The organism is Bacillus sp. 179-C3.3 HS (genome assembly GCF_047229225.1).
Classification (GTDB): Bacteria; Bacillota; Bacilli; order Bacillales; family Bacillaceae; genus Bacillus.
In genome coordinates, this window is sequence record NZ_JBFEFT010000015.1 from 1 (window position 1) to 57,671 (window position 57,671).

Annotated in this window: 56 protein-coding genes, 1 pseudogene and 1 riboswitch (1 of these 58 running past the window's edge); of the genes and pseudogenes, 12 read left to right on the plus strand and 45 right to left on the minus strand. The window is 40.7% G+C overall.

The features are described 5' to 3' along the window. Nucleotides 1-95: 95 nt before the first annotated feature. The 9 genes from AB1K80_RS10625 to AB1K80_RS10665 form a co-directional block, all read right to left on the minus strand. A complete protein-coding gene (locus AB1K80_RS10625; protein ID WP_412856594.1) occupies nucleotides 96-848 on the minus strand; it encodes a YjbA family protein in 753 nt (250 codons plus the stop codon). A gap of 149 nt (nucleotides 849-997) precedes the next feature. Continuing rightward, nucleotides 998-1,897 (minus strand): oligopeptide ABC transporter permease, encoded by a 900-nt coding sequence (gene opp4C / locus AB1K80_RS10630; RefSeq protein WP_412856669.1) that lies wholly within the window; start codon nucleotides 1,895-1,897, stop codon nucleotides 998-1,000. 32 nt (nucleotides 1,898-1,929) lie between these two features. After that, nucleotides 1,930-2,880: an ABC transporter permease gene (locus AB1K80_RS10635; protein ID WP_412856595.1), complete on the minus strand. Its 951-nt coding sequence runs from the start codon at nucleotides 2,878-2,880 to the stop codon at nucleotides 1,930-1,932. Nucleotides 2,881-2,954: 74 nt separating this feature from the next. Next, nucleotides 2,955-4,589 (minus strand): peptide-binding protein, encoded by a 1,635-nt coding sequence (locus tag AB1K80_RS10640; protein ID WP_412856596.1) that lies wholly within the window; start codon nucleotides 4,587-4,589, stop codon nucleotides 2,955-2,957. 85 nt (nucleotides 4,590-4,674) lie between these two features. Then, entirely contained in the window at nucleotides 4,675-5,658 is a 984-nt protein-coding gene (locus tag AB1K80_RS10645) for an ABC transporter ATP-binding protein (RefSeq protein ID WP_412856670.1), read from the minus strand. Nucleotides 5,659-5,690: 32 nt separating this feature from the next. Continuing rightward, a complete protein-coding gene (locus AB1K80_RS10650) occupies nucleotides 5,691-6,674 on the minus strand; it encodes an ABC transporter ATP-binding protein (protein WP_412856597.1) in 984 nt (327 codons plus the stop codon). 162 nt (nucleotides 6,675-6,836) lie between these two features. Then, nucleotides 6,837-7,640, minus strand: coding sequence for a DUF2268 domain-containing protein (locus AB1K80_RS10655; RefSeq protein WP_412856598.1), 804 nt, complete (start codon nucleotides 7,638-7,640; stop codon nucleotides 6,837-6,839). Nucleotides 7,641-7,715: 75 nt separating this feature from the next. Further along, nucleotides 7,716-8,957: a beta-ketoacyl-ACP synthase II gene (fabF, locus tag AB1K80_RS10660; RefSeq protein ID WP_412856599.1), complete on the minus strand. Its 1,242-nt coding sequence runs from the start codon at nucleotides 8,955-8,957 to the stop codon at nucleotides 7,716-7,718. A 21-nt stretch (nucleotides 8,958-8,978) separates the two neighbouring features. Continuing rightward, on the minus strand, nucleotides 8,979-9,917 hold the full coding sequence (locus AB1K80_RS10665; RefSeq protein WP_412856600.1) for a beta-ketoacyl-ACP synthase III: 939 nt from the start codon (nucleotides 9,915-9,917) through the stop codon (nucleotides 8,979-8,981). Between the two features lie 169 nt (nucleotides 9,918-10,086). Here AB1K80_RS10665 and AB1K80_RS10670 point away from each other — a divergent pair, with 169 nt between their 5' ends. After that, nucleotides 10,087-10,320, plus strand: coding sequence for a hypothetical protein (locus AB1K80_RS10670; RefSeq protein WP_412856601.1), 234 nt, complete (start codon nucleotides 10,087-10,089; stop codon nucleotides 10,318-10,320). A gap of 9 nt (nucleotides 10,321-10,329) precedes the next feature. Here AB1K80_RS10670 and AB1K80_RS10675 read toward each other — a convergent pair whose 3' ends face one another. The 4 genes from AB1K80_RS10675 to AB1K80_RS10690 all read right to left on the minus strand — a co-directional run bounded on the left by AB1K80_RS10675 (nucleotide 10,330) and on the right by AB1K80_RS10690 (nucleotide 12,986). Continuing rightward, nucleotides 10,330-10,527 (minus strand): ComZ family protein, encoded by a 198-nt coding sequence (locus tag AB1K80_RS10675; RefSeq protein WP_412856602.1) that lies wholly within the window; start codon nucleotides 10,525-10,527, stop codon nucleotides 10,330-10,332. An 11-nt stretch (nucleotides 10,528-10,538) separates the two neighbouring features. After that, nucleotides 10,539-11,501: a BMP family ABC transporter substrate-binding protein gene (locus tag AB1K80_RS10680; protein WP_412856603.1), complete on the minus strand. Its 963-nt coding sequence runs from the start codon at nucleotides 11,499-11,501 to the stop codon at nucleotides 10,539-10,541. 90 nt (nucleotides 11,502-11,591) lie between these two features. Further along, nucleotides 11,592-12,170: a nad binding enzyme gene (locus tag AB1K80_RS10685; protein ID WP_412856604.1), complete on the minus strand. Its 579-nt coding sequence runs from the start codon at nucleotides 12,168-12,170 to the stop codon at nucleotides 11,592-11,594. A gap of 75 nt (nucleotides 12,171-12,245) precedes the next feature. Continuing rightward, nucleotides 12,246-12,986, minus strand: coding sequence for a hypothetical protein (locus AB1K80_RS10690; protein ID WP_412856605.1), 741 nt, complete (start codon nucleotides 12,984-12,986; stop codon nucleotides 12,246-12,248). Nucleotides 12,987-13,199: 213 nt separating this feature from the next. Between AB1K80_RS10690 and AB1K80_RS10695 the strand changes: the two genes are divergently transcribed. Continuing rightward, nucleotides 13,200-13,394, plus strand: coding sequence for a YjzD family protein (locus AB1K80_RS10695; protein ID WP_412856606.1), 195 nt, complete (start codon nucleotides 13,200-13,202; stop codon nucleotides 13,392-13,394). A gap of 46 nt (nucleotides 13,395-13,440) precedes the next feature. On the opposite strand, the gene AB1K80_RS10700 is transcribed toward AB1K80_RS10695, so the two are convergent. The 13 genes from AB1K80_RS10700 to AB1K80_RS10760 form a co-directional block, all read right to left on the minus strand. Next, nucleotides 13,441-14,709 (minus strand): MFS transporter, encoded by a 1,269-nt coding sequence (locus AB1K80_RS10700; RefSeq protein ID WP_412856607.1) that lies wholly within the window; start codon nucleotides 14,707-14,709, stop codon nucleotides 13,441-13,443. Between the two features lie 168 nt (nucleotides 14,710-14,877). Then, on the minus strand, nucleotides 14,878-15,057 hold the full coding sequence (locus tag AB1K80_RS10705) for a YjzC family protein (RefSeq protein ID WP_412856608.1): 180 nt from the start codon (nucleotides 15,055-15,057) through the stop codon (nucleotides 14,878-14,880). A 104-nt stretch (nucleotides 15,058-15,161) separates the two neighbouring features. Then, on the minus strand, nucleotides 15,162-16,112 hold the full coding sequence (gene argF / locus AB1K80_RS10710) for an ornithine carbamoyltransferase (protein WP_412856609.1): 951 nt from the start codon (nucleotides 16,110-16,112) through the stop codon (nucleotides 15,162-15,164). Next, the gene (locus tag AB1K80_RS10715; RefSeq protein WP_412856610.1) at nucleotides 16,109-19,189 is read right to left on the minus strand and encodes a carbamoyl phosphate synthase large subunit; all 3,081 of its coding nucleotides are present in this window, start codon (nucleotides 19,187-19,189) and stop codon (nucleotides 16,109-16,111) included. The genes argF and AB1K80_RS10715 overlap by 4 nt, the downstream gene beginning before the upstream one ends. Then, entirely contained in the window at nucleotides 19,182-20,243 is a 1,062-nt protein-coding gene (locus tag AB1K80_RS10720) for a carbamoyl phosphate synthase small subunit (RefSeq protein WP_412856611.1), read from the minus strand. The genes AB1K80_RS10715 and AB1K80_RS10720 overlap by 8 nt, the downstream gene beginning before the upstream one ends. Before the next feature lie 68 nt (nucleotides 20,244-20,311). Then, nucleotides 20,312-21,463 (minus strand): acetylornithine transaminase, encoded by a 1,152-nt coding sequence (locus tag AB1K80_RS10725; protein ID WP_412856612.1) that lies wholly within the window; start codon nucleotides 21,461-21,463, stop codon nucleotides 20,312-20,314. Further along, nucleotides 21,460-22,236, minus strand: a complete 777-nt coding sequence (gene argB, locus AB1K80_RS10730) for an acetylglutamate kinase (RefSeq protein ID WP_412856613.1) — start codon at nucleotides 22,234-22,236, stop codon at nucleotides 21,460-21,462. The genes AB1K80_RS10725 and argB overlap by 4 nt, the downstream gene beginning before the upstream one ends. Before the next feature lie 14 nt (nucleotides 22,237-22,250). After that, complete coding sequence (gene argJ / locus AB1K80_RS10735) at nucleotides 22,251-23,471, minus strand: bifunctional ornithine acetyltransferase/N-acetylglutamate synthase (RefSeq protein ID WP_412856614.1); 1,221 nt, start codon at nucleotides 23,469-23,471, stop codon at nucleotides 22,251-22,253. A 19-nt stretch (nucleotides 23,472-23,490) separates the two neighbouring features. After that, nucleotides 23,491-24,528, minus strand: a complete 1,038-nt coding sequence (gene argC, locus AB1K80_RS10740) for an N-acetyl-gamma-glutamyl-phosphate reductase (RefSeq protein WP_412856615.1) — start codon at nucleotides 24,526-24,528, stop codon at nucleotides 23,491-23,493. Nucleotides 24,529-24,670: 142 nt separating this feature from the next. Beyond that, complete coding sequence (locus AB1K80_RS10745) at nucleotides 24,671-25,213, minus strand: MFS transporter (protein WP_412856616.1); 543 nt, start codon at nucleotides 25,211-25,213, stop codon at nucleotides 24,671-24,673. Further along, nucleotides 25,210-26,655: an FAD-binding protein gene (locus tag AB1K80_RS10750; RefSeq protein ID WP_412856617.1), complete on the minus strand. Its 1,446-nt coding sequence runs from the start codon at nucleotides 26,653-26,655 to the stop codon at nucleotides 25,210-25,212. Before AB1K80_RS10750 ends, AB1K80_RS10745 begins: the two co-directional genes overlap by 4 nt. Nucleotides 26,656-26,783: 128 nt before the next feature. Then, nucleotides 26,784-27,092 (minus strand): metal-sulfur cluster assembly factor, encoded by a 309-nt coding sequence (locus AB1K80_RS10755; protein ID WP_008355239.1) that lies wholly within the window; start codon nucleotides 27,090-27,092, stop codon nucleotides 26,784-26,786. Nucleotides 27,093-27,138: 46 nt separating this feature from the next. Continuing rightward, a complete protein-coding gene (locus AB1K80_RS10760; RefSeq protein WP_412856671.1) occupies nucleotides 27,139-27,924 on the minus strand; it encodes a prolyl oligopeptidase family serine peptidase in 786 nt (261 codons plus the stop codon). A gap of 135 nt (nucleotides 27,925-28,059) precedes the next feature. Between AB1K80_RS10760 and AB1K80_RS10765 the strand changes: the two genes are divergently transcribed. The 3 genes from AB1K80_RS10765 to AB1K80_RS10775 all read left to right on the plus strand — a co-directional run bounded on the left by AB1K80_RS10765 (nucleotide 28,060) and on the right by AB1K80_RS10775 (nucleotide 29,299). Beyond that, on the plus strand, nucleotides 28,060-28,872 hold the full coding sequence (locus AB1K80_RS10765) for a Cof-type HAD-IIB family hydrolase (protein ID WP_412856618.1): 813 nt from the start codon (nucleotides 28,060-28,062) through the stop codon (nucleotides 28,870-28,872). A gap of 89 nt (nucleotides 28,873-28,961) precedes the next feature. Continuing rightward, on the plus strand, nucleotides 28,962-29,111 hold the full coding sequence (locus AB1K80_RS10770; RefSeq protein ID WP_412856619.1) for a competence protein: 150 nt from the start codon (nucleotides 28,962-28,964) through the stop codon (nucleotides 29,109-29,111). Then, nucleotides 29,108-29,299: a DUF3813 domain-containing protein gene (locus tag AB1K80_RS10775; protein ID WP_412856620.1), complete on the plus strand. Its 192-nt coding sequence runs from the start codon at nucleotides 29,108-29,110 to the stop codon at nucleotides 29,297-29,299. Before AB1K80_RS10770 ends, AB1K80_RS10775 begins: the two co-directional genes overlap by 4 nt. A 48-nt stretch (nucleotides 29,300-29,347) precedes the next feature. Here AB1K80_RS10775 and AB1K80_RS10780 read toward each other — a convergent pair whose 3' ends face one another. Both AB1K80_RS10780 and AB1K80_RS10785 read right to left on the minus strand, forming a co-directional pair. After that, nucleotides 29,348-29,803, minus strand: coding sequence for a BsuPI-related putative proteinase inhibitor (locus AB1K80_RS10780; protein WP_412856621.1), 456 nt, complete (start codon nucleotides 29,801-29,803; stop codon nucleotides 29,348-29,350). A 15-nt stretch (nucleotides 29,804-29,818) separates the two neighbouring features. Next, a complete protein-coding gene (locus tag AB1K80_RS10785) occupies nucleotides 29,819-30,661 on the minus strand; it encodes a YitT family protein (protein WP_412856622.1) in 843 nt (280 codons plus the stop codon). 141 nt (nucleotides 30,662-30,802) lie between these two features. On the opposite strand from AB1K80_RS10785, the gene AB1K80_RS10790 reads away from it, so the two are divergent. Beyond that, complete coding sequence (locus tag AB1K80_RS10790) at nucleotides 30,803-31,654, plus strand: DegV family protein (RefSeq protein WP_412856623.1); 852 nt, start codon at nucleotides 30,803-30,805, stop codon at nucleotides 31,652-31,654. Nucleotides 31,655-31,700: 46 nt separating this feature from the next. Here AB1K80_RS10790 and AB1K80_RS10795 read toward each other — a convergent pair whose 3' ends face one another. The 3 genes from AB1K80_RS10795 to AB1K80_RS10805 all read right to left on the minus strand — a co-directional run bounded on the left by AB1K80_RS10795 (nucleotide 31,701) and on the right by AB1K80_RS10805 (nucleotide 35,317). Continuing rightward, complete coding sequence (locus tag AB1K80_RS10795; RefSeq protein ID WP_412856624.1) at nucleotides 31,701-33,350, minus strand: methyl-accepting chemotaxis protein; 1,650 nt, start codon at nucleotides 33,348-33,350, stop codon at nucleotides 31,701-31,703. Then, the gene (locus AB1K80_RS10800) at nucleotides 33,347-34,324 is read right to left on the minus strand and encodes a BMP family lipoprotein (RefSeq protein WP_412856625.1); all 978 of its coding nucleotides are present in this window, start codon (nucleotides 34,322-34,324) and stop codon (nucleotides 33,347-33,349) included. The genes AB1K80_RS10795 and AB1K80_RS10800 overlap by 4 nt, the downstream gene beginning before the upstream one ends. A 144-nt stretch (nucleotides 34,325-34,468) precedes the next feature. Continuing rightward, nucleotides 34,469-35,317 (minus strand): S1 RNA-binding domain-containing protein, encoded by an 849-nt coding sequence (locus AB1K80_RS10805; protein ID WP_412856626.1) that lies wholly within the window; start codon nucleotides 35,315-35,317, stop codon nucleotides 34,469-34,471. A 236-nt stretch (nucleotides 35,318-35,553) separates the two neighbouring features. Between AB1K80_RS10805 and AB1K80_RS10810 the strand changes: the two genes are divergently transcribed. The 4 genes from AB1K80_RS10810 (at nucleotide 35,554) to AB1K80_RS10825 (ending at nucleotide 42,635) form a co-directional block, all read left to right on the plus strand. Next, the gene (locus AB1K80_RS10810; RefSeq protein WP_412856627.1) at nucleotides 35,554-36,045 is read left to right on the plus strand and encodes a YajQ family cyclic di-GMP-binding protein; all 492 of its coding nucleotides are present in this window, start codon (nucleotides 35,554-35,556) and stop codon (nucleotides 36,043-36,045) included. Nucleotides 36,046-36,126: 81 nt separating this feature from the next. After that, a riboswitch (SAM riboswitch) is annotated at nucleotides 36,127-36,246 on the plus strand. Nucleotides 36,247-36,324: 78 nt separating this feature from the next. Next, nucleotides 36,325-38,166, plus strand: a complete 1,842-nt coding sequence (locus AB1K80_RS10815) for a bifunctional homocysteine S-methyltransferase/methylenetetrahydrofolate reductase (protein ID WP_412856628.1) — start codon at nucleotides 36,325-36,327, stop codon at nucleotides 38,164-38,166. After that, nucleotides 38,150-41,581, plus strand: a complete 3,432-nt coding sequence (gene metH, locus AB1K80_RS10820; protein ID WP_412856629.1) for a methionine synthase — start codon at nucleotides 38,150-38,152, stop codon at nucleotides 41,579-41,581. Before AB1K80_RS10815 ends, metH begins: the two co-directional genes overlap by 17 nt. 109 nt (nucleotides 41,582-41,690) lie before the next feature. Beyond that, on the plus strand, nucleotides 41,691-42,635 hold the full coding sequence (locus tag AB1K80_RS10825) for an anti protein (RefSeq protein WP_412856630.1): 945 nt from the start codon (nucleotides 41,691-41,693) through the stop codon (nucleotides 42,633-42,635). 173 nt (nucleotides 42,636-42,808) lie between these two features. Here the strand turns inward: AB1K80_RS10825 and AB1K80_RS10830 are convergent, their stop codons facing one another. Together AB1K80_RS10830 and AB1K80_RS10835 are read right to left on the minus strand one after the other, a co-directional pair. Beyond that, on the minus strand, nucleotides 42,809-43,474 hold the full coding sequence (locus tag AB1K80_RS10830) for a YczE/YyaS/YitT family protein (RefSeq protein WP_412856631.1): 666 nt from the start codon (nucleotides 43,472-43,474) through the stop codon (nucleotides 42,809-42,811). After that, a complete protein-coding gene (locus AB1K80_RS10835) occupies nucleotides 43,474-43,914 on the minus strand; it encodes a GNAT family N-acetyltransferase (protein WP_412856632.1) in 441 nt (146 codons plus the stop codon). The genes AB1K80_RS10830 and AB1K80_RS10835 overlap by 1 nt, the downstream gene beginning before the upstream one ends. A 138-nt stretch (nucleotides 43,915-44,052) precedes the next feature. Between AB1K80_RS10835 and AB1K80_RS10840 the strand changes: the two are divergent. Continuing rightward, nucleotides 44,053-44,211 (plus strand): annotated as a pseudogene (locus AB1K80_RS10840) (MarR family transcriptional regulator); the annotation flags it as partial. Between the two features lie 164 nt (nucleotides 44,212-44,375). Here the strand turns inward: AB1K80_RS10840 and AB1K80_RS10845 are convergent. From AB1K80_RS10845 to AB1K80_RS10870, 6 genes are read right to left on the minus strand one after another with little or no spacing between them, the layout of a single operon-like run. Beyond that, on the minus strand, nucleotides 44,376-46,190 hold the full coding sequence (locus AB1K80_RS10845; protein WP_412856633.1) for an IucA/IucC family protein: 1,815 nt from the start codon (nucleotides 46,188-46,190) through the stop codon (nucleotides 44,376-44,378). Between the two features lie 13 nt (nucleotides 46,191-46,203). Next, nucleotides 46,204-47,553 (minus strand): lysine N(6)-hydroxylase/L-ornithine N(5)-oxygenase family protein, encoded by a 1,350-nt coding sequence (locus tag AB1K80_RS10850; protein WP_412856634.1) that lies wholly within the window; start codon nucleotides 47,551-47,553, stop codon nucleotides 46,204-46,206. Then, entirely contained in the window at nucleotides 47,531-48,082 is a 552-nt protein-coding gene (locus tag AB1K80_RS10855; protein WP_412856635.1) for a GNAT family N-acetyltransferase, read from the minus strand. The genes AB1K80_RS10850 and AB1K80_RS10855 overlap by 23 nt, the downstream gene beginning before the upstream one ends. Beyond that, nucleotides 48,079-49,860, minus strand: coding sequence for an IucA/IucC family protein (locus AB1K80_RS10860; protein ID WP_412856636.1), 1,782 nt, complete (start codon nucleotides 49,858-49,860; stop codon nucleotides 48,079-48,081). The genes AB1K80_RS10855 and AB1K80_RS10860 overlap by 4 nt, the downstream gene beginning before the upstream one ends. Continuing rightward, nucleotides 49,857-51,353 carry a pyridoxal phosphate-dependent decarboxylase family protein gene (locus AB1K80_RS10865; protein WP_412856637.1) on the minus strand — a complete coding sequence of 499 codons (1,497 nt, stop codon included), beginning with the start codon at nucleotides 51,351-51,353 and terminating at the stop codon, nucleotides 49,857-49,859. The genes AB1K80_RS10860 and AB1K80_RS10865 overlap by 4 nt, the downstream gene beginning before the upstream one ends. Beyond that, nucleotides 51,340-52,686 (minus strand): aspartate aminotransferase family protein, encoded by a 1,347-nt coding sequence (locus AB1K80_RS10870; protein WP_412856638.1) that lies wholly within the window; start codon nucleotides 52,684-52,686, stop codon nucleotides 51,340-51,342. The genes AB1K80_RS10865 and AB1K80_RS10870 overlap by 14 nt, the downstream gene beginning before the upstream one ends. A 366-nt stretch (nucleotides 52,687-53,052) precedes the next feature. Between AB1K80_RS10870 and AB1K80_RS10875 the strand changes: the two genes are divergently transcribed. Next, nucleotides 53,053-53,583, plus strand: a complete 531-nt coding sequence (locus tag AB1K80_RS10875; RefSeq protein ID WP_412856639.1) for a serine O-acetyltransferase — start codon at nucleotides 53,053-53,055, stop codon at nucleotides 53,581-53,583. Here the strand turns inward: AB1K80_RS10875 and AB1K80_RS10880 are convergent. From AB1K80_RS10880 to AB1K80_RS10905, 6 genes are all read right to left on the minus strand, one after another. Continuing rightward, nucleotides 53,578-53,832 (minus strand): hypothetical protein, encoded by a 255-nt coding sequence (locus AB1K80_RS10880; RefSeq protein WP_412856672.1) that lies wholly within the window; start codon nucleotides 53,830-53,832, stop codon nucleotides 53,578-53,580. The genes AB1K80_RS10875 and AB1K80_RS10880 overlap by 6 nt on opposite strands. A gap of 21 nt (nucleotides 53,833-53,853) precedes the next feature. Further along, on the minus strand, nucleotides 53,854-54,114 hold the full coding sequence (locus AB1K80_RS10885) for a hypothetical protein (RefSeq protein WP_412856640.1): 261 nt from the start codon (nucleotides 54,112-54,114) through the stop codon (nucleotides 53,854-53,856). A 64-nt stretch (nucleotides 54,115-54,178) separates the two neighbouring features. Then, nucleotides 54,179-54,739 (minus strand): GNAT family N-acetyltransferase, encoded by a 561-nt coding sequence (locus AB1K80_RS10890; RefSeq protein WP_412856641.1) that lies wholly within the window; start codon nucleotides 54,737-54,739, stop codon nucleotides 54,179-54,181. A 230-nt stretch (nucleotides 54,740-54,969) separates the two neighbouring features. Beyond that, the gene (locus AB1K80_RS10895) at nucleotides 54,970-55,812 is read right to left on the minus strand and encodes a phytoene/squalene synthase family protein (RefSeq protein ID WP_412856642.1); all 843 of its coding nucleotides are present in this window, start codon (nucleotides 55,810-55,812) and stop codon (nucleotides 54,970-54,972) included. After that, entirely contained in the window at nucleotides 55,805-57,280 is a 1,476-nt protein-coding gene (locus AB1K80_RS10900) for a phytoene desaturase family protein (protein ID WP_412856643.1), read from the minus strand. Before AB1K80_RS10900 ends, AB1K80_RS10895 begins: the two co-directional genes overlap by 8 nt. Beyond that, nucleotides 57,277-57,671 carry the 3' end of a phytoene desaturase family protein gene (locus AB1K80_RS10905; RefSeq protein WP_412856644.1) on the minus strand. It continues 1,120 nt past the right edge of the window, so only the last 395 of its 1,515 coding nucleotides appear in the window; the start codon falls outside the window, past its right edge; its stop codon occupies nucleotides 57,277-57,279. The genes AB1K80_RS10900 and AB1K80_RS10905 overlap by 4 nt, the downstream gene beginning before the upstream one ends.

Consider the following 57,671-nt stretch of genomic DNA (forward strand, 5'->3'; position numbering starts at 1 on the left):
TTTTATTTCGGATCACAACGATCCGTTTTCAAACTTGAAGGTGTTTTTTATTTGTCTCATCTTATGGGGTCAGTCCCAAGATGCTGCAAGCTTTTTTAATTCACTTTTGATTCATTTTCCATTTCCCACAGCTTTTCAAAAAACGGCTGACCTTTAATCATTTTTTCACAGAAAGCCAAATGGTGTTCGGACCATCCGTCAATCGTTTCATTGTAAAGCATATTCCAAATTTCCTCGAACGACATTCGTTTGATGTCATTGTACATGTGCGGATTCCATTCCGTATACCAATAAGCAATTTCAGCCCTGTTTTGCAGTCCTTTTAATTGATCAAGCGCCATAAACATGAGCTGTTTCAATTGTCTTTCTTTTCTTGTGAGTCCACTGATGTACTGTGGTTGTAATGATAAAATATGATACTCTTTTGAAGATTCACCTGTGTCAGTTGAAAATTCGTATTCCTCTGCCTTCACATCTTTCACCATTTCATACACCAATTGCTCTTGCCTTGGGATCAGCCGGCTCTTCCTCACAGGAATGGAATATCCGATCGTATCGACAGCAATGATTCTGATGCCATCTGTCACCACAAAGCAATACTCTAATTTTCGACGTTCATGATTTTTTCGAATATATGATTTCTCAAAAACAGATTCTAGCAGCGTTTTCGGCAGCTCTGATAGATCATTTTCTATGTAATCAAATAAAGGACTTTGCACCTTCATTAACGGCACTTGATCTAACAATTCAACGCTGTCCTCCTTGCGCCACTCATGAAAATGACACACATTGTAGCCATTCTCTTCCCCTTCAAACCAATTCACCCATACGTCATGAAGAAATAACATAACCAATCCCTCACTTTTTAAAAACTGTTGTCCACAGTATGGGCAAGGGATAGATAAATTATTCCAACTTTATCAAAACTTCAAACGAGGTGAATCAGTGTAGGCTCTTTCTCATTTCATCGATCGCACACTCTTCTGTTCAAAAAGCCTTACTTAAGCTTTTTAGGATCAAGTGCATCTCTCAGTCCGTCTCCTAAGAAGTTAAAGCAAAGAACTGTGAACAAGATGAATAAGCCTGGGAAAAGCGGATACCACCACGCCTGCACCATAATCGAGAAATTTTGTGCATCTTGTAGCATGTTCCCCCAGCTCGCCGTTGGCGGCTGAATACCAAATCCTAAGTAACTAAGCGTTGATTCTGCCAAAATAACGGAACCGACCTTTAATGTAGCCGATACGATAATCGGACCAATACAGTTCGGTAAAATGTGAGAGAAGATAATGACATGATTCTTCGTTCCAATGGTTCTTGCTGCCAGAACGAATTCTCTTGTTCGTAAAGATAAAAATTCACTCCGAACGAGTCGAGCGGTTGTTGTCCATCCAGTTAGGGCAAAAATTAAAATCAACTTATCAACGCCCGGCTTAAAAATGGTGACGAGTGTAATTAATAAGAAAATGTCTGGGATCGACAGCACCACATCGACAATCCTCATTAAAAGAGAATCAACAAATCCTTTAAAGTAGCCAGCAATTGCGCCAATGACCGTCCCGATGGTAATCGCACCGACAACGGAAACAAATCCAACTAATAATGATATCCTCGCGCCATAAAGCACCCTTGAAAAAATATCTCGCCCAAATTTGTCAGTCCCCATCAAGTGCTCTGCGCTTGGTGGCTGTAGCCGTTTTAACAAATCTTGCTGTTCTGGTGCGTAAGGAGCAATCACAGGAGCGAAAATAGCAGAAAAAAGAATGATGAGCAAAATCATAGAGCCGACAACTGCTAGTTTATTTTTTATAAATTTCTCACAAAAAAGACGTAGCATTGTCTCAGGCTTTGGCGGAAGGCCTTCTTTTAATTTGAGATCAACAGGTGGAGTTCCCATATTAGGTTGTGCCAATTGGTTTCAGCTCCCTTCTAATACTCAATACGCGGATCAACGACTGCATATAAAATATCCGCAATTAAGTTTCCAACAACCACAAGTACTGCTGAAATCACCGTCATCGCCATAATCACGGGATAATCTCTAGAAAAGGCAGAATCGATAAACAGCTTTCCAAGTCCAGGCCACGTAAAGATTTGTTCCACGACGACCGCACCGCCAATAAAGGATGGAACCATCAGACCAAAAATGGTGATCACGGGCATCAAACCATTTCGCAAGCCATGTTTGAAAATGACTTTGTTTTCTCGAAAGCCTTTCGCTCGTGCTGTACGAATGTAATCTTGCTTCATGACATCAAGCATACTGGACCTTGTATAACGCGTAAGTCCTGCCATATCAGCCGTTGCTAAAACAAAAGCTGGTAAAATCAAGTGATGAAGCCGATCAAACAAATTAAAATCTGCATTCAAGGTCGACACCCCGCCGGTTGGAAACCAGCCGAGATTCACAGATAAGATCATGATTAAAATCAGACCAAACCAAAAGTTTGGAATAGCCAGTCCGATAAATGAAGTAACCGTAATGCCATAGTCAAGCTTTGTATATGGACGTTTTGCTGAAATGACACCAAATGGGATGGCGATAATCAAGGCAACGAATGTAGAAAAGATCATGAGGATGAGGGTATTTGGTAGCCGCGCAAAAATCAAATCAGCCACTGGTGTTCCTTTTTTGACAATCGACGTACCAAAATCACCTTGGAGCATGTTGCCGAGCCACTTCAAATATTGCACGTATTCCGGGTCGTTCAATCCGTATTTTTCTATAAAAGCTTCTCGATCAGCAGCGCTAATGGTCGGATCCATCATCAGTGACATTGGATCTCCAGGTGCTGCTTTCATAATGGCAAAGGACAAAATGGTAATCCCAAACAAGATCGGAATGGATAGCAATGTCCTTCTAATGATATATGTAACCATATGCACAACTCCTTTTTCATCGGATCGCCATACACTAGTGAAGAAAGGGGAGATCGTTCTCCCCTTCAATCAACCTACTGTTCAATCCACCATTTTTCGATTTTGTAATATTCATCTTTCGGGTGGTAAGAATAGCCTTGAAGATTCGTAGGCATCGCACGATGAGAGTTGGCATAATAAAGGAACGTATACGGCTGATCCTCAGCGATCAGCTCATAAATTTTTTCATATTTTTTTGAATAATCTTTGCGATCGCTTAATGTTTTTGCTTCCACTAATAATTGATCAACTTCTTTATTTTTATACCAAATGTTATTCAAGCCTTTTTCAGACTGGCTTGAGTGGAAGATGCTGTATTGGTCTGGGAATGTCGCTAGGCTCCAGCCAAGGATGAGTGCTTCATAATCCCATTTTGGTGGTGTTGTTTGCTCAATTAATGCACTGAATTCTACAATTTGCGGTTTTGCTTCGATCCCAATTTCTTTTAGCTGTTGCTGGACAACGACAGCGATCTCTTCACGAACTTTATTCCCCTGGTTCGTCTTCATTGTAAAGGAGAATTTTTTGCCATCCTTATCAAGATAGCCATCGCCATCTGTATCCTCCCAGCCCTCTTCTTTGAGCATCTTCTTTGCTTTTTCTTTATCAAATTCAAATACTGGGACATTTTCATTCTTTGGATAGTTCCATGACAATGGGCTTTCTGGAATGTTGGCCACTTTGCCATCTCCATTTAATACGGTGTCAACAATCGTCTGACGGTCAATCGCATGCGTCAACGCTTGGCGGACTTTTTTGCTTTTGAATAGCTCATTTTTCTGATTCCAGCCAATATAGGAGTAATTCAACCCTAGATCAGATTCGATTTTGATGTTATTGATTTTTTCAGCTGTTTGCAGTTCCGTTCCTGGCACCGCAAAGAAATCAATATCTCCAGCCGAAAGCTGTGCAATGGCTGCATTTTGATCAGGTATGGTTTTAATTGTGACGGTATCAATGTATGGACGCCCATCCCAATAATCATCAAACGCCTCTAGTTTGACATAGTCTCCTTCTTTCCATTCTGCAAATTTAAATGGACCTGAACCAATTGGTTTCTTTCGGTTAAATTCGTTTTCACCGAGATCCTTCACAGGCACATCACCTAAAATATGCTTCGGCAAAATTCCATAGCTTCCTAATGTCACATTATAAAAATATGGATCTTTTTTATTGAGCTTGAATTCGATCGAGTAATCCCCTGTCTTTTTCACAGACTCTAATACTTCAAAGCCTGATCCACGCTCTCCATTGTAATCCTTATTGATTGGAATGCTGTATGTAAACACAACATCATCAGCGGTCAGTTCTTTGCCATCATGAAACTTCACACCTTTTCGAATGGTCACATCAAACTGTTTACCGTCATCAGATTCTTTGATATCCTCTGCCAGTGATAGCTGCGGGTTCAGTTTTCCATCTGTTTCAAGTAAGAAACTATAGATTCTGCTCTCGATGTCAGAACTTGCGACATCAGTTGAATATAATGAGTTAAATAATGTAGGTTCAGCAATGGACCCGATGACAAGATCTCCACCTTGTACAGGTTTACCTGTTGATTTTTTCTCACTGTCTCCTGATGTTTTATTTCCACCAGAGCAAGCCGCAAGTATGAGTGTAAAGATCATCAAAACACTGATCATCAATGCTTTTTTGTTTCTAAATTTCATCTTCATTTCCCCCTATCCTATAGTCAAATGAATCATAGTAGATGCCGTTTCATCCCCCCTCTCAAAGATGCGATACGCATGTTGATTAATCGTAGAGGTGGCAGGCAACAAAGTGATTCGTTTTTAGTTCTTGAAATTCAGGCACTTTCTCTTTACAGATGCTTTTTGCCTGCGGACACCTTGTGTGGAACACACACCCTTTTGGTGGATTCGCAGGACTTGGCAAATCGCCTTGAAGCATAATCCGCTCTCTTTTCACTTGCCCTTTTTTGCGTGTAATCGGGACTGAAGAAAGTAGTGCTTTCGTATATGGATGAAGCGGGTCATCGTACAGACTATGTTTATCCGCCAGCTCCATCATTTTGCCTAAATACATGACGCCCACTCGATCACTAATATGACGAACGACGCTCAGATCGTGAGAGATAAAGAGGTACGTCAAGTTAAATTCTTCTTGAAGCTCTTCCATGAGATTAATCACCTGGGCTTGAATCGAAACATCAAGTGCCGAAACAGGCTCATCTGCAATGATCATCTCCGGATTCATCGCCAGTGCACGAGCGATGCCAATTCGCTGCCTTTGACCACCAGAAAATTCATGTGGATATCGATTCGCAAAGCTTGGGTGAAGCCCCACCTTTGACAGCAGTTCTTCTACTTTTTCATTTCTCTCTTTTAAGGAATATAGGTGATGCGTTTTGTAGGGTTCTTTGATGATGCTTCGAAGTGTTTTTCTAGGGTTGAGTGACGCAAAGGGATCTTGAAAGACCATTTGGATGTTTTTTCTTGTAGTTTGTCTCAATTTTGACTCAGATAGGTGTGAAATGTCTTGTCCTTTAAACCATATTTGACCATCAGTTGGTTCATATAACCGGATCATCGTCCGTCCTAATGTGGATTTACCACATCCTGATTCACCAACAATACCTAACGTTTCACCTCTATATATTTTCAGATCGATGCCGTCAACAGCTTTGACAGCGCCTACCTTCTGCTGTAGAATGCCTGCCTTGATTGGAAAGTGCTTCTGAATATTTTTTAGTTCTAGCATGATTTCTTGATCAAGCATATCTGTCTGTCGTGCTTGATTTTCAGCAACTGTCATGTTTGGCTTGCCTCCTCCTCATATAAGAAACACCGCACGCTTCTGCCGTTGTCAAATGTCTTCAGTTTAGGCAATTCTCCAAGACAACGCTCCATGGCTTTTGGACATCTAGGTGCAAATCGGCAGCCAGCAGGCAGCTGATCTGGCGCAGGGACATTTCCTTTGATCGCCGTTAATGGCTGAATGTCTCCATCAATGACCGGAATCGATTCAAGCAGTCCTTCTGTATATGGATGAAGCGGCTGATCAAACAGCTCTTCGACTGTCCCATTTTCAACAACCTGTCCGCAGTACATCACAATGACGCGATCCGCCACTTCAGACACAACACCTAGATCGTGTGTGATGAGGAGAATCGATGTACCAAATTTTGTACATAAGTCTTTCATTAAGGCGAGTACCTGCGCTTGAATGGTCACATCTAGGGCAGTCGTCGGCTCATCGGCAATAAGAAGCTTTGGATCACAGCTGAGCGCAATCGCAATCATGACCCGTTGACGCATTCCTCCTGATAATCGATGCGGATACTCTTTCATGATTTGTTCAGGGCGAGAAAAACCAACAAGCTTTAGGAGTTCAATGGCTTTTTGATTGGCTTCTTTTTTTGAAAGTTTTTTGTGATAGATGAGGATTTCTCTTATTTGTTCCCCAATGGTGATAACGGGATTGAGTGAGGTCATAGGCTCCTGAAAAATCATAGATACGTCATTACCGCGAATGTTGCACAATTCTTTTTCTCCATATGTAACTAGGTCTTTTCCTTCTAGTTTAATAGAACCGTCCATAATTTTTCCGCCAGACCCTTTGATCAGTCCCATGATGGATAATGACGTGATACTTTTGCCAGATCCAGACTCACCGACAAGAGCTACAGTTTCGCCTTTATCTATCCTAAAATCAACACCATCCACGGCGGGAATCGGTTCTTTTTTTCGAAAAAAATATGTTTTTAAGTTTTGCACTTCAAGTAGCGCGCTCATTCATTCGCTCCTTTCCCCCCATAGATAAAAAGAACTGGATTGAAGGTTCAGTCTTTTTAGAATAAAAAGAATTATCAAAATTTATATTTGTATATTATTACAACACCATGACGAAATCAAGAAGTATTTAGTAAATTTGTAATATGTCACTTTTTATGTGAATTATTCACTTTTTGATTCTATCACTTTCAGAAAGGTTTCTGAGGGTTCTGCAATCATAGACTTTTCACTCACTCGATGTTCGTTAAAATACTTTTTCACGATATGAAACCCAGTCGCATAGCCAAGCATTTTGGGGTAGTTTCCTTTTCCATAAAGAAGATTCTGTATCAGCCTTTCGTCGTCTCGAACTTTCTGTTGAAGATGACCAGATACCCATTTTTTGCACATTCGTTCAAGTTGTGCTTCAGTATATAACGTGGTCCATTTCGCCGTATAGCGTTCTCCATACCTATGATATACAGCATATTCAGCCAACCCTTCCATCATGATTGTATCAAGGAATGTAAAGTCTTTTTCTTCTTTCGTCAGAAAATGTAACCTGCATACATGGTGATATTCATGTGTCACCAATGTCCCGATGCGCTCCTTTGGGGTTTTCGGAGAAAGGAACAGAAAAATTTTATCGTCAAATGCCATACCCGATTGATAATAAAACTGCTCTCTTATTTCTTTACTCCCTTCATTGACAGGTAAAATAAAAAGCGGAACATCTGGACCTCCCCACTCTTTTTTCAACAGGTTGAATTCTTTCATTACGAGTTGAAAGTATCCATCTTCTTTGAGTTGATCGATTATTTTTTGACAGGCACTCCACGTTTTCACCATTCCATGATGTTGCAAATGCGTTAGAATCGAGGACCATTCTTTGTCTTTTGCTCCTTTAAAATATGGGACAAAACGTGTCGCAAGTGCCTGAAAAGATGATGATTGCTGGATGAGAAATTGTGTATTGATAAGACCCATACCGTACACCTCCATTTCTATCCTATGCAAAAAGGCGGCGATCGGTTATATCGATCGCCGCCTTCTCATATGAGATTACGCTTCATATTTTTTAAAGATAATTGTCGCATTATGCCCACCAAAACCAAGTGAATTACTTAAAGCAACGTTTACTTCTTTGGAACGTGCTTCATTTGGAACGTAATCAAGATCACACTCTTCATCAGGTGTATCTAGATTAATAGTTGGCGGAATGACACTGTCTTTAATCGCCAGTACAGAGAAGATGGCTTCTACTCCACCTGCTGCGCCAAGTAAGTGACCTGTCATTGATTTTGTCGAACTGATCGCAAGCTGATTGGCATGCGCGCCAAACACTTCTTTAATCGCCATTGTTTCAAATTTATCATTGTATGGTGTGCTTGTTCCGTGGGCATTGATGTAATCAATGTCTTCTGCTGTCAACCCTGCATCACGCATGGCTTCTTTCATTGCACGAACGCCGCCTTCTCCATTTGGAGCAGGTGCTGTAATATGATAGGCATCTCCAGTTGAACCATAGCCAACAATTTCAGCGTAAATCGTTGCACCACGTTTTAGTGCATGCTCTAATTCTTCAAGTACAATAATACCTGCACCCTCACCCATGACGAATCCATCACGGTTTTTATCAAATGGACGGCTTGCTGTATCTGGATCTGGATTTGTCGATAGTGCTTTATTCGCACAGAAACCAGCAAACGACATTTTTGTTAAAGGGGCTTCTGTACCACCAGTGATCATCGCATCAGCGTCACCACGCTGAATGACTTTAAATGCATCACCGATTGAGTTTGTACCTGTTGCACAGGCTGTCACAGTACAAGAGTTCACCCCTTTTGCTCCAAGTGCGATTGAAATTTGGCCTGTCGCCATATCTGGAATCATCATTGGAACAAAGAATGGGCTGACGCGTCTTGCCCCTTTGTTTGAATACACTTCAAATTGCTCTTCAAAAGTTTCAAGTCCGCCAATACCAGAACCAACCCACACACCAACACGTGGTGCGATGTCATCTGTGATTTCAAGACGTGAATCTTCTAACGCTTTCTGTGCAGCAACAACTGCGTATTGAGTGAAGCGAGCCATTTTTCTTGCTTCTTTTTTATCCATGTAATCTTCTATGTTAAAATCTTTTAATTCTGCCGCTACTTTTGCTGTATATTGATCTGAATCGACACGTGTAATCGGTCCAACACCTGATACACCTGCTACAGCATTCTTCCATGTTGTTTCTACATCGTTGCCTAGAGGTGTCAAAGCACCTAATCCTGTCACTACTACTCGTCTTTTATCCATTAATCTGTGCACCTCACTCTTTTATCGGCCCCATCGCATAGCGATTGCGCCCCACGTTAATCCACCACCAAAACCAACCATTACAATGACATCACCGTCTTGAATTTTACCGGCTTCAATCTCTTCACATAGTGAAATTGGAATGGATGCTGCTGATGTGTTTCCATATTTATGGACCGTCTTCGACATTTTTTCGACTGGCAGCTCTAATCGTTCGCGTGCTGCTTCCATAATGCGAATATTTGCTTGATGCGGGATCAAGAAGTCAACGTCTTCTTTTGATAGTCCAGCTTTTTCAATGACATTTACGCTTGACTCGCCCATTTGTCTTACAGCAAATTTAAATACTTCTCGTCCATTCATGATTGTATGATCTTTTTCATCTAAGTACAAGTGCTTACCGCCTCTTCCGTCGGCTCCAAGCTCAAATGATAGAATTCCTTTATCATCACTCACTGGCCCTAAAACGGCAGCACCTGCTCCATCTCCAAACAGAACAGCTGTATTGCGGTCATCCCAGTCGGTTATACGAGAAAGTTTTTCAACGCCAACGACGAGCACGTGCTTGAACGTACCTGATTCGATAAATTGTTTTCCAGTCACAAGCCCATACATAAAGCCAGCACAAGCAGCGCTAATATCCATCGCACACGCTTTATGTGCACCGAGCTGCTCTTGAATCATACAAGCAACTGTCGGAAATGCTTGATCTGGCGTAACGGTTGCCACAAGAATCATATCAATATCTTCTGCAGCTACATCTGCGTCAGCTAATGCTTTTTTTGCAGCAGCAAGCGCCATATGTGATGTATTGACATCATCAGAAGCAATTCTTCTTTCTTCTATACCTGTTCTAGTACGAATCCATTCGTCAGAAGTTTCAACCATTTTTTCTAAATCAAGATTTGTTAACACTTTTTCAGGTATATAGCGGCCAAGGCCAATAATTCCAGCATTCATTGAATAAGACTCCTTTTACTCATACGAGCATGTTTTATTGTGATCTTATATTAGTATCTGGTACTAATTTTACCTTATTTTTTTCTCTATGGCAATATAAACGTCTAACCTTTCTTCTCACTTTTTTCATAGATTAATGATATACCAATAGTAGAGAGGAGCATGTGAGATGGCACAAAAGGATTTTTTCTCAACGATGATGTTTGGACGGCCAGAGAAGGAAACAGAAGTAGAGGCAAAGACGGAACCGGCAGACACCACTTCAAACGATGATGATGATTCAATCGACTATATGCACGTCATGAATCAACTTGGAAACATTATGAATTCCATTGATGAGCTAAAGCCTGTCTTTAAAGATGTTGGACCAATGATCAGCGCAATCAAGAAAAAATTATCATAAAAAAAGCCACTATTTTGTGGCTTTTTCTGCTTCAGCATCTTCTTTTCCAAGTTCATATGCCTCTTGCATGACAGATGTAAACAATGATAGAAGTGGTTGGAGCGCTTCTGGATCCAATTGAATACCTGCTTTATTTAATTCTTCTTTTGCTTGCGGGAAGTACTTCATCGCAATTTGTAAGAATTCCATTGATTTTTCGTGTTGCATCTTTGATTTCCTCACTTTTCATTTGGCAATTTGCCTGTTTTTTTGTAATGCTGAATATCGTTTTCAATATCCTTCAAAAAGGACTGATCAATGGTTCGACTGAATTTCCCCATTTCGACCACGCCTTCTTTAAAATCAAAGGAGTACTCTCGTTGTTCGTCTAGCGTACCTTCATTAAATTTTTTGGCAATGATACTGTACGCTTTATCCACGTGCTGGACTGTACTTGTTAAGACTGTATGGCTGCCAATATTTGATTGATCGGTGACATACCCAATGGCAGATAATTGATCTGCTTTAATTTGTTCGATTACAGGGATATTATAACCATCACCTGCTGGATAAACAACATCTGCACCTTGTTTTTTCAGCTTATGATAAAGCTCAACTGCTTTGTCAGCATCATCCCAATTCTCAACAAACTCTGCTAGCACTTGCACATTGGCGTCTTGATATTTAGCGCCTTTGATAAAGCCATCTACTTCACTTTGCCAATTGTATGTCGCTAGTATCCCAATCTTTTTTGTTTTTGACATATGCGCTGAGGTCATTCCTCCGAAAAAGCCCATCGCTTCTCCTTTAAACGTCACATTTGTGACATTGTCCGCTTGAGGTTTGCCTCCATTGACCGTAATAAATTGTGTCATCGGATAATCTTCACTGATCAAGTTAAAGATGTCGCTGTATTCATTGCCATGGCCAATGATGAGATTGACCCCTTTTTGATGAAATTCCTCAATGGCATCAACGATTTTCTCTTGATCAACCATTCCTTCCTTATAATAAACATCTACACCAAATGTTGATTGGATATTTAATAAGCCTTTATAACCTTTCGTTCCCCAAACTTGATCATTAATTGTATCGGGGACGAGTAAACCCACCTTCTCGATATGTCCTTTTAAAGGCGCCTGTGAGCAGGCAGTGATTAGGAGAAGGAACGAAAAGATCATGACAAGCCGTAGGCACTTCATGCCATGTTCAACTCCCTTTGCAACATACAGGTATGTTACTGCATGTTAAAGATAGGTTTATTTTATACTGAAAAAACATAAGATGGAAGATCATTCTTGATTTTTGTCGAAAAATGAAGAATAATGTCTATTCCATTCTGCGATCTTTTTTTCTGCACGTTGTGTATCTATTTGTCTCTCTACCTGCAAATAATGGAGCATTCCCTGTCTTTGACTCGTATGTACTGCCCATGTTAATAGGGCTTCTGCAACATCATCTACATAAAAAGAGTGATCGTCATGATGCATTCTCTCTTCGTCTAGTGTCCATGGACCGTACATATGCGGAAGAACGATCGCCGGTATATTTTCATCTCGCAACTCTTCTTCAGGCGCTTTGAAAAGCAACTGAAACTTGCCTTGCTTCGCTTTCATGTCTTCCCCTCTATGATTAGGTTCTTCTGATTGAATAAAGATGAGATCATACATTTCTTTTCCTTCTTGCATGTCAATGACACGAATGAGGTCATTTCTACCGAGCCACATCATCCGCTCTTCTAATAATCTCTTGTTTTGCTCTGTATGCGCGTGAGGAAAAGTGATATCTACTTGAATTCCCTCTTTTATCATATATTCACAAAGTGACAGTCCGAAAAATTCATCCGCACCTACGATCAGTCCTGTTTCCATGTTCATGTCCCCTTTTTGACCAGATCAAATAAAAAGAAGAGCCCTTTCTATGAAGGGCTGTTAACATCCTATTCATTACAATTCTCTTTCATGCGATTTATAAAATTTATGAATGGACTGAAAGATTCTTCTTGGGTGGTCAAACATATGCAAGGTTAAATCAATCTGACAATGATCTGGGTTTTGCATATGCTGATCGATAAACGGCTTTGCATGGCGTTCATAGGCGTACGGTGCCCCACTTAGCCTTTGCCAAATATGGATCGGCACATCTGCTGAGTGAATGGGACAAGCAGGTAGTGGGGCTGCTTCTGCTTCTTCTTCCGACCAACCGTAGCTCTGTGCTAACTCCTTGATCAGCTGTTTATAAAAGAATTTGTGTTCTTTCTCTATTTCTCTTTGTGCATCAAGATGCAAGCATGGATTTAGCATCGAAATGGACCTTAATACTTCCGGCATCTCTTCAGCAAGACTCATGGCAACAAGTGCCCCCATCCCCTCTGCTAGCACATGAATTTCTCGGTTTAATATTTCTTGTTTTAATGTGTGATGAATGAGCTGTTTTGCACTAAAAACAGCATCTTCACATCCCCAATGATTTCCATGAAGATGACTATTAAACAATGTATATCCTTCATCCTTTAAAGCAGTTAAAAGCTGGTTTCTCCCATAATGTTGAAGCCAGAATGATGTATTTTCCTGCACAAAGTGATTTCGGTCACCGAGGATCAGAATGCCAAAGCCATTAGGTTTTTGAGGAAGGTGAATAACGTTCCACTGGGAGCCAAGCTGATAAAAACGTTCGCTTACACCCATATGGCCAGCCTCCTTTCAGTGATTCTGCTTTCTATGATATGAACAACAACTCTTGTAGGAGTAAGGAAATCCCCTAAGAATACAAAGAAATCTTTTTATTTTTATAGCAGAAGGTTGAAAAATGGTCACAATCAAGGTGAAATCAGTCTTTTCCCTTGACTTGCATCTATGGTATGATAGTCAATAGATTGTGACAAAAAGGACGGTGGGATTATGCGATTTATTATCACCCTCATTTGGACTTTTCTGCTAACACACATGGCTGGTTACATCGTGGCATCGATGAATGGAGCTGCTTATGATTTTACGCTCACTTCCATTCTTGCAGTTGTGTTTACGGTTATTTTATTCATCTTGGCTGAAGTAAGTCCAATGAAAGAAACAGAAAGCTCAACAAAGCACTCTTAATACATAAGAACCCCCCTGTATGTTAGCAGGGGGGTTCTTGTTTGTTTTAAACCTCAACTGTTTCGGATTTCTTCTGGTGATCGGGTGTCAAATGGCTTTTTGCCAGTCCTGTAAACAGGAAGATCGCAATACCTGATAAGATCTCAAGTAATCCCCCTCCAGCAATGACAAGCCCTGCTCCAAATCTCTCTGCCAACACACCTGAAACGAGAGCTGCAAGCGGTAGAAAGACATTTGATGATGCATTGATGACAGCATAGACTTGCGGCTGATCATCTTGGTCGACGGATGTTTGGATAATCACCATTTCCGGGACATTAATCGCACTGACGGCTGCACCAAAAATGAAAGAAGCTAGAAGAACAACCGGCAACCAAGTACTCATCCCCGTGATAAAGAAAGCAGCACCTTCGACCATCCCAGCGACAATAAAGAACAGACCGAACCTCTTAATTTTCACTTTTGCAAGAGCAAAGCCCATCATAAATGCTCCAACTGCCGCAACGCCTCTTAAAATGGAATAGACCATTGAATCACTTTGTAAGGCTTCTGCTACGTATACAGCAGATAATGCCTGCCATGGAGCTGCTGCTACATTCATCAAAATGCAATAAATCGTGAGTGCAAATAACATATGATGATTTTTGACAACGAGAAACCCTCTTTTTAAGTTATAAAGATATGTATTCTTTGCCTGTTGAATATCAGCCGCTCGTTCATCCTCTGTTTTCTTCAATTTCACACCAATGATAAAGAAGCCCGAGATGACAAATAATGCTGTCGTAATCAGCAAAGTATCGGCAGGTCCGATAAATTTGACAAGTAGACCCGCTATCATCACTGCTGCAAGCGCAACAATTTCAAAAGAGGATTGTAGGATGGCATTTGCTTTTTGAATCAAATGCTTCGGTACAATCTGTGGTAAGATGGCGACAGAAGCTGGATTATAGGCTGCACCTGTTGCCGATTGAATCACCATTAATGAGATCAATAACCATAGAGGCAATATGTTAGAAAAGTGCAGTAGTGGAATAATGAGTACAATGATTGCGCGAACAACGTCTGAAGCGAACATCCATTTTGACAAATGGTGCTTTTTCATAAGAGGTCCTAGAATTGGGGCTAATAATGATGAAGGAAGAACAGTCACTGCTAGAAGAAGTCCTGTACCAAGGGCTCCATCTCCTCTTAAAATCAATAACCAAAGAACAGATGTAAAGGCAAAACTTTCCCCTGTATTTTTAATGAGTCTTGATATGAATAGTGAGGTGAAGCGTTTATTCCAAACACTTTCACTGAGATTCATCTTTTCCATCACACAAATCCTTTCAACGACAATTATTCATTACATATTTTACCTTATTTCTTCTTTTTTTCATACTATTTATTTGAAAATTTGAACTTAATTGTATTTTATTATAAAGAAAAAAGAGGCATGACACATGCCTCTAAAGACTTATTCCACGTACTCTTAGTCAATTGCTTACGGCTTTCTTTGATAAGTCCAAACCCGGTTATGGTTTGAGTTATCTGGAAAGACGTCGCCTGCTTTGAGCTTAATCTTTAACGGATCTTTCACCATACTTCCAGTTTCACCGATTTCAACATATATACCGTTATTCGGTGCTTTATTCCCTGATTTAAATTGATGCTGCTGACCCATTTTTCATCCTCCTTTCTCAATTGTTGTTATTATGTCCCGTCATTTGTCTCTCCAATCCAATATGTAAAAAGTCCCTGTACATACGTAGCAGGGACAAGTCTTACTTATTTCGTTTGTTGATACATGAGTTCTTTGATTAATGCCTTTTGGACATGTAAGCGATTTTCTGCCTGTTGAAACACTTTCGAATGCGTGCCGTCAATAATGTCAGCTGTTACTTCTTCTCCGCGATGTGCAGGCAAACAATGGAGGAAGATATAATCTTTTGCTGCATGGCGCACAAGTTCGTCATTTACTTGATATTCTTTAAATTCCGCTAGGCGCTTCTCTGTTTCTTCTTCCTGTCCCATGCTTGTGAATACGTCTGAATAAATGACATCCGCATCTTGTACAGCTGCAATAGGATCTGATGTGACAAGCACACTTGCACCTGATTGTTTTGCAAATTCACGCGCAGTGTCTGTCACTTCTTGAAGGGGTTCATAGCCTTTTGGAGAGGCGACAGCAATATCACACCCTAGCTGTGCACAACCGACCATTAACGAGTGAGCGACATTATTTCCGTCACCGATGTAAGCAACCTTGACCCCTTTTAAGTGTCCTTTTGTCTCTTTTATCGTGAGCAAATCAGCAAGCGCTTGACATGGATGAGAATAATCCGTTAGCCCATTGATAACTGGAATTGATGCATATGTTGCAAGCTCCTCTACCTTCTCATGCTCAAAGGTCCGAATCATAATGCCATCAACGTAACCAGATAGCACCTGTGCTGTATCACTTATCGATTCTCCTCGCCCAATTTGTAAATCATTTGAGCTTAAAAATAATGCATGCCCCCCTAATTGTGTCATGCCAGCTTCGAATGAGACACGGGTTCTCGTAGAGGATTTTTCAAAAATCATCGCCAAGGTTCTGCCTTTGAATAAATCCTGATATGGATGTTGTTTCATTTCCTCTGCTTTTTCAATGAGATATTCAATCTCTTGAATGGAGAAATCTTTTAATGACAAAAAGTCTTTTCCATATAAAGTTGGTTGCACGTCTAATTGACTCATGCCGTCACTTCCTTTTGATATAATTCATGGAGAGATACAGGTGACACATCTCCATTTTCCCCTTGGAGAAATGCGTTTGCTGTTTCATATTCAGTGAGTACATGAACTCCATGTGTGAGAGCTTTTACACGTTGTTCTTTTGCCTCATCATTTTCTTCTAAATGGATATGAAGCGATTTATGATCCTTTTCGAGCCAATTGTCAAAGCTTCCATTCCAGACATCGAAGCCTGCTTGTTTTGCTTTTTCGATGAGCTGATCACTGCCTTTAATAAAGACGCTTCCCTTCTTTTTCCAAATCGATGCAAACACTTTTTTCAACGCACTCTCGACGTTCTTTCCTACACACATGCCTTCACCTGTTGCTTTCATTTCAGGTGTCAGTTTTAAATCAATATCTTGAATGGCATGGGATGAGAAGACTGGGAATTTGACTGCTGTTCCTCCCTTATTCTTCGTTGTAGGGTTTAGTTCCCCAAGTGTCGCACCAGCCAATAGGTTTGTGGCCATCGGAATCATATCGACGCCCATTACTTTACTGACGACTGGAACCGTCCGGCTTGCCCGAGGGTTGACCTCTAATACAAGTACCTGGTTGTCTTTTATGACAAATTGAATATTCATAATCCCTTTAAAGGTTAATGCTTTTGCTATTTTGTCAGAAGCCGTATATACCTGCTGTTTAATGTCTTCACTGATGGAGACGCTCGGTAAAATGGCAAAGCTGTCACCTGAATGAACACCTGCTTTTTCAATGTGTTCCACGATTGTAGGGATAAACGTGTTTTCGCCATCAGATATCAGATCCACTTCTAGTTCTTTCCCTGTTACATATTCATCGATCAAGATAGGATAAGGTAAATGATCTGGCTGATCAAGTAAGGATGCCAATTGCGTTTCAGATTGAACGATGATCATTCCCATTCCACCGATGACATAGGATGGACGAATTAAAACTGGATAACCGATCGTTGCGGCATACGTGAGTGCCTCTTCTTTTGAGTGCGCCGTTTCCCCTTTTGCATGTGGAAGATCCAGTTGATCCAGCAGTTGATAGAACAAATCACGATCTTCTAACGCATCTAATGTATCAAAGGACGTCCCAAGTAATGGCACACCAGCTTTCTCTAAGCCTTCCGCTACGTTGATAGCGGTTTGACCACCAAATTGGACAATGACAAAATCAATTTGTTCTGCTTCTACAACGTTTAAGATATGTTCTAATGTAATCGGCTCAAAATATAAACGATCGGCAATTTCATAATCGGTACTGACCGTTTCTGGATTGTTATTCATCATGATGGTTTCAAATCCAAGTTTTTGTAACGTCAGAACCCCGTGAACCGCACTATAATCAAATTCAACCCCTTGCCCAATTCGGATTGGACCAGAGCCAATGATCAGTGCACGTTTTTTTGTTTTCTCTTGTTGTCCTCCATCGCTTTTTCCAAAATACGTGGAATAAAAGTAGTTCGTTCTTGCGTCAAATTCCGCAGCACATGTATCGACGATTTTAAACGAAGCTAAAATGCCATATTCTTTGCGAAGCTCTCTAATGTCCTCCTCATGCTGGCCGGTTAGAGAAGCGATCGTTTCATCAAGGAAACCCTTTTCTTTCACCTTTTTCAACAATGATGGAGAGAGGGGACCTTGAGACGCCTTTAGTTCCTGTTCAAGTGTGATCATATGCTGAAATACGTGTAAGAAAAACGGATCTATTTTTGTCACTTGGTGAATGGTGTCTACCGTTTCTTGTCGAGCAAGTAGTTCCATGACGGCAAAGAACCTGCGATCATCTGGTGTCTTGATGAGTTCAAATAATTGTTCAGTTGATTGTTCCTTCAGTTCTGGTAAATGGAACCCTTTTGTTTTGATTTCAAGTGAGGCGACTGCTTTTTGAATGGCCGACTCTAAATTCCGATCAATGGCCATGACTTCACCTGTCGCTTTCATTTTCGTTCCTAGCTTGCGATCGGCGTGTTTAAATTTATCAAACGGCCAGCGCGGGAATTTCACTACGACATAATCAAGTGCCGGCTCAAAACTTGCGTACGTTGTTCCAGTGAGCGGATTTTTCAGCTCATCTAATGTATAGCCGACTGCTAGCTTGGCAGCCATTTTCGCAATTGGATAACCGGTTGCTTTTGATGCAAGGGCAGAAGACCGGCTGACACGAGGGTTGACCTCAATGACAAAGTATTCTTTACTAAGCGGATCAAGTGCAAATTGAATGTTACACCCGCCCACAACATCTAGTGCTGAAATGATTTTTAGGCTGGCTGAGCGAAGCATTTGGTAGTCTTGATCTGTTAATGTTTGAGATGGAGCGACGACAATCGAGTCTCCTGTATGCACACCTACTGGATCAATATTTTCCATGTTGCATACAGTGATACATGTATTTTGACGATCTCTCATGACCTCATATTCAATTTCTTTAAAACCCGCTATGCTTTTTTCGACTAAGCATTGGTGGATCGGACTCGCAAGAAGGGCTCCTTCAATAAGGGGTTTAAATTCTTCTTCAGTTAAAGCGATTCCCCCACCTTTACCACCAAGTGTATACGCGGGTCTAATAATGACCGGGAAGCCAACTTCTTTCGCAAATTGAAGCGCATCCTTTGCGTTATCGACGATTTCACTATCCGGTACAGGTTCGTTTAATTGTTTCATGAGAGCACGGAATTTCTCTCGATCTTCACCGTTTTCAATTGTTTCAACTGACGTTCCGAGCAATTTGACATTGTGCTTTTTTAGCACACCGGCTTTTTCTAACTCGACAGCAAGATTTAAGGCTGTCTGTCCGCCAAGATTGGCTAAAAGACCATCTGGATTCTCTTTTTCAATGATACTTGTCACTGAATCAACTGAAAGCGGTTCAAAATAGATTTCATCAGCAAATGACTCGTCTGTCATAATGGTAGCTGGATTATTATTGACTAGAATGACCTTGTATCCCTCTTCTTTTAAGGCCATACATCCTTGTGTTCCTGAGTAATCAAATTCTGCTGCCTGACCAATGATGATTGGACCAGACCCGATGACTAGAATGGTTTGTATGCTTTGATCTTTAGGCATGTGCGACTTCTCTCCTTGCTTGTTTCACTTTCTCAATAAAATCATCGAATACCCATTCACTTTCGGCAGGCCCTGGGTGTGCTTCTGGATGAAATTGAACGGACATAATGAGCTTCTCTTTATGAATGAATCCTTCGACAGATCCATCATTCACGTGAAGAAATTTCACATCCACTTCTTTGTCATTCATGCTGTTTTCATTTACGACATAGCTGTGATTTTGACTTGTCATGAAAACCCGTTTTGTTTCGGTATCTTGGACCGGATGGTTCGCACCGCGATGACCAAAAGGAAGTTTATACGTATCTCCGCCCAGTGCAAGGGCAATTAATTGATGCCCTAAACAAATGCCAAGCGTTGGAAAGGTCATCATGATGTCATGAATCGTGTTCAAATATGGCTTCATTGTTTTTGGATCTCCAGGGCCATTTGACAACAGGATCGCATCTGGCTTGATCTCAAACACTTTTTCCATTTGTTTATATGGAATGACGGTGACTTTACAGCCGCGTGCTTCAAGTGAATCTGCGATTGATTTCTTAAAGCCAAAGTCAATCAGTGCCACATGTTCTTGACCACTGCCTTGTGTGTAGATCTCATCCTCTGTTACTTGCTCGACAACATTGTCTTGTTTCATTGCCGGTGGAAGTTCCTTTTCGTCTTTGGCTAAAATCCCGTTCATCGTGCCATTTGACCGGATATTTTGCACGATCGCCCGAGTATCTGTATGTGTGAGAAGTGGAATGTTCCACTTTTGTAAATAATCCTTTAAACTCACTGCAGCCAGATGGTGAGAAAAATGTTCAGCCGCCTCATAAACAACCACCGCTTTGACTTGTGGTTTCTTGCTCTCAAAATCCACATGATTAATCCCATAATTTCCGATGAGCGGGTATGTGAAAACGATGATTTGTCCTTTATAAGAAGGATCTGTCAGCACCTCTTGATAACCTGTCATACCTGTAAAAAAGACCACTTCACCAGATATGCCGGCATCTCCTGTCAGATCTCCTTCAAAAGAGGCTCCATCTTCTAAATTTAAATAACCTTTCATCACGTGTCACCCCAATTTGAATAATTAATGATTTAAATGAATTTTTATGCGTAATGGTGTAAAAAAATTTACACTGTGACGTTTTCTTTTGATAAAACGTGTAAAATCGTTTCAACAGCTTGATCCACTTCTGTTTTTGTTACATTGAGTGGAGGCAATAAACGAATGACGTTTGGTCCTGCTGGAAGGACCAATAAGCCATGTTGTCTAAGTGCTGTAATAGAATCAGCGACTGGTTGGTGGCATTCAATCCCTGCCATCAATCCTTTTCCACGCACATCCTTGACGATGCCTAGCTGTTTGAGCCCTTGTAGTCTGGATAATAGATAAGTCCCTTTTTCCTTGACGTCTGAAAGAAAGTCTTGTTTGAATATGACATCAAGCGTCGCATTCACGGCAGCCATTGCGAGCATATTCCCGCCAAAAGTTGTTCCATGTGAACCCGGTGAAAAGGCATCACCCAATGCTTTTTTGCCTATGACTGCACCAACTGGGAAACCATTTCCTAACCCTTTTGCAACTGAAATGATATCAGGATCAAGCCCAGCATGTTCATATGAAAAAGCCGCACCCGTACGTCCAATACCCGTTTGGATTTCATCAACGATGAGCAATGCTTGGTGTTTTTGACAAAACGCTTGAACCGCTTGAAGAAATTCTTCCGTCGCTGGATTTACACCGCCTTCACCTTGCACTACTTCCAGCATAACAGCCGCCACATTCTCTACCTCACAGCTTGAAAGGGCGTCTGGATCATTATAAGGAACATAATGAAATCCTTCTAACATGGGGCCAAAACCGGTTTTGATTTTCTCTTGACCAGTTGCAGCCATACCAGCATACGTGCGCCCATGAAAAGAGTGCAAAAAAGTGACGATATTCGTTTTGCCTGTTGCTTTACGAGCTAGTTTAATGGCTCCTTCATTCGCCTCTGCACCGCTATTACAGAAAAATACGAGATCTCCTGAACTATTGGCTACCAGCTTTTCTGCTGCTTTTTCTTGCAGTCCATTTTCAAATAAATTCGATACATGCCATACTCGATCAAGTTGTTCCTTAATTGCTTGATTGACCTTTGGATGGTTATGTCCTAAATTCGTGACCGCAATGCCTTGCACAAAGTCTAAATATTTCTTCCCATTTGTATCTACTGCCCATGAACCTGAAGCCTCTTTGATTTCAACATTCCACCGGCCATATGTTTGAAATAGATGACTCATCGGATTGCCTCCTTTTGTTTCACAATTCGCGTTCCTTTAAAGGTATCTCCTGTGAAAATACTCCCTTTGCCATTCACAATCATGACTTCATCTACATGACCAGTTAAAGCTGTGAGTGCCGATTGCACCTTTGGGATCATTCCCCCGGAAATAATTCCTTCATCAATCAATGAAAGAGCTTCTTGTTCGGTCACTTCATCTAATAACTCACCATTTTTTAAGATGCCTTCAACATCTGTCACAAACATGAGTTTTTCTGCCTTCACTGCTCCTGCAACCGCTGATGCGGCTAAGTCAGCATTGACATTTAAGGTTTGACATTCGTCTGTCATAGAAAGTGGTGCAATGACAGGAATGAACTGCTTCTCCATAAGTGCTTCCGCCACTTGTGGATTGACTTCTTTAATTTCTCCGACGTAACCGTATACGTCTTGATCTAAGAAATCTGCGATGAGCATCTGACCATCTTTACCAGATACGCCAACAGATTTAATATCATGCTTTGCTAATTCTGAAACGAAATATTTATTCACAGTTCCCGATAAGACCATTTCTGCGATCTCTAATACAGGCTTTGTTGTTTTTCGCTGTCCGTCCACAAACTCCGTCGGCACTTCTAGTTTTTGCAACATATTCGTGATTTCAGGACCACCACCATGTACGATTGCTAGTTTATACCCAGCCTTTTGAAGTGAACGAACATTTTGATAAAAGGTCTCTGATAGTTCTCGGATGACACTTCCCCCACACTTGAACACGATCGTTTTATCCATGTCTATCCCCTTCATTATGTGCGATAGCTCGCGTTTATTTTGACGTAATCATAGGTCAAGTCACAGCCCCATGCTGCCGCTTCACCTTCTCCTTCACTCATTTGAATCAAAATCGTGATTTCATCCTGTTCTAAATACGCTTTCGCTTCCTTTTCTGAGAAAGGCTGAGGTTCATTCTGTTTGAACAAACATTGACCGCCTAAATAGACTTCGACCTCTTCTGGTGTGACGGATGCCGCACTATGACCAATGGCACCAATGATTCGTCCCCAGTTTGCATCTGTTCCATATACGGCTGTTTTCACTAGACTTGAACCTACTATTTTTTTCGCAATGATGCCTGCTTCCAAGTTATTTTTAGCACCAACGACTTTCGCTTCAATTAATTTCGTTGCCCCTTCTCCATCTCTTGCAATCTCTTTTGCTAAATCCTCACAAGCTAGCTTTAATCCTTCTTTAAACACTGCCCATTCTGGATGCTCTTCATGTAGCACGTCATTTCCAGCCATCCCATTTGCCATCACAAGTACCATATCATTTGTCGATGTCTCTCCATCAACTGTAATTTGATTAAAGGTGACATCCGTAATATCACGTAGTGCGTTTTGCAACGATTCCTGTTCAACCTTCGCATCTGTTGTGACAAATCCAAGCATTGTGGCCATATTCGGATGAATCATGCCAGATCCCTTTGCTGCACCTGAAATGAGGATGTTTTTTCCGTCTATCGTAAGGGTGTACGTTGTATTTTTTATGACCGTATCTGTCGTTAAAATCGCTTCTTCAAAATGCCCTTTTTCTGCTTTTGCTGCTTTTAACTGTGTGATGCCTTTTTTTATTTTATCCATGTCTAGACATTCACCAATGACACCGGTAGAAGAAACAGCAATATCATCTTGTTCAACGCCTAACATCTCTGCACAAGCTGCTTGCATCTCGTATGCATCCTTTAGGCCCTGCTCACCGGTACAAGCATTGGCGATGGCACTATTGACGATAACACCTCTTAATTGCCCCGTCTTTTTTAAGCTTTTTTGTGTGACTTGTAAAGGTGCTGCTTGAAAATGACTTTGTGTGTATACTGCTGCGCTCACTGCTGGTACTTCACTGACGATCAACCCAAGGTCTTTTTTTGAATAGCGCAATCCAATATGAATTCCTTTCGCTTCAAAGCCTTTTGGTGATGAGACGTCCCCGTCTATTTTGACAATGCTCTTTTCATTTAATTCAATCATATTTTTGTCTCCCCTGTTCTTATGGATAAAGAGGTGTCATTGTAAGGCCCGCCTCTTCGTCTAAGCCTTTGATAATATTAAGATTTTGAACCGCTTGACCCGCAGCGCCTTTCATTAAATTATCGATCACCGACACGATGGTCAGTCTGCCTGTTCGCTCATCTAATTGAAAGCCAATGTCACAGTAGTTACTGCCGTATACTTCTTTTGTCTGCGGATACACCTTGTGATCTCTGACTCTAACAAAATAAGAATCTTCATAAAAAGCTTTCATCTGTTCCATCAATCCCTCTTCTGTCAGGTCTGACTTCAACTGTGTATACATCGTGGCCATGATCCCTCTTGTCATCGGCACAAGATGCGTTGAAAATGTGATGTTCGCCGTTTTTGGATTCCATTCTCTTAATATTTGTTCTATTTCAGGCGTATGTTGATGTTCATTTACCTTATAAATTTTAAAGTTGTCATTTAGCTCTGAATAATGCGTTCCAAGTGAAGCAGATCGACCTGCACCAGACACTCCTGTTTTCGCATCAATAATGATCATTGATTCATCTATTACATTCTGTTTCATCAATGGCGCTAATCCAAGAAGTACCGCTGTTGGAAAGCAACCAGGGTTGGCAATCACTTCTGCCTGTTGTATGTTTTCGCGATTGAGTTCAGATAGTCCGTACACGGCTTGTTGAACAGTTGCCTCTTCAGCTGCCTTCCGTTTATACCAAGCTTCGTAAACTGCTGTATGTTGAATGCGTAAGTCACCTGATAAATCAATGATAGGCACTCCTCGATTCATCAGCTTTGGCGTCAGCTCACTTGATACGCCTGCTGGTGTCGCTAAAAACACAGCATCTGTTTCATTTACAATGGCTTCCGGATCAATTGCCTTTAATGTTTGATCTGCAATGTTTGTCAGATGTGGATATGATTGGCTATACAGTTGCCCATCACCACTTGATGAATATAATATACATTCCTCTACATGTGGATGATGCTTTAAAATACGAACCAATTCCGCTCCACCGTATCCCGTAGCACCGATAATACCTATTTTCAACGTCAAACACCCTCTTGATCTTTGTGAAATTATTTAACATTATATCATGTATAAAAATTAATTCAATTGTATATTTAATATTTGTTTTCATTTTTTTGCATAAAAAAATCCGTCTATCTGTGTAAGATAGACGGATTTACTCTCATTTTTTTATCTGAAGGACCATGAGCGCACTGCATATATATACGACAGAACTTGCATAAAAAATAAAATGAATGGTAAAGAAGTCAGCGATCATGCCACCAAGTATAATGGCGATGGATGAAAAAAGTGCTGTCCAAAAATGATAGTGCCCGACTTCTTTCATTCTTTTATTCTCATGTGTTAGCTCAGTCACAAGCAATTTTTCACCGTGTTTTTGAAAACCACCAAGTGCGCCTAAGGCAACCTGGATCATATATATTTGCTCTACTTCTGTAATGAGGGGGAATAGTAATAAAAGAAATGCCATACCAATTGAATGGACGGATAAGAAAAGCCGTCTGTCCGTTTTCTCTGGTAGTTTTCCTAATAAAAGATGAATAAACGCACCACTCAAGCCAAACAGACCATATGCCAAACCAAATTCAGAATAACTTGATCCTACATTTTTAATAAACAAAATGTAAAAAGGAAAAATCAAACTGCTTGCGAAAAATAGTACGCTCTGTGAATAGATAAACCATTTAATTGCAATTCCATTCATTGTGTATTGTACCTTTCATAAAAATAGTTCATAAACCTTCCATCTGGATCTGCTTGTTTTTTCTTTTGAAAAAACAGGTCAGTTTTAGGATATGCCTGTTTCATTTGTTCTTTTGTTTGATAAGGCATATATGGTAAGTAGTAGCTCCCTTCATGCCGGAGGGTCACATCTGTCATTTGCCTCATGAGTCGCTCCGCTTTCGCCTTTTCCTTCTTATCAAATCCATGATTCACGAGAAGTACAAGTGCAAACATATCCTGTTTGGCATACGAAAGATCTGCTTTTTCATTTTTTTGTACGTAACGTATCGTGATGTTCATCACATTTAAATCCGCATGTTGCAGTAGTTCTCTCAGCTCATCGATATATGCACTAAAACGATGAACGGGAACAAAATATTCTTGTAAAACATCTGTGTCTGCTTCATTTTCATATTCCAAAAATGCGGAATCTGAACGCATCACATTGTTTCTAGTGATGAGCTGATCATTTTGACTTTTGAAATAGTGTTTTTGCAAATTCCAGAGAAGATCTTTTCCCATATCAAATCTTCTTGAAAGGCCAAGCATAAATTTTAACGGCATGACGAGTTGATCTTCTTTCAACTCACGGTATGATTCGATCTCTTGTTGAGAAGAGAGTGCGTAATTGGTCACATACATCTCTTTCAAAAAATGTTTTTTAGCTGTTGAAATTCTCGCAAGATGCATCCGTATCTGTTTGTTTTCTTTTACATGTGTTTGAAAATAATCAGGATACTCATGATATTCAAGAGAAGCGGTTTCCATTTTGTACAGCTCATCCTTTGTTAAGGATAGCTCCACGTCTAAAATCACTCCGAATAAACCATAGCCACCGATGACAGCCGTGAATAAGTCATCGTCTGGTTTGACCGTGATGATCTCACCGTCTGCTTTTAATAACCTGAATGAACGAACCGTATCAATCAGTGACCCATAGCGAATATCACGACCATGTGCGTTGGCACTTAAAGATCCCCCTATCGTAAAGATATTTTGAGATTGCATCACCTTCACAGCAAGACCATATGGGTTCACATATTTCTGGATATCATCCCATGTAGCGCCGCTTTGGACGCGAATGGTCTTCTTTTTTTGATCAAATGCTAAAATGCGCCGATATTCCGTCATATCAAGAACGATCCCATTCTCATAATATGTATGACCGCCCATGCTATGCTGAGTGCCAGCGATTGAGATCGGTAGCTGTTCTTTTGCGGCTTCGTCCAACACGGCTTTCAATGTTTCGATTTCTTTGCCTTGAACGACTTTTTTTATTTTGACAGGCATGAGATGACTGACATCAGTAAATGCATCAAGTGATTGTGGCTGATGTACCTGATTGTCACGGATGGTGATCGATCCGATAAAAGCCGCAACATATATCAACAAAATAAAAACCCAAAACCATTTTCGCTTCATGATCGGTACTCCGTTCTATCAAATTACATTCATTATACCAACCCCTACCTCTTCATCCACCTTAATATTTCATAAAAAAAAACCTGGTACGAGTCACACTCATACCAGGCGTTTTTCTTATGATCATCTTATTGAATACCAAGCGCAATTTTTGCATATCTTGACATTTTGTCACGAGTCCAGGGCGGGTTCCATACGATATGAACTTCTGTTTCTTTCACCTCAGGCAGGTCACTGAGTGCTTTTTTGACTTCATCGACAATAACAGGTGCAAGCGGACAACCCATTGATGTTAATGTCATTGTGACATCTACTTTCCCATTTTCGTCTAGATCGACATCATAGACAAGTCCAAGATTGACAATATCCACATTTAACTCAGGGTCAATCACCTGTTCTAGGGCGCCTAATATATTTTCTTTCAATGCTTCATCCATGATATCCACTCCTTTTCACACTAGTATAACGTACTTTCACTTTTGGCTAAACGTTTGTGCTTTTTAAATGCGTCACAAACCAGTCGACTGTTTCAAACATCGCTTGTCTTGTCACTTTGTGCCCTGCTTGTTCATCTGTTATAAAACGAAGCAAGTGAGGATGCTGTCTATATTCGTCTTCCACTAATTCGTCATAAAATGCTTTTGCATGGCGATATGGAACAACAGGATCGTTTTCTGCATGCCAGAATAGTAACGGCCTATTGTTAAGCCGATCTTTTTGCAATGTTAAGTCATACGGGCGAAGCGCCTCTAATTGTTTGTTTACGTCTTCGTCTGTAATGTCATCCAATAAGCCCTTCTGACGCATGTCCAAGATTTGCGCCTTGAGAAAAGTGGTATATTTCGGACTGCCCATTAAACTAACTCCCGCTTTGATCCAATCATATTTTGCGAGGCCGCCAAAGGTCGTGATGCCACCCATGGATGTACCAGCAACACCTATCAGATCTGCTTCAATCAATTGTTTTTCTTGAAAATATGTTTTGAGTAGGTCAATTTCACGAATTTCATTCAGGACAATTTCCCAAAACTTCGATGCAAGTTCTTCTAAGCTGAGGTTTTCTGACCTTACACCATGATAAGCACAGTCAGGCAAAATAACCCTCATGCCTTTTTCCGCCAAATGATAGGCGAAATGTAAGTTGTGCTCGCGTGCACTTGTAAACCCATGAATAAAAAATACAAGTGGCGTTTGTTTGTTCTTATTTTCATCTTTTACGATATGTAAAAATGGAATATCGTGTACAATTTGCTCATCAATGGTGATCACAGCCAATAAATCCTCCTTTATCATTCCCGTCTTTCTTTATTTTAACATGTAGACAACGAAGATGTGATAAAGATACACTATAGAGAGAGGCATCGTTCGCATTGCCTCTAATGACTACAGATCAAAGGAGATTTTATGGAGACTAAACCTTATCTAATCGCACTTGACCTGGATGGCACATTATTAAAAGATGATAAAACCATTTCTACGCGTACACTTGACGTCATTCAAAAAGTGAGAGACAGCGGGCATCATGTATGTATTTCTACAGGCCGGCCATTTCGTTCCAGCTCTCCTTACTATCAGCAACTAAAGCTTGATTCACCGATTGTGAACTTTAATGGAGCGTTTGTCCATCATCCGCTTGATGAAAAATGGGGCAGATTCCACACGTCACTTGACCTTCAAGTCGTCAAACAGCTTGTGGACATTAGTGAAAAATATAACGTGCACAATGTGCTAGCAGAAGTGTTAGACGACTTGTATTTCCACTATCATGATGAAAAACTCATTGATATATTTAATATGAACGCCAACAAAGTAACCGTTGGAGACCTTAGGGACAACCTTGGTGAGAATGTCACAAGTGTCTTAATTCATGCAAAAGAAGAAGATGTCAGTGCCATTCGGAGCTATTTAACAGATGTTCATGCGGAAGTGATTGATCACAGAAGATGGGCCGCTCCATGGCATGTGATCGAGATCATTAAAACAGGCATGAATAAAGCTGTTGGCTTACAAAAAATCAGTGATTATTATGGTGTTCCGCAAGAACGAATTGTCGCATTCGGAGATGAAGACAATGATTTAGAAATGCTTCAATTTGCTGGCTGTGGCGTTGCGATGGGCAATGGCATTGAGGAAGTAAAACGCGTTTCTGATGAAGTGACAGATACGAATGAACAAGATGGGATTGCGACATTCTTAACGAAGTACTTCTCCCTTTAATTTTTTCCATTCATACAACTCTGTAGGAAGCGGGAATACTACGAATAGACAGGGTGACCTGTCAGCTTGTGTAAAGGGGCGGATTCCGAATGGGTAAAAGAAGCAAATCGAAACGCTTTATACAACAAGGTAAAGATTCAGTCAGTCTTCATGACGCTCGTTTTCCTTATCGTTCCACACTTGAGGAAGTGGCAAACCGAGAAGATATGAAGACTGATGCTTCTGGAGGTTCATTATGAGAAACGAACTTTTTGATCAAGCCAAATCATTTACAGAAGAAGCCCTTACTTCTTCCTTTTCATCAGGGTTAGAACGTCAAAAGGCTGTAAAGCGAGCAAAAAATGCGGTATCGTCTGCTTTTGCCAACTCTACAGATGCAGAAAGAAACCAACTGCATACATTCCAAGACCTGCTTGATGATCTTTAACCGAAAAAAAGCTGTCCAACATTGGACAGCTTTTTCTATATGTTCACGTTATTCCACTTGGAATGTCTTTTTTGCCGTGATGGGCTTGAGCCCTTCTGCTTTTCCTTTAAACGTGACGACCACTTCATACGTTCCCGGCTTTACACCATTCGTCCATGTATCTTGGAAATCGTAGCTTTCATCTGCTTTCAGTACAAAGGATTGAATGGCTTGTGTAAACATGCGGTCTTTCGAGAATCGGTATTTTTCATTCCCAGTTTCGTCATATACAATTAACTCGAATTTTTGGCTTGTGTTAAAAGTAAAAGTGACATCTGTCTCTGATCGATTGTGTAGTGACATATGAAATTGAACCGAAGCATCTTTTTGGACAGGGTCTACACTCAGTACGACTGTTTTTTCCTCCATTTGACCGGATACCTCCTTGTTTGGTTCATCCCTTTTTTGTTGTCCACAAGCTGATAAAACGAAGAGAACAAGAAGCAGCATGACAGCTTTTTTCATCTTCTACCCACCTTTTTAATCTCGTCGGAAAAATCCAAGGATATTGGTTGTTTGAACAATATTCGTAAAGGCATTTGGATCGACTTCCTTTATAATCTGTTCAAGTTCGTACAGCTCATACCTTGTGATGACAATGACCATCATTTCTTTTTGTTCGTTTGTAAATGCTCCTTTTGCAGGCACAGTCGTAATTCCTCTCACCATTTTCCCATGTATGGCTTCTTTGATTTCATCTGCTTTCTTCGTGACAATCATCGCTGTCAGCTTTTCGTGTCTTGTATGGATCGCATCAATGACCCTTGTGGTGACATATAAGGTGACAAGGGTATATAAAGCTTTCTCCCAACCTTGTAATAATCCTGCCGTGAAAATAATGATTCCGTTTAGAATGAAGAAATACGTCCCAACAGGCTTATCTTTCCACTTGGCTAAAATCATTGCAATAATATCAAGTCCACCTGTTGATGCACCGTATTTCAGGGTGATTCCGATACCTAATGCAGAAATAACACCACCAAACACAGCATTCAATAAAATATCCTCAGACACGCTCGTCTCGGGTAAAATGCCGAGGAAAATGGTTGTTAAGGCAACACTGATAATGCTATAAAACGTAAAGGATCGACCAACCTTCATCCAGCCTAGAATTCCCACTGGAATGTTTAAGATAAATAATAGAATCCCTGTGGATACATTAAAAGGTGCATATTGCTCAAATAAACTTGATAACAGCTGTGCTACCCCAGTAAAACCACTTGCATACACGTCAGCTGGTATTAAAAATAAATTCAGTCCAATTGCATTTAATAATGCACCAATGACAACAACGATAAATTTTTTTGCTTCTCCAATGAACATGATGTCATACCTCCACTGACCATTCTCTTTATGGTTTTCCCTAAAATTTTGAATTTGAACACAAAAAGACAATTTATATGATATAGTTAGGCTAAAAAGTGATAAACTATGGCGTATTCCATTCAGAAAGAAGGGATTTTGATGACCGTTCATATCATAGCAGACAGTGCTGCTGATCTGCCTCTTTCTTATTATGATGAACATAACATAACATTAATTCCGCTCCGTGTGTTACTTGGTGAGCAGGAATTTGAGGATTTAATGACGATTGATCCAAAACAAGTATATGAAGCGATGAGACATGGGGAAAGTCCAAAAACATCACAGGCTTCTCCTGCTAGAATCAAAGAAACGTTTGTCGCTCTCGCTCAAACCCATACATCTGCACTTTATGTGGCATTTTCATCAGAGCTTTCCGGTACATACCAAACGGCCGTGATGATGGCGAATGAAGTGAAGGAAGAATATCCTCAATTCGATTTAAAAATCATTGATTCTAAGTGTGCGTCACTTGGCTACGGACTTGCAGTAAAACACGCGCAATCTCTAGCCATTGACGGAAATACAATACAAGAAATTGAAACATCTGTAAAGCACTTTTGTGAATCTTTACAACATATTTTCACTGTAGATGATTTATCGTATTTAGCAAGGGGCGGAAGAATCAGTAAAGCGTCCGCATTTGTTGGTGGTCTGTTAAGCATTAAACCGATTTTACATGTCGAGGATGGAAAACTGATTCCCCTTGAGAAAATACGCGGCCGCAAAAAATTGCTCAAGCGCATTATTGAGCTGATGAAAGAACGTGGGACGGACTGGTCAAATCAAACAGTTGGTATCAGTCATGGTGATGACCTCGCACTTGCTGAAGAAATGAAACAATTGATTGAAACGGAATTTCAACCGAAGGACATCATGATCAATATGATCGGCGCAGCCGTCGGTTCCCATTCTGGTCCTGGCACGCTTGCCATCTTTTTCACAGGCAAATAAACATCAAAAAGCACCCTTCCCTCGTCATACGGGAAGGGTGCTTTTCTTATGAAAGCTTAAATTTATGAACTGTTTCATTTAATCTTGCTGTCATTCCCATTAGCTCTTCTACTTGCTGGTTCATCTGATGGAATGACTGTAGCTGTTCATTGGCTGAAGCAGAAATTTCTTCGCTGCCTGCTGCGGTTTCTTCTACAACGGCACTAATATTTTCAATCGAACGCAGCACTTCTCCGCCAAGCTCTGTTGATTGATTAATTTGCTGATTTAAAGTTGCCATCTCTTGTTTAATATGTTGTGCTTTTGTTTCTATTCCTTCAAAGGAATGAGATGTTTCGTCCATTGCTTCCTGCTGATGAAGAGACAGCTTCACCCCTTCTTGTACAGTCTGACTAATGGACTGAATGCCACTTTCAATGTGACCTACCATGTCAAAAATTTGTCTCGTTGCTCTAGATGATTCGTCTGCTAATTTGCGAATTTCATCTGCGACAACAGCAAAACCTTTTCCAGCTTCACCTGCTCTAGCTGCTTCAATGGCAGCATTTAATGAGAGGAGGTTTGTTTGATCGGCAATGTCTGACACTGTCTTCGCCATGGCTGAAATTTCAGTGGCATATTGCGTAAATTCTCCTGCAGATTGTTCGATTTGTTTCGTTGCCTCTGTATTTTTTTCAATGGCTTCTCTTGTTTTTGTTAACGTGTGCTTTCCACTGTTTACTGCCTCAATGGTTTCCTCTGTACTAGCAATGACCGTATGGGATCTGTCGGAATTTTTGCGGCCATGCTGATCCATTTTCTCAATCAAGCCCACACCGTGCTGAAGATCTTCTGATATGGCTTGTGATCCATTCGCCATTTCGTCTGTCGAAACAGATACTTGATTGGCTGATTCCATGAGCTTCTTGTTTTCTTCATCTAAGTCTAGCGAGAATTTTTCGACTTGGCTTGATACATTACTAATTTCTTTAATTAAACTGATCAATTGGTCTGTCATTTGGTTGAATGATTCATTCAAACCGCCAATCTCATCCTTGCGGCGGACGTTCATCCGTTCAACAGCCAAATTCCCTTCTGCGATCTGTTTGGCTCGATAAGATAGTGATTTAATTGGCGCCACAATCGATCTCGTAAGACCAATGTTCAAGACGACTGAAATGACAATGAGCGTGAGTGCTGCAACCATTGCACTCGTAATAATCCACTGTACATTTGCCGCTGTATTTTCTTGGTTTTGTTCATATGCTTCTTGTGCTCTTTTATTGATCGTATGGACGTCGTTTAACACACCGTTAATTCTTGCTGCCACACGTCTCGCATCGGCTGCATTTTTCTCACCAATGGCACTATTGGCTTCTTTTGTCCATATGTCATACTTTGATGTTAATCTCGTTAATGCTTCTTTGTTTAACTGCCCTGCGTTTTCATTTAACGATTGCAGTTGTTTTTTAGCCGTTGAAATATTATTTTGAACCACTTCTAATTGTTCATCTGAGAGCGTCACAGAGTAGTTGGTCATGGCTTGTTCGACACTTTCAAAGCTCGCCTTCGTTTTTTGAACGTTTAATAAAGTTTGGACCTCTGATTCGTTTGATGATTGAATTTTTGTCATACTAACAATAATAAAAGCGATAACTGCAACTGCTAAAAGAAGTGAGACGAGTGAATTCAGTAAAATCTTGACCTTTATACTCATGATGCCGCCCCCTCTTCTTCAAGAAGCGTTTGCTTCATTTTATTTAATTTCTCAGTCAAAGGCTCTGCATTCTTGAGGACTCTGATTCGAGCCATATCCAATCCATTGTTGCTTAAATCATAGACGACATGACCACTTTTGATTTTGTTGCTTTTGACCAGTTGTTCACTGAATTGATAAACGACTTCATCTACTTTTTTAACCATAGAAGAAATGACAGCTTTTTCAGCGGTATAATACTGATCACTATCCACACCAATTGCATATTTCTTCTCAGCTTGTGCTTGTTTTAATACACCAACACCCGTATATCCGGCTGCTGCATATAGAACGTCTGCTTTCTTATCAATCATCTCTTTGGCTATTTTACCGCCTTTTCCTGCATCGCTAAATGTGTTTGCATAGGTCGTTAAAATCTTGATTTTCGGATTCACTGATTTTGCGCCTTCTTCATATCCTTTTTCAAAACGGTGAATGACCTCTGCATCTACACCACCCACAAAACCAATGACGTCACTTTTCGATGTCATGGCAGCAAGCGCTCCTGCTAAATAACTTCCTTGTTCCTCTTTAAACGTAACAGAGGTGATATTTTCTAACTCAGATGCGGCATCTATGAGCAAGAATTGTTTTTTCGGGTACTTTTTCGCTACCTTTTCTAAGTCTTCTTGCATACTAAAGCCTACGGCGATGACGAGATCATTGCCATCTTTCACAAGCTCCGTCAGCCCTTTTTCATATGTATCTGTTTCAGCAATTTCTCGATAATCAAATTCAATACCGAGTCCTTCACGTGCTTTTTCTAACCCTTTAAATGACGAATCGTTAAACGATTGATCACCAAGGCCATCTTCAGTAAGCATGATGCCGATACGCTTCACATCTGATGTAGCTTTTTCTTCTTTTTCATTGCTACATGAGGCTAACACCATGAGCATGGCTGCCATCAGAAGAAATGAGATTTTTACTTTCATCCAAACACACTCTCCTTTTTCATCCTTACTTTCTTTTTATCGGATTAGGAGGTAGTTATTTCACCAATTAGAAGATATTTTTGTTACTTTTTTCACTTAAAAAACCCATTTTTTTAAAATAAAATAAAAGAAGTGAGCATTTGCTCACTTCTTCTCATACGTCCAACCATCTTTTTGGTAGACTTGATTATGTTTCATGAGATGACCTAAGGCTCGCTTAAACGCTGCCTTACTCATTTGAAATCTTTCGCGGATATCATCTGGATTACTTTTATCCCAGTAAGGCATTGCACCATTTCGGTTTCTCAAATAAGTTAAAATGTCTTCCGCATCTACAGACAATGCATCTTGCTTTCTCGGAAGGAGGGATACGTTGACAGTCCCATCTTCTTTCACCGCGATCACACGACCTGTCACGGTCGATCCCAATCTTGGTTCTTCCCTTCGTTCTGTATGATGAATAAATCCTCTCACCCCTGTATCTGTCAGCATAAAGGAGCCAGTCGCGATTAAACGGTAAATCGTCCCTGTGATTTCTTTGTTCATCAAGGTTTCTGGCGCTTCAGTAAATAATTCACTGATCACGTCTTCTGTCGCAGGTTTTGCAAACATTCTGCCGTAGCTTGTGACTTTCAGCATACAATACAGTTTGTCGCCTTTTGCCGGCCAAGCTTCCTCAAAAGGGGGAAGGTGTTCTGTTGCAACGAGTGCATCCTTTGATAACCCAACATTTACAAAAACGCCCATATCCTCAACAACATCCACGACTTCTACCCATCCATATGTATGTGCATTTATGAGTGGCATTTTCATCGTCGCCGCTAATCTTTCCTCATGATCTACATATAAGTACACGTCCACTTCATCTCGGTCATCAATATCCTCTGTCATTTCACTGCGATGCAAGAGGACAGAATCTTCACCATCTGTCAAAAAGTAGCCGTATTCCATTTCTTTATCTATTTGCAAGGTCAATTGCACACCTGGTCTCATGTTCTCTTCCTTCCTATCTGCCCTCACAAGAGCGTTCGTTCATCTTTTGATTTCACTTTATTCTACTATACTTCTCTGTACATGAACATCACTAGTTCTGTTAGATAAATTAGACAAACGACAGTTGATTTATACAGCAAGAGCTTGAAGTCTTGATTTGATCATGGCTAAGGTTTCTTCTTCAGTGCATGGCATGGTAAGATAAACGCAATATCTATAGTTGGAGGTCATGTAGCATGGCAAAAGAAAGTTCATTTGATATTGTATCGAAGGTCGAATTACCTGAAGTGCAAAACGCCATTCAAACAGCGTTAAAAGAAATCAAAAATCGTTATGATTTTAAAGGGAGTAAAAGTGATATTTCACTAGAAAAAGAAGAGCTTGTGCTTATTTCTGACGATGATTTTAAGCTTGAGCAGTTAAAAGATGTCCTTGTATCAAAGCTCATCAAGCGAAACGTGCCGACGAAGAACATTGACTATGGTAAAAGCGAGCATGCCCTCGGCGGAACAGTGCGTCAGCGCGCCAAACTGATTAGTGGCATTGATAAAGAAAATGCCAAAAAGATCAATAACCTCATTAAACAATCTGGGATCAAAGTGAAATCTCAATTTCAGGATGATCAAGTGCGGGTCACAGGGAAAAATAAAGACGATTTACAAGCGATCATCTCCCTTATACGAAAAGCTGACTTGCCGATTGATGTCCAATTTATAAATTTTCGATAAATTTCAAATTTTCCATTGATTATTTCCAATTTTTTCGATACAGTTGATAAAAGTTCAAATCATTGACATTTTCATATCGCTTTCTTATCAAGAGAGGCAGAGGGACTGGCCCTGTGAAGCCTCAGCAACCGGTGTAAGTAGAAACTTGTTTTCTATGACCAAGGTGCTAAATCCAGCAAGCAACTGCTTGGAAGATAAGGAGAAGAATTACGATACACCCAAAAAGTCTTCTTCTTATCAGAAGGCTTTTTTTGTTACATAGAAATAAGGAGGAATACAATGGGCTTATTACAAGATTTAGAGAACCGCGTATTGATTGCAGATGGTGCAATGGGAACACTCTTATACTCATATGGCATTGACCGCTGCTTTGAGGAATTAAATTTATCGAAGGAAGACGAAGTCAAGAGAGTACACGAAGCGTATGTCCAGGCAGGAGCTGACATCATTCAAACCAATACGTATGGGGCGAATTATATTAAACTATCACGCTACGGCTTAGAAGAGGAAACGAAACGGATCAATACAAAAGCTGTACAAATTGCCAAAGCAGCCGCAGGTTCTGCATATGTCCTTGGGACAATTGGTGGAATTCGAACATTTAACAAAAATGCCTACTCGATCGACGAAATCAAACGAAGCTTTCGAGAACAGTTGTACCTGCTATTAAATGAACAGCCTGACGGATTATTGCTCGAAACCTATTATGATCTTGAAGAAGCAAAAGCCGTTCTCCAAATTGCACGCAAAGAAACGGATCTTCCCATTGTCATGAACGTCTCGATGCATGAACAAGGGGTCCTGCAAGATGGAACACCGCTCAAAGACGGTTTATTGCAAATGTCGTCACTTGGCGCTGATGTTGTCGGGATTAATTGTAGACTTGGCCCTTATCATATGATTCAGGCACTCGAAGGCGTTCCACTTTTAGAAAATTCCCATTTATCTGTCTACCCTAACAGCAGCCTCCCTTCTCTTGAAGAAGGCAGACTCGTCTATGATACAGATAATGATTATTTCAAAAAAAGTGCGTTAGCCTTTAGAAATCAAGGAGCACGCATGATCGGCGGTTGCTGTGGAACAACGCCTCAGCACATTCGCGCTATGGCTGAAGCTGTTCAAGACTTAGCACCGATCACTGAAAAAGAAGTCAAAGTGTTAAAAGAAGAAATCATTTCAGTTCGAGATCAGCGCACAGAACCAGGACTTGATGAGCTAGCGACCAAAAAACGCACGATTATTGTTGAGCTAGATCCGCCGAAGAAGCTGAACTTTGACAAGTTTCTAGTCGCTGCGAATGAATTAAAGAGTGCAGGCATCGATGCGCTAACGCTCGCTGATAATTCTTTGGCCACACCGCGTATTAGCAATGTCGCCTGCGGCGCTTTATTGAAGCAGCAGCTCGATATGCGTTCACTTGTTCATATCACATGTCGTGACCGGAACTTAATTGGGCTTCAATCTCATTTGATGGGTCTGGATACTCTTGGCTTAACCGATATTTTAGCCATTACAGGCGACCCGTCGAAAATTGGCGACTTCCCAGGTGCAACGTCTGTTTATGATTTAACCTCTTTTGATTTGATCCGTCTGATCAAACAATTCAATGAAGGCCTTTCTTTCTCAGGGAAACCGCTCGGGAAAAAGACCAATTTTTCAGTGGCAGGCGCGTTTAATCCAAATGTGCGTCATATTGATAAAGCGGTAAAGCGCCTTGAGAAAAAAATAGAATACGGTGCTGATTATTTCATCTCACAGCCTGTCTATTCAGAAGAACAGCTTGTGAAAATTCATGAGGAAAGCCGCCATTTGGATAAACCGATTTACATTGGCATCATGCCTTTAACAAGTAGCCGGAATGCCGAATTTATTCACCATGAAATTCCCGGTATTAAACTATCTGATTCAATCCGTGAGATCATGGCAAAAGCAGGCGAAGATAAGGAAAAACAACGTATTGAAGGCTTAGCCATCGCTCGCTCACTACTAGATACAGCCTGCGAACTGTTTAACGGCATTTATTTAATTACCCCTTTCCTTCGATCAGATTTAACAGCAGAACTGACAACCTACATCCACGAGAAAGAAAAGGAGCCAAACGCACATGTCAACTATCACTGAACAGCTAGAGAAACGCATCCTTGTCCTTGATGGGGCGATGGGCACAATGATTCAAAACGCAAAGTTATCAGCAGACGATTTTGGTGGCGAAGCGTATGAGGGCTGTAATGAATATTTGAATATCACAGCCCCTCACGTCATCTCCACCATTCATCACGAATATCTTGCCGCAGGTGCAGATTTAATAGAAACGAATACGTTTGGTGCGACGAAACTCGTCCTTGATGACTATGATCTTGGCCATCTTGCCTATGAACTCAATAAAAAAGCAGCACAACTAGCCAAAAATGAAGCAGACCGTTTCTCCACACCAGAATGGCCTCGTTACGTGGTAGGGGCAATGGGACCCACCACAAAAACGTTATCTGTGACAGGTGGTACAACATTTGAAGAGCTCGTCAAAAATTACGAGGAGCAGGCACGCGCCCTCATTGATGGCAAGTGTGACGTCCTCCTTTTAGAAACGAGTCAAGACATGTTGAATGTAAAAGCAGGATTTAAAGGCATTCAAGAAGCATTCCAAGCGACGGGCATCCAATTACCACTCATGGTTTCCGGAACCATTGAACCGATGGGCACTACCCTTGCTGGTCAAGATATCGAAGCCTTTTATATTTCCCTTGAGCATATGAATCCAATCAGCGTTGGCCTCAACTGTGCGACAGGACCAGAATTTATGACAGACCATATCCGCACACTCTCTTCCATTGCCAAATCGGCTGTGAGTTGCTATCCGAATGCCGGTCTGCCAGATGAAGAAGGTCAGTATCACGAATCCCCTGCCTCTCTTGCTAAAAAAATTGCTGCCTTTGCCAAAGAAGGCTGGTTAAACATCGTAGGAGGCTGCTGCGGAACAACGCCAGCTCATATTCAAGCATTATCTGAAGAAGTTCATGCACTCAAGCCAAGAAGCTTGTCTCATGAGCCTTCTCCGCATACTGTTTCCGGGATTGAGCCACTCATTTATGAAGACGCGATGCGTCCCCTTTTTGTAGGTGAGCGAACAAACGTCATCGGCTCTCGGAAATTCAAACGACTCATTGCCGAACAAAAGTTTGAAGAAGCGGCAGAAATCGCCCGTGCACAGGTGAAAAATGGCGCCCATGTCATCGATGTATGTTTAGCAGATCCTGACCGAGATGAATTATTGGACATGGAAGGGTTTTTAAGAGAAGCCATGAAAAAGGTCAAAGCCCCATTTGTCATTGATTCCACTGACAAGCACGTCATTGAAAAGGCACTCACCTATTCACAAGGGAAAGCGATCATTAATTCAATTAATCTAGAAGATGGTGAAGAACGTTTTGAAGAGATTCTCCCTCTTGTCTCATTATATGGCGGCGCCGTTGTCGTCGGCACGATAGATGAAACAGGAATGGCCGTAACGGCAGAACGAAAGCTTGAGATTGCCGTCCGATCCCATGACCTGTTAACGAAGAAATATGGCATTCCCGCCAGTGACATTATTTTTGATCCTCTCGTCTTTCCAGTAGGCACTGGAGATGTGCAGTATATTGGCGCTGCCGAAGAAACGATCAAAGGGATTCAATTGATCAAGGAAACACTACCGGAATGTCTCACCATTTTAGGCATTAGTAACGTCTCTTTTGGTCTTCCACCCGTTGGCAGAGAAATCTTAAATGCTGTTTATTTGTATCACTGCGTCCAAGCAGGACTTGATTATGCCATCGTGAATACAGAAAAACTGGAACGCTTCGCGTCCATTCCAAAGGAAGAAATCAAGTTAGCTGAAGCATTACTTTATGAAACAAATGACCACACCCTTGCAGAATTCACCCAATTTTACCGAGGGAAAAAGAAAGAAGAGAAAAAACCAAAGATCTCCTTACCGCTTGATGAGAGGCTCGCACAATACGTCATCGAAGGCACAAAAGAAGGCTTAATGGATGATCTGGCTCTTGCCCTAGACCAATTTGAATCACCGCTTCATGTCATCAACGGGCCATTAATGCAGGGAATGGCAGAGGTTGGCCGTCTTTTTAATCAAAATGAATTAATTGTCGCTGAAGTGCTTCAATCAGCAGAGGTGATGAAAGCATCTGTTTCGTACCTTGAGCAATTTATGGAAAAGCAACAGACAAGTGGTAAAGGCAAAATTCTTCTTGCCACTGTCAAAGGAGACGTTCATGACATCGGAAAAAACCTTGTCGATATTATTTTAAGCAATAATGGCTTTCAAGTGGTCGACCTCGGAATCAAAGTAACACCGCAAACATTAATTGAAGCCGTCCATAAAGAAAAACCAGATATGATCGGGTTATCAGGATTACTTGTGAAGTCGGCACAGCAAATGGTGTTAACAGCACAAGATTTACAAAAAGCGAACATCTCGGTTCCTATTTTGGTCGGTGGTGCTGCCCTTTCACGAAAATTCACGAAAATGAAAATTTCGCCAAATTATGATGGACCTGTTCTTTATGCGAAAGATGCAATGGAAGGACTTTCACTAGCCAATGACTTAAAAGCAAACCCCCTTCAATTTCAATCAAAGCAATCTGAAGAAAAAGAAGAGGGATTGTTGAAAGAGAAAGACAAAACACAGCCAAAAGCTGTCATTGAGTTACTCGAAAAGCGGGCAGTCCTACCACATGCACCAATTTACACTCCAGAAAGTACAAAACGTCATTATGTACGAGACATTGATTTACACCATATTATGCCGTATGTGAATGAGCAGATGCTCATTGGCCATCATCTCGGTTTAAAAGGAAAAGTAAAAAAATTACTAGCTGAACAGCATCCAAAAGCCCTAGAATTAAAACAACTTGTCACAGATCTGATCCACGAAGGGAGAGAGAAACATTGGTTTGCTCCTGCCTTTGTCTATCAATTCTTCCCTGCGAGCTCCAATGGGAATGATCTTCACATTTTCAATCCAGAGGCGCCTGATCAGATTATTGAAACCTTTCAATTCCCTAGACAGACCAAGCTCCCCTACCGCTCTATTTCGGACTATGTGCGAAAACGTGATGACCACGAAAAGGATTATGTCGCGTTATTTGCTGTAACGGCAGGTTCGCGAATACGAGAGGTTGCACAGCAGTTTAAGGAGGAGGGAGATTATTTAAAAATGCATGCCGTTCAGGCACTAGCACTTGAGCTTGCAGAAGGCTTAGCAGAAAGAACACACCAAGTCATTCGTGACAAATGGGGATTCCCTGATCCAGTCGATTTTACGATGGAAAAGAGATTTCAAGCAAAATACCAAGGGCAACGATATTCCTTTGGTTACCCTGCTTGTCCAAATCTTGAAGACCAGGAAAAGCTGTTTCACCTACTTCAGCCTGAAAAAATCGGGATACATCTGACTGAAGGATTTATGATGGAGCCCGAGGCATCCGTAACAGCCATTGTCGTTTCTCATCCTGAAGCTCGATATTTTAATGTTCATTAAAGAAGAACCTCCGTGATTGGAGGTTTTTTTTAAGAAAAAAGTGGAATAAATATTCATTTTTCCTTTTATTTACCGATAATATCATTGAAAGTAAATGACTAAAAAGGAGATGTTTGTTATTTTTAAAAAGAAGTCCGCTTTTTTACTACTGACTGGCCTACTCATTGCTACACCTCTCTTTCAATCACCTGCACATGCAAGTGAAGCATCATCAAAACAAACAAAAACGTATACAGAAGAAATGGAACACCTTTATCCTGACAGTGCACTTGCAAACAATGATACGATGGAAAACGCTCAAACTTTAATACATTCCCTTCACCTAAACAAAACGTATTATTATCATGAAGGTAGCATGTCTTCGATGGATGACGTCGATTATTACCGTATTAACAGCTCAAAGTTTGATGGCGCAGATGGCCGTTTTTCGATTAAACTAGTGAATGTGAAGTTTGGAAATGATTTTGATCTCTATCTTTACAATAAGAACGGAACGCTTGTGTCCTCTTCTGAACGAACAAACAACCAAAATGAGATCATTCACATGCCAAAAATCTCTGCAAGTACTGAATACTACTTGGCAGTCAAACCAAAGCGTTTAACGAATGAAGATGACAAAACGTATCGAATTGTTTTTGACAAAAGTATTGAAAAAGGAACAACGAAACGCTACGGGTCACCTGCTACGTTAAATAGCTTTAACGAAGCAGGATCTCCAAACTCTTTGTTTGATTTAAGCAGTTTACCACAGGATGCGGTTATAACCGGCATTTCACTAGAGGCTCAAAAAGGCAGTACGAATGCACACAATTATGTATTCAACGTATCTTCCTTAAAAGGTGGAAGTGTGAACGTACCTTGGAACGGACAAAAGGTCGATATTGCTTCCTATAAAACCAGTCAAGTTCCTGCAAAAGACCGTTTCTTCGTTTCATTTAATGCAACAGAAGTGCCACAGTTTGTAGGCGGACGACTCATCAAAGTGGGCGTTGTCTCTATTAAAAACTTGCAACTCTCGTTCGAATACGAATATAACCGTGACATCAATTATTAACAGCACGAAAGGAAAAGGTCTCCCTTTTCCTTTTTTTATATGAGGAAGAAAATAAGCAAATAAGAGAACAACTGAAAGTAGCCTACGCGAATGTTTATAATGAAGGGCAACAATGTTCTCTCCTTCTTCAACTAACGAAGCAGGTTTGTTAAAAAAGTAAGGCAAAAACCATTCTATATTGAATGGTTTTTATCTGAATCATATTTAACTGAAGTACCAGAATTAATTAAAACAAGGTCTAATACTTTTTTAGTAATTGGCATAAAGCAATTAAGTATGAGACCCCCTAAACAAACGGTTAATACAGTTCCAATGCCAATTGGTCCACTGAATATGATTGCCATTATGAAGAATAAGAGATAAATGAATGTTCTCGAAAACAGCATATTCGTTCTAGTTAATTCTTGTATGATTAATGTTAAACGGTCAATTGGAATCGGTGCAAAATTTGTTTGTAAATAAATTGCAGTGCCTAACCCGATAACAACTAAACCAATTCCAAAACAAATAAGTTTACTTAACCATCGTTCAGGTGTTATCAGATTGTGTAACAAGAAAAGCCACATATCAATACCGATCCCCGTTATAAAGGCTGTTACCAACCCCAGAACTTCAGGCCTTTTTCTTTTTAAAAATGCATTACAGCATATCAGAATTAAAGCTACTATGACTTCCCAACTTCCCACAGTAAGACCTACGTTTACAGATAGACCTACCAAAAGTGCATCAAATGGTGATGTTCCAAGGTTTGATTGTATAGTAAGAGAAATACCAAGGGTTAATAGTAAAACTCCTACTATATAGAAAACATATTTCGCTTTACTCAAACTCTTTATCATTATTTTGCAGACAATTCTTTAAGCATGAGAAAATGTGGGATTCCATCTTCCATAAATGGATCAGATGAAGTCCGATAACCAAGTTTTTTATAAAAACCTTCTGCTTGCGTTTGTCCGTGTAATTTTACCTGGGACAGTCCTGATTCTTTTGCTATTTCTTCTAACGCATTAATAATTACTTTTCCAAGACCAAATTTACGGTATGGTTCTAAGATACAAATCCTCTCCAATTTACCTAAGCCATCTTGGGTTCTTATCCTTCCCGTACCGACTGGTTGTTGATTGTAATAGACTAATATGTGCTTACACTGTCCACTCAGCGTGTCAAATTCATCAAACTCATCTTCTAATGGTACGCCCTGTTCTTCAACAAATACTTCTTTTCTTATACGAAATGCTATCTCTAAATCCTCATCTATTATAATTCTTTTTGATTCCAAATGATCTTCATCCCTTTCTGAATTTATTCTTTTTAACAAATCATAATTAGTTCATAACAAAAATAATATATAATTTTTGTTGTATTTACAACAAAAAAACGGGAGTTATGTACAATGACGGAAATTCTTCGTGAAATCACTGAGAAAGGTAAGATAATATATCCGTTTTTAAAGAGAGAAGGAGAGTATTCCATTTCACCAAAAGAAACAAAAGTAATCTTCAATCTTCTTCAAAGGGTTAGAAAAAATATGGAGGCCGAGTGGGAGTTCGTAAAAAAGGGGAACAAGAAGGAATACTCATTAACCAAGTTGGTTGTGAATGAGTGTACTGAAACTAATGGGTGCGTTAGTTTAATAAGAAAGGACATAACATATTCGTCATATAAAATATGTTATGTCCTTTCATTTATTGATCTTTTTTTAAATGAGGTCTTGATAAGTTAATGTCTACAGCTTTTCCTTTAAGACTCACGAACAGATGATAGGACTTGTGCCAGCGCATTCGTTACCTTTCCATGCTCTGACGCATGCGGACGATCATCTCCATCTCCATAACCATAATCAATCATTCGATTACGATTTAAACAAAGCTTCGTGAGCTGTGGCTTGAATAAATCGAATAAGTCAAACCGATCTTTTAGCTGCGGAAATTGCTTCTGATAATGGAGAATTTCCTCTGCTAGCAATTGCCAAAGGGTGGTTTCATCTAACAGCTGATGATTGTCTAACACATTTGATACGTAACGCAGGTTGCATATAAACAGCCCTGTAAAGATAAACTGGACAAGCCCTTCAGGCGGTTCACTGCGTAACACTTCTTTTAAATCTTCTTCTAATGAAGCCAATTCCGGTAGCGGCTGATCGCTAATGTTCACATCATCCACGAAGTCCTTGATCGCCAACCGGTGCGGTATATGATCTTTCAAGACAAGTATCGTATTTTGCCCATGCGGTGAAAAGACCGTGCCATATTGATACATAAAATGTAAGAGTGGTGGCATGACCACACGGAAAAAGGCGGACATCCATTCTTTTGCTGAGAGACCCGATTTTTCAATCAATTGTTTCACATACGGCTCACCGTCATGATCCTCGTATGTCAATGCGGCAAGCGTGACAGGACTTTCTCCTTCATCTAAATACGTATAGATGCTTTCTCTGAAAATCACGCCAAGCATTTCAAGATATTGATAGGGAGCACCAGGCAGCTTGCTATAGTAAGGATGATCGACATTGATACTTGCATTTTCCCCTGGTAAAATCACGCGGCAAACGTCAGATAAAAATGGATCTCGATCAGCGATTCCTTTAATATGTGCCGTAATGCGCGGGGCGATGACTGTCCGCTCTGACGGAAGTCCTCGGTACACGAGTGTATTTAAAATGCTCATTGGCAGTTTGATATGATGCTTGTCTTTATTTGAGATGTTTGTAAAGGTTCTGATGGACTGCTGCGGGATATACTGATCCAGTCCCTCACCTAAATAGACAATACGTCTTAACGCTAAATCCTCTGGGAAATGCTGAATGATCATATGGGTCCACTGCCATTTGTGAACAGGCATCATATAATAGTCAGCGACATTCAAGCCTTCATCCTTTAACACGCGATGAAATTGACGAATCGTTACCTCATCTAACTCTTTTTCAATGAGTTGATCATAATTTTCATGTTCGACCGCATGGAACGAAGCAAGCTCACGGTGTACAGCGATCCAAGAGAGCTGGACACTTTCTTGCCTTTCAGGTGCATAAGCTAAATAGTCTTCATAGCTAAACCCAATACGTCCCTTGTTATACACAATCCATGGATGACCTGTCATTTCTCCTTCAATCCATGCATAATCTGTATCTGTCAATTCATCGGCCCCTAGTGCTTTTTTCGATAGCAAATGAACATCAGCTAAAAGCGTGTGATGAAGCTCTTTGATCAAATGACCTGTGGTGTCAGCAGACATTGGAATGATCGGCTGAATATCTAGTAAAAAGACAATCGCACTGACATCCTTTGTCCATTTCCCCTCATGAAAGCACTCAATTGATTCGGCAATCGTATCATAGCTATCAAACAAGCGTGGCTTTGCTAGATAGCGATATTTCTTCTGTTCATGAATGATTAATTCATATTGAGCTATTCCGTTCCTGCCTTCTAGCTTTACTGGATGAAGCATGTCCTCATACATGTATTCAGACAACATCTTGGCCACCATTCGCTGGTTTGCCTTTTTCCACGCTACAGGGTTCACTGCTTTTTTCAATTCTTCTTGCACATTCATCGCTTCATCCTCCTTAACCTTTGATTTCCTCAAATGTGTTCGCCTTCTTGTGTGTACCAAATGTTTGGAAGACGTGCTTTTGATAAAGTGGATAGACTGTTTTACGAGCAAGCTCATTGATGATGACACTGTTCCGATACGCGCCAAGACCTAAATCTGGTGCACCGACCCCATGTGTATGAAGCTCTGCATTCTGTACAAAAATATCATTTTCACCCATCGTGTTTGTTTTCAAACGATATTCGCGTTCGACTTGGAATCGTCCTTGATCATCCCATTGAATGTGATGAGCGATCGGATCGATAAATGGTGGCAATACGGATTGGTAGCCTGTTGCTAGGACAACAATATCCGTCTCATGCGTAAAGGATTCTTCTTTCACCCATTGGTGACAAGAAAGCTTCAAACCATCGGCTGTTTCCTCAATGTGATTGACTTCCGTCATGGCTTGAAGCACTGTATTGAGGCTTTCTCCGCAGGCAGATCGTTCATACAGTAAATGATAAATATCTCGTATCATCGCAGAACTAATTCCTTTGTACAGCAAATCTTGCTGTTTTAATAAGGCATCTTTCTTCGTTTGCGGAAGCTCATAAAAGAAATCAATATAATCAGGTGAAAAATACTCAAGTCCAAGGTTTGAATATTCCATCGGGAAAAATCCTTTTGAACGTGTGAACCAGTGAATATCCTTCGCCTCATCGTCTGATAAAATATCATAAAACACTTCTGCTGCACTTTGACCTGATCCAATGACCGTCACTGACTTTCCTTTGAAACAGCCCTCTTTCTTGCGTTTCAAATATTCAGCTGAATGAAAGACCTGCTTTCCTAAACTTGGCTGAAGCGATGCCGGCACCGCTGGCTGTGTGCCAATTCCTAAGACAAGGTGCTTGCTTTCATATACCTCGACTGTTTGATCATTCACATGATGGACATGGACTTCATACCGCTTTTCTCCTGCTTTTTCAATCAATGAAACAGATTCAACGTTCATCCCAAACCGGCACGAATCTAATTGTTCAGCTACCCAGCGGCAATAGTGGCTGTATTCCTTCCGCGGAATATGGAAGTCCTCTAAGAAATAAAATGAATACAACCGATTTTGCTCCTGCAAATAATTGAGAAAGCTATATTTACTTTTGACATCTGCCATACTGACAAGGTCAGCTAAAAATGGCACTTGGAGTGTCGTTCCTTCAATTAGCATGCCTGGATGCCAATGAAAAGCTTCACTTTTGTCAAAAAACAATGCATCTATTTCGTTAACTTCTTCTGATAATGCAGCAAGCCCTAGATTAAACGGGCCGATGCCGATACCAATTACATCCACAATCTTATTATGCTTGTTGAACGGCGTCATGGTTATACTTCCTTTCAAATCGATCTCGATCACAAAACATCAACAGTCCTGTTTTATCCGGTAATTGAACTGGCTTGACTCGCTCAAAGCCGCACTTTTCAAATACATGAATCATTTTTTCATTTCGAATATCCGGTTCGGCGACAATCTTTTCTGTTCGTTTGTTCTGTTCAAATTGAAATGCGGTCATGGCTTGAAGAAGTGGAGTCGCCAATCCTTTTCCAACGTACGCTGGCTCACCAATTAAAAGGTGAATTCCTTGATCGTGTGGAGAAGGCTGATAATAGGATTCGATGATATCCCCTTTCACATTGTACGCTTCAAAATAACTCATCGGCGTCCCATCAATGGTCCCTAAATAAAGGGTTTGATGTGGGTCATGAATGGCTTGATAAAAATGTTTTTCGAACGCAGGAAACGGAATATTCAGATGCCAAAATGGATGGACATAGTCTTCTTGCATCCATCTATGGACAAGCTTGACATCTCTTTCATATTCAGCTCGAATGAATTGAATACGATGCCTCATCCAATCAGCGCCTCCTTATATAAGTAAAGTGGATTCACAACAGATGTGTAACGAGATTGTGTTTCCAATGATCCTGTCAGTTCATCCATATCTTCAAATCTAGTCAATAAATTTGCTTTTGAAGGAAGTTCTTCTGACCGAAGTAGACTGTTTGTTAGTTCAGATGCCCCAAATTCTGTTTCATGTGCAAGAAGTGTATCTCTCACAAGTGACAGCAATTCTTCTTCTTTTACAAGCCCTTCTGTTCCAAAGCCATTAATTAACCCAAATAAATGATTAAAGAAGAAATAATAACGCAGCCTTTCAACCGCTACCTCATCTGTACAGATGGTTTCACTTCTGACACTGAGATCTTGTACAAGGTTTGCAAGTTGATCCTTTTTAGACTCACTATAATAGTAGCCTTGGTTATCACGATAATAGAATGTATGTGGATACCCGTCTTTTAGCTGGACGACAGCATTTTGCTGATGAGCTTCTAGGGCAAGACCATATGTTTCAAACAACCAAAGCATCGGCTCTAAGGAAATCGATAAATATTGTTTAAACCAATCTACACTGACTGCCTCCGTTGATCTGCCTTCTTTATTTGCGAGATCATGAATGACTCCCGCCAATCGCGATTTTCCGCCATATGCATGATCCTGACATAATCCAGCGATCAAACTCGCTCCTTTTTCATGATGTAAAAATGGATTTTGACGAATGACGACTTCAAATCCTGATTCTGGCTCATCTCCTTGAATGGATAAATACGCAGGATCTTCAATGACACGGAAACCAGAGAATTTGTCATATAACGAAACACCTAATTCTGTTTGTAGAATACGAGACATTTCCACACCACGGTCAAGTTCCTTTTGTTTATTGACACGTAAGGAGTTTGTAATCTTCACTGGCACAGAGAATTTCAGCATATAAGCCGAGTCTTTTTGATAGACGGTTCTAAACGAAGAAGTCGCAGTATATTCAGACCCTAGCGCCCCTAGATAGGTCAGCTTTCCCTCTTGTATATAACGTTTGACAAATGGTTTTTCCATTACCACTTTTACTTGGAGTGGGTGAATCGGAATCAACACAAATTCGCCACCATTTGATAACGCATCCAGCTTCTCTTTTTCTACTGGCATCTGACGTTTAAGCTCTTGAAGCATTAGATCTGGTGCCGACTGTGATATAGAGGAATCCTGTTTCACAATTGAATGATGGGCTTTAAAGTAATGAAGCTGAAAAGCGCCCTTCAGTTCAGGAGAATACATTGCTTCCTCTTCCTCAGTCATCCCTTGTCTGCTCTTTGGTGTAGGATGCGTTAAATGCCCAAGCAGTAAGGACTGCTCGGCTTCTATATAATCAAAGTCTGCTTGTGAAAGCGCCTCGCGGTCACTTTCTCTCTCCCTGATGAAACGTTCGATATTTCTACAGCTTAATATGATGCGAAGCATGAACTCATCCTCTGCATCTGTACGGCCATATTCAATGAGTAGTTCTTTTGAACATAAGGCAACGAGTGTATTGTAATCAATGATCGCCCCTATTTGATCACTTCCTTGCGGGCGGAAGCGAATCGGAAATTGAAATAGATGACGTCCTACTGGGGAAAAATAACGAATGGGAATCACCAATTCAAGATCTTGTTTTGCTAGTGGTGCCACAAAAATAAGCGATCCGTCTGCATGTTTCTCTTTTTTTGACGATCGGTCGATTCCTGTTTCACGTAAAAAACAGTTTAAAAAGCTTTGCATGGTTGCATTTTCAGCCATTTGTTTGTATTGACTCAACGTAGTACCCTCCCGGATTGAATATGAGTGATCCCGATATCAACGATGTCAGAAAGGATTTCCTCTATATGTGTGATTGTCGTTCTTGGATTTAATAATGTGAATTTAAGACAGGTAGAACCATCGACGACCGTTTTTGCGACAACCGCTTTCCCTGATTGAAATAAAGTCCGATGAATGGCTTTATTGATTTCATTTGCATGCTGATCATCAACAAATCTAAAAACAACCGCATTGATCTCTGGTTCAGGATTGATCACTTCAAGGTCCTCATTTTTCGCAATGAGATCGGCGACCTCTTTTGCAAAGCGGATGGTGTGATCAATGATTTGCCCAAACCCTTCTTCTCCTATAAGCCGAAGGGAAAGGAGCAATTTCAGTGCGTCAAATCGGCGCGTCGTTTGGACCGATTTATTCACAAGGTGAACGAGCCCTTCTATTTCATCTTCCTTTGGATTGAGATAATCTGCATGGTAATCAATCAAGCCAAAGTGCTGTTTATCCTTTAATAAAAACGCTCCGCAGGAAATCGGTTGATAAAATTGCTTGTGAAAATCGATGGTGATGGAATCAGCAAGCTCAATGCCTTGAAGTTTGCTTCGATATGTATCACTTAGCACAAGCGCTCCGCCATATGCGGCATCAGCATGAATCCACAGTCCGTATGGCTTCACGATGTCATACAGCTCACGAACAGGATCAATACTACCAAAATCAGTAGTCCCGCAAGTCGCCACAATCGCAAATGGAAGAAGCTCATCTTTCTTAAGATCTGCAAGTTTCTGCTTCAAATCTGTCAGATCCATTCGATGGTGTTGATCTGCTTCGACTAGAACCACCGCATCCTCTCCTAAACCAAGTTGGGATGCCGATTTTTTCACAGTGAAATGGGCATTTTTAGAGCATAGGATCCGCATTCGATGAGCTTCTCTTGGCAAGCCTTTCTTTTGGACATTCCAATTCCACGTTTTTTCACAAAACGAATCTCTCGCTAGAAGCAGTCCCATATAGTTGGATTGCGTTCCTCCACTCGTAAATGTGCCGTCTGCTCCATCTCCATAAGAAAACTTTCGACATAGCCACTGCAAGATGTGCTCTTCGACCAAAGAGGCAATGCCACTTTGGTCAAAGGAATCCATTGATTGATTAAAGGAACTTACCATGACCTCTGCTGCAAGTGCAGGAATCAGAGGTGGACAATGAAGATGCGCCAAGCATTTCGGGTGAGACACATCAACTAAATGTGGTAAGAGCTGTTCTCTGACATCACGAAAGACCGATTCAATCGATTCTCCACTCGGTTGAAATTGGAATAACGTTTCGACACTAGCCGCTAATTTCCCAGGCAATATTCCACTGTACGGTCCTTTTTCTTTCTTCCATTCGTCTATCAGGCTATCGATTGATGTATAGATAGCGGTTTGAAAGGCGTCTATTCCTTGCTGACTTGAATTGATAAATAGTGAATCGACAGATTGCTTAGTTGACTGCATCGTAAACGGCCTCTTTAAAAATAGTGATGACTTGTTCAAGCTGTTCTTCTGTCATGATCAATGGTGGTAAGAAGCGAATCACACTTCCGAATCTGCCCCCTGTTTCAACAATTAAGCCTTTATCGAAACAATTCTTTTGAATGCGACTCGCTAATTCAGGATTCGCTGGATAGCTGCCATCTACATCCTGTCTCTCATTTGGATTGACCACTTCGACACCAATCATTAAGCCTCTTCCTCGCACATCACCAAGTGCCGGCACTTCTTTTTGGATGTCTTTTAAACGAGCCTGCATACGCTCCCCTATAAGATTGACATGTTCGAGCAGGTTGGTTTCTTTGATAAATTTAAGCGTTGCCGTTCCGGCAGCCATCGCCATTTGGTTTCCTCTAAACGTTCCAATATGTGCCCCCGGGTTCCATTGATCTAGGTCTTTGTCATAAATCACGACTGAGAGTGGAAGGCTTCCACCAATGGCTTTTGATAAGACAATCACGTCTGGTACAATCCCAGCATGTTCAAAAGCAAACATCTTTCCTGTTCGGCCAATTCCAGATTGAACCTCATCGATAATGAGTGGAATACCTTTCTCTTTTGTAATTCTTCTCATTTCTTTCAACCATTCAATTGATGCGGGTATTGAGCCACCCTCTCCTTGAACAGCCTCAAAGATCATGCCTGCTGGCGGAAGAATGCCACTTTCCGGATCATTTAATACACGCTCAATATAAGTGCTGGAAATGCGGTGTGAATCCTTACCACCAACCCCAAATGGGCAGCGATATTCATATGGATAAGGCAGGAAATGAACATCCGGCATTAACCCTTGTACTCTTTCTTTCGGAGATAAATTCCCACTTAACGACATCGTGCCATGTGTCGCTCCATGGTATGCCCCGTGGAAAGAGAGAATGGTTCGATTTCCTGTCGCAGTTTTGACTAATTTAATCGCTGCTTCTATCGCATCACCGCCAGTTGGTCCACAAAATTGAATTTTCGCTCTTTTTGCAAACTCCTCTGGCAAGCTAGAAAAAATTTCATTCACAAATTCTTCTTTAATTTCTGAGGTTATGTCCAACGTATGCAATGGTCTTTTCTCATGAAGCATACGTTCAATTGCTTCTATCACAACAGGATGATTGTGACCAAGCGCAAGTGTACCTGCTCCTGCTAGACAGTCATAATACTCTCTGCCATCCGCATCTGTCACGATCATACCTTCGGCTTTTTGCATGGCTAATGGGAACCGTCTCGGGTACGACCTTGCATTCGATTCTCTTTGGCTTTGCTGCTCTAAAAACTGCTGATTTTTAGAAACGGTTTTGATGGACATAATAAAACACTCCTCCAATTGATAAAGATTATCATTTTCATTTACTAGACTAGAGGATAATTGATATGAAAGTCAATTGTATTCAAAAAGATGATTCAAAAAGCACAGGGTAGCCATATTGTCTTTTTTACAAGTCATTTTGCGAAACATCTACTCCTTAAAGGGAATGGCTTGTTTAAGACTGGATTACATTAAACATAACCAATCAAACCTACTGGTTCTTTTGTTCTACTAAAAATTCCTAAAAAAAGACTACCCTTTTCGTCTATTTGAAACGAATAAATCATAGATTCACATATTGATAAAAATGGTTTTAGTGGTATGATTTTACTGAAATGAAGAGGAATCGAGGGGGATCAGATGATTATGACCAAAAGCGATCTTCACCACTACTTGGCTGAAGATCAGAAAGCACTCGCTATTTCCCAGAAAAGACCTAAATGGCTAGGGGACGATATATGGAAATATCAAATTTATCTAAGAAAATATGAATATTATACAAATAGCGGAGCAAGATGCCGCAAGTGGATTTATCGTTATTTACATAAAAAGAAAGGCATGCAGCTTGGATTTGATATCCCAATTGGCGTGTTTGGACCTGGGCTTAGAATCAATCATGCAGGGCTCTTGATTGTAAACAAACATGCAAAAATCGGGGCATATTGTGACATTCATCAAGGCGTGAATATTGGACAAAACCACCACGAAGAAGATGTCCCAACAATTGGAGACCATGTATGGATTGGACCGGGGGCTAAGCTTTTTGGTGACATTTATATTGCACACCACAATTCAATTGGAGCGAATGCAGTGGTCAACCGTTCTTTTCATGAAGAACACATTGTCATTGCTGGTATCCCTGCAAAAAAGGTCAAAGAAAAAAGCCCTTCTTCATGAAGGACCCACGTTATAAAAAAGAATGAAACCAATCAATACAGAGACAATCATCATGAGGTAAAACAATATCGCTAAAACAAGAATCGTCCAGCCGAGTCCCTTTCTCTCTGTATTGATCAGATAAATTCCTAATACGATCGTACTAAATAGCACACCTAAGATGGCCCAAAGCCATTTATCCTTGCCATGCTTTGGTGCATCAAACCATAAAAAGATGGCGACAGCCAGTGAAACGAGTAATCCAGTCATTCTCACAGGTCCATTTCCTCCTTATGTATTTCCGATTGCCAGAAATAAAAAGTAAATGACAAAGACAACGATCGCAGTCGCATAGATGATGATGGACACAATGAGAACCGTCCAGCCAATTCTTTTTCTACTTGTTCTAATCAGATAAATCCCTAATGTAAAGAGGCCACATAATAGCCCCAAAATCCCCCACAACCATTTGTTTTCCTTATGTTTAGGTGCATCTATAAATAAATAGATGGCAACTAATACGGACACAAACCATCCTGTGACCAAACGCAATAGACTTCCCTCCCCCTTTCGCTTATTCCATCGTATGATACTTTTCCCCCTAATAGAAAAATATTTATTCAGATGAAAAATATGGGAGGGCTTGCCATTCTTCTCTCAGCATTCCGTACCGTATTGAATCATAATACGTTCCCTCATAGTAACGGACTTTTCGCAGTCTTCCTTCTAGGGTGAAACCGCATTTTTCCGCGCAATGCATCATACGTTCATTTCCAGACCAAGTGGTTAAACCGATTCTTGGAATATCGATATGGGAAAACACTTTATTTACCCATAAACTTAATGCTGTCGTACCGTAGCCTTGATTCCAGTAGCGTGAATCATATATGATCATCCCGCATTCAAGCCATCTAGTACGTTTATTTTCCCAGTAATAAGAAACTGTCCCTTTTAATTCTCCTTTTATGAAAATACCACACATTGTTGGGCATTCAGATCTCTCCTGCATATATCTCTTTTTAAATTGGGCGAGTGGTATTTCGTGTTCATAAAAATAAGGGGCATTCCACTTCCGATAGGACTGATCGGGCGCTTTAAATCTCATGTGCCAAACAATCTCTAGATCCTTCTCGTCTAATGCTTGTATCCTCACAAGCTCATCTTGGTTTCCATTCATCTATTCATGTTCCTTCCCTTCATATTTTTGCAGAAAGAGACACGTAACCTTGTACACTTTTTCTAGCTCATGTTGTCTCGTCCAAAGGATGCATGTAACATGTCGTCGCCGGCGGTCATTTCACTTTTATTGTTGATCTTTTATCATATTCAGATATGACAAAATAAAAAAGAGGCATATTTCCTCATTTAAAAAAAGACTGCAAAAGCAGTCCTTTTCATGATGTTCGATTATGACGTAATATCTTCTAGAATAAGTGCCTTTTCCTGCTTTGATATAAATGATCTTTGTGTAAACACACGATACTCATTTTCTCTTATTTTATCTAAAATGGCTTTATAAAAATGGGCAGCTGCCTTCACCGGCATTCGTGAATAAAGCGGGAATTCATGTAGGTAATCAAAGAATTCCTCATAATAAGCTTCAGCCTCAAAGGCAAGATATTCCCAAACATGCTGGAATGCTTGATTTACAACACCATCTTGCAAGTCCTGCTCTGTATAACCAAATTGATCCATGATCTGCTTCGGTAAATAGATTCGGTCTCTTTGCGCCGCATCCTCTCCAATGTCTCGAAGGATATTCGTCAGTTGCATGCCAATGCCTAATGAAATGGCCGCCTCTTTCAGTTGTTTCTTTTTACGCGGTGCGATAATAGGAAGCAGCATTAACCCCACTGTACTCGCTACATGATAGGAATAGATGAGTAGCTCGTCTAACGTTTCATATCTCTGTTGCTCCAAGTCCATCTCCTGTCCTAACAGCAAGTCACGGAACGGGGCTTCGTCCATTTGAAACTCTTCAAATGTATATGCTAACGCCACCCACATCGGGTCATTGTGATCGATCTCACCTTCTAAAAAACGTTCAAACGCCTTTTGAAAAGACGCCAGCTCCTCTTTTGGTGATAATGACTCATCTACAATGTCATCTGCTCGTCGACAAAAAGAATAGACTGCCCAAACCGCCTGTCTCTTCTTTTTGGGTAGCATGGAAAACGCACGGTAAAATGTTTTTGAATGGGTTTGAATGGTTTCCTCACATATGTTCAATGCTGTTTGCACATCAACCACTGAGTTTCACTTCCTTTCTGTCGTCCAAATCCTTCAGTAATACAGAAGCCATGAGCTTCGCGCTTTGCATCACAATCGGCACTCCACCACCTGGATGGATGGAAGCCCCTACCGCATACATGTTATCTATCTCTGGCACTTTCACTTGAGGCCGAAAGACACCGGATTGAAATAAATTAGGGGCAAGTCCAAAACTGCCTCCCTCAAACAATCCTTCTCGCATGGAGTCATTTGGCGTTCTCACCTTTTTCCAAACAATCGAATCCCGTAACTGTGGAAAGCCTCTTTCCTCAAGCCGATCCAACATTTTTTCAACAAAGTCTGTTTCTTCTGCCCAGTGAATGTGTTGTCCTGACGGAACTGGAATCAGCATATAAAGCGCGCTACAACCTTCTGGTGCAAGCGAAGGATCAATAATGGACGGATTAAATGTATAAAATGATGGGTCTTGTGGAACCGTCTTTGTTTGAAATACTTCCTTCATATGCTGGTCAAATTGTTTTCCCATAAAGAATTGATGAACAGGTGCATCATGATAGATCCGATCTAATCCAAGATACACCATCACACAGCCAGAGGATGGTACGTATTTACGCCGGTCTTGCCCATGTAAACCAAGCTGTTTTAGCGCTGCTGGATAATCACCGTTTATGACAAACGCATCCACTGCGATGGATTCACCGTTGATTTGCGCCCGTACAGCCTTATCTCCTTCAAACTCAAATTGCTCTACCGTCTGATGACGTTCCACGTTCACACCTGTAGCGATGAGCTGCTTTTCCAAAATCTCTACTAAACTAGCATAACCGCCTTTTAAATAGTAAATGCCATGTGCATGCTCACTGTATGACACAAGGGAATAAATGGCAGACGCTTCGTAAGGATTCCCACCAACATACAGCGTCTGTAGGGCGTATGCATCTCGCAGGCGTTCATCTGAGAAGTATTTCTTGAGTGCGCTTTGAACGGTTCGATATGCTTTTAATTTCATTAAAATTTTCATATTATCTTTTGTGAAAAATGTCCGTTTTTCATGAAAAGATTTTTCTAAAAATGCTTGCTGTCCTTCACGAAAACGATCTGTCATTTCTTTCATAAATGTCAGAAATCCTTGCTCTTCCTTTGGGAATACGCGCTTGATTTCTTCTAACTGACGTTCTAAATCAGAATACTTCGTATAGGAAGTTCCATCTTGATATCGGATGGTATATAGCGGATCAAGCTGTAAAAGATCAAGAGAAGAATCGTCGATGCCTACTTCGTTTAAAATTCCTTTTAACATGGCCGGAAGTAGGACAATAGTCGGACCTTCATCTATTTTATATCCTTTCTCACGTACAAAAGCAAGTCTCCCGCCAAGCCGTTCGTTTTTTTCAACGAGCGTCACATCATGTCCAGCTTTTCTCAAATAGAGTGCTGAAATCATTCCGCCAATTCCACCGCCAGCGATCAGGATATGTTTTGTCATGAGGCACTCCCCTTTTCATGATAGGTCGTTGTTTTTTTCTGTTTTTTCTGTGAGAGAATCGCATTTGTTGTAATGCGTGCTGATTCTAAAATGGTCGGGAGTCCGCTTCCGGGATGTGTGCCTCCACCCACGAGCCAGCAGTTTTTCAATTCATCGAATTCATTATGCGGACGCAGGACCATCATCTGCGTTAGCTGGTGCCCAAGATTAAATGTGGCGCCTTCATAAACAAACAGATCTTCTTCCCAATTCTTCGGGGTGATCATCCGCTCCACTTCAATATGCTGTCTAATATTTTTAAAGCCGGTTTTCTTCTCAAGTGTGTCCAGCACAAGTTCTCTGAATTGGTCTTGATGCTTTTCCCAGTCAATTCCGCTTTGATTGTTCGCAA

Excerpts from the sequence above, each read along its gene's own strand:
- AB1K80_RS10625 (WP_412856594.1), bottom strand. The coding sequence starts at position 848 with ATGTTATTTCTTCATGACGTATGGGTGAATTGGTTTGAAGGGGAAGAG.
- opp4C (WP_412856669.1), bottom strand. The coding sequence starts at position 1,897 with ATGGGAACTCCACCTGTTGATCTCAAATTAAAAGAAGGCCTTCCGCCA.
- AB1K80_RS10635 (WP_412856595.1), bottom strand. The coding sequence starts at position 2,880 with ATGGTTACATATATCATTAGAAGGACATTGCTATCCATTCCGATCTTG.
- AB1K80_RS10640 (WP_412856596.1), bottom strand. The coding sequence starts at position 4,589 with ATGAAATTTAGAAACAAAAAAGCATTGATGATCAGTGTTTTGATGATC.
- AB1K80_RS10645 (WP_412856670.1), bottom strand. The coding sequence starts at position 5,658 with ATGCTTGATCAAGAAATCATGCTAGAACTAAAAAATATTCAGAAGCAC.
- AB1K80_RS10650 (WP_412856597.1), bottom strand. The coding sequence starts at position 6,674 with ATGAGCGCGCTACTTGAAGTGCAAAACTTAAAAACATATTTTTTTCGA.
- AB1K80_RS10655 (WP_412856598.1), bottom strand. The coding sequence starts at position 7,640 with ATGGGTCTTATCAATACACAATTTCTCATCCAGCAATCATCATCTTTT.
- fabF (WP_412856599.1), bottom strand. The coding sequence starts at position 8,957 with ATGGATAAAAGACGAGTAGTAGTGACAGGATTAGGTGCTTTGACACCT.
- AB1K80_RS10665 (WP_412856600.1), bottom strand. The coding sequence starts at position 9,917 with ATGAATGCTGGAATTATTGGCCTTGGCCGCTATATACCTGAAAAAGTG.
- AB1K80_RS10670 (WP_412856601.1), top strand. The coding sequence starts at position 10,087 with ATGGCACAAAAGGATTTTTTCTCAACGATGATGTTTGGACGGCCAGAG.
- AB1K80_RS10675 (WP_412856602.1), bottom strand. The coding sequence starts at position 10,527 with ATGCAACACGAAAAATCAATGGAATTCTTACAAATTGCGATGAAGTAC.
- AB1K80_RS10680 (WP_412856603.1), bottom strand. The coding sequence starts at position 11,501 with ATGAAGTGCCTACGGCTTGTCATGATCTTTTCGTTCCTTCTCCTAATC.
- AB1K80_RS10685 (WP_412856604.1), bottom strand. The coding sequence starts at position 12,170 with ATGGAAACAGGACTGATCGTAGGTGCGGATGAATTTTTCGGACTGTCA.
- AB1K80_RS10690 (WP_412856605.1), bottom strand. The coding sequence starts at position 12,986 with ATGGGTGTAAGCGAACGTTTTTATCAGCTTGGCTCCCAGTGGAACGTT.
- AB1K80_RS10695 (WP_412856606.1), top strand. The coding sequence starts at position 13,200 with ATGCGATTTATTATCACCCTCATTTGGACTTTTCTGCTAACACACATG.
- AB1K80_RS10700 (WP_412856607.1), bottom strand. The coding sequence starts at position 14,709 with ATGGAAAAGATGAATCTCAGTGAAAGTGTTTGGAATAAACGCTTCACC.
- AB1K80_RS10705 (WP_412856608.1), bottom strand. The coding sequence starts at position 15,057 with ATGGGTCAGCAGCATCAATTTAAATCAGGGAATAAAGCACCGAATAAC.
- argF (WP_412856609.1), bottom strand. The coding sequence starts at position 16,112 with ATGAGTCAATTAGACGTGCAACCAACTTTATATGGAAAAGACTTTTTG.
- AB1K80_RS10715 (WP_412856610.1), bottom strand. The coding sequence starts at position 19,189 with ATGCCTAAAGATCAAAGCATACAAACCATTCTAGTCATCGGGTCTGGT.
- AB1K80_RS10720 (WP_412856611.1), bottom strand. The coding sequence starts at position 20,243 with ATGAAAGGTTATTTAAATTTAGAAGATGGAGCCTCTTTTGAAGGAGAT.
- AB1K80_RS10725 (WP_412856612.1), bottom strand. The coding sequence starts at position 21,463 with ATGAGTCATCTATTTCAAACATATGGCCGGTGGAATGTTGAAATCAAA.
- argB (WP_412856613.1), bottom strand. The coding sequence starts at position 22,236 with ATGGATAAAACGATCGTGTTCAAGTGTGGGGGAAGTGTCATCCGAGAA.
- argJ (WP_412856614.1), bottom strand. The coding sequence starts at position 23,471 with ATGATTGAATTAAATGAAAAGAGCATTGTCAAAATAGACGGGGACGTC.
- AB1K80_RS10745 (WP_412856616.1), bottom strand. The coding sequence starts at position 25,213 with ATGAATGGAATTGCAATTAAATGGTTTATCTATTCACAGAGCGTACTA.
- AB1K80_RS10750 (WP_412856617.1), bottom strand. The coding sequence starts at position 26,655 with ATGAAGCGAAAATGGTTTTGGGTTTTTATTTTGTTGATATATGTTGCG.
- AB1K80_RS10755 (WP_008355239.1), bottom strand. The coding sequence starts at position 27,092 with ATGGATGAAGCATTGAAAGAAAATATATTAGGCGCCCTAGAACAGGTG.
- AB1K80_RS10765 (WP_412856618.1), top strand. The coding sequence starts at position 28,060 with ATGGAGACTAAACCTTATCTAATCGCACTTGACCTGGATGGCACATTA.
- AB1K80_RS10770 (WP_412856619.1), top strand. The coding sequence starts at position 28,962 with ATGGGTAAAAGAAGCAAATCGAAACGCTTTATACAACAAGGTAAAGAT.
- AB1K80_RS10775 (WP_412856620.1), top strand. The coding sequence starts at position 29,108 with ATGAGAAACGAACTTTTTGATCAAGCCAAATCATTTACAGAAGAAGCC.
- AB1K80_RS10780 (WP_412856621.1), bottom strand. The coding sequence starts at position 29,803 with ATGAAAAAAGCTGTCATGCTGCTTCTTGTTCTCTTCGTTTTATCAGCT.
- AB1K80_RS10785 (WP_412856622.1), bottom strand. The coding sequence starts at position 30,661 with ATGTTCATTGGAGAAGCAAAAAAATTTATCGTTGTTGTCATTGGTGCA.
- AB1K80_RS10790 (WP_412856623.1), top strand. The coding sequence starts at position 30,803 with ATGACCGTTCATATCATAGCAGACAGTGCTGCTGATCTGCCTCTTTCT.
- AB1K80_RS10795 (WP_412856624.1), bottom strand. The coding sequence starts at position 33,350 with ATGAGTATAAAGGTCAAGATTTTACTGAATTCACTCGTCTCACTTCTT.
- AB1K80_RS10800 (WP_412856625.1), bottom strand. The coding sequence starts at position 34,324 with ATGAAAGTAAAAATCTCATTTCTTCTGATGGCAGCCATGCTCATGGTG.
- AB1K80_RS10805 (WP_412856626.1), bottom strand. The coding sequence starts at position 35,317 with ATGAGACCAGGTGTGCAATTGACCTTGCAAATAGATAAAGAAATGGAA.
- AB1K80_RS10810 (WP_412856627.1), top strand. The coding sequence starts at position 35,554 with ATGGCAAAAGAAAGTTCATTTGATATTGTATCGAAGGTCGAATTACCT.
- AB1K80_RS10815 (WP_412856628.1), top strand. The coding sequence starts at position 36,325 with ATGGGCTTATTACAAGATTTAGAGAACCGCGTATTGATTGCAGATGGT.
- metH (WP_412856629.1), top strand. The coding sequence starts at position 38,150 with ATGTCAACTATCACTGAACAGCTAGAGAAACGCATCCTTGTCCTTGAT.
- AB1K80_RS10825 (WP_412856630.1), top strand. The coding sequence starts at position 41,691 with ATGTTTGTTATTTTTAAAAAGAAGTCCGCTTTTTTACTACTGACTGGC.
- AB1K80_RS10830 (WP_412856631.1), bottom strand. The coding sequence starts at position 43,474 with ATGATAAAGAGTTTGAGTAAAGCGAAATATGTTTTCTATATAGTAGGA.
- AB1K80_RS10845 (WP_412856633.1), bottom strand. The coding sequence starts at position 46,190 with ATGAATGTGCAAGAAGAATTGAAAAAAGCAGTGAACCCTGTAGCGTGG.
- AB1K80_RS10850 (WP_412856634.1), bottom strand. The coding sequence starts at position 47,553 with ATGACGCCGTTCAACAAGCATAATAAGATTGTGGATGTAATTGGTATC.
- AB1K80_RS10855 (WP_412856635.1), bottom strand. The coding sequence starts at position 48,082 with ATGAGGCATCGTATTCAATTCATTCGAGCTGAATATGAAAGAGATGTC.
- AB1K80_RS10865 (WP_412856637.1), bottom strand. The coding sequence starts at position 51,353 with ATGCAGTCAACTAAGCAATCTGTCGATTCACTATTTATCAATTCAAGT.
- AB1K80_RS10870 (WP_412856638.1), bottom strand. The coding sequence starts at position 52,686 with ATGTCCATCAAAACCGTTTCTAAAAATCAGCAGTTTTTAGAGCAGCAA.
- AB1K80_RS10875 (WP_412856639.1), top strand. The coding sequence starts at position 53,053 with ATGACCAAAAGCGATCTTCACCACTACTTGGCTGAAGATCAGAAAGCA.
- AB1K80_RS10880 (WP_412856672.1), bottom strand. The coding sequence starts at position 53,832 with ATGACTGGATTACTCGTTTCACTGGCTGTCGCCATCTTTTTATGGTTT.
- AB1K80_RS10890 (WP_412856641.1), bottom strand. The coding sequence starts at position 54,739 with ATGAATGGAAACCAAGATGAGCTTGTGAGGATACAAGCATTAGACGAG.
- AB1K80_RS10900 (WP_412856643.1), bottom strand. The coding sequence starts at position 57,280 with ATGACAAAACATATCCTGATCGCTGGCGGTGGAATTGGCGGAATGATT.